The organism is Aggregatibacter kilianii (genome assembly GCF_003129965.1).
GTDB classification, from domain to species: Bacteria; Pseudomonadota; Gammaproteobacteria; order Enterobacterales; family Pasteurellaceae; genus Aggregatibacter; species Aggregatibacter kilianii_A.
This window is the reverse complement of sequence record NZ_NRCJ01000002.1, coordinates 173,015-230,685: the sequence shown is the minus strand read 5'-3', so window position 1 is coordinate 230,685 and position 57,671 is coordinate 173,015. Positions and strand designations below refer to the sequence as shown.

Here is a 57,671-nt window from a genome sequence, read left to right as displayed (position 1 = left end):
AGCTTGTGCCGGCGAACAGGGCGAGCAATAAACGCAGCGTATGGCCGTGGGATACAATTAAAATATTACCTTGATCATGCACCTGAATAATGTCCCGTATGGCTTTCATCGCGCGTTCGGCGAGTTGTTCAAAGGTTTCGCCGCCATTGCTTTGCGCTTTGTAACTTGCCGCATCATTACGCATTTGTTTAAATTCTTCCAATTCACGCAACTCATCCACCGGCAAGCCTTCCCAAGTGCCGAAATATTGCTCGTTTAAACCTTGGTGTTGAAACAGGGGAATAGGGCGGTCGCCCAAAATATGCTGTGCCGTGTCGATGGTGCGTTGTAGGCAGCTGGAATAAGCGGCGATAAAGGGGATGTTTTGTAATGCTATGCCTGCCTGTTTGGCGCCTTTGACGCCGTTTTCCGTTAAAGCGGAATTGCCGAAGCCTTGTAATAAGCCTTGTTCATTCCAAACGGTGCGTCCGTGACGAATTAAATAGAAAGTTAGATTTTTGTTCATTATTTATCCTGTTAAAGGTTGTCGAAATAAAAAACACCGCAAAAAAGCACCGCACTTTTTACAACAGCGGGCTGAAGAGGAAAAACAGTTTTTCGATAATACGTTGATAAACGGAGCGATTTGCCCATTTGTCATAATCCAATAATTCGGAATTTTTGATGTAGCCTTCATGCAATAGGGAAATTTCATTGGCGAATGCCGCATCTTCCACCACCATGGTCACTTCAAAATTCAACAAAAAGCTACGCATATCCATGTTTACGGTGCCGACTAAGGCAAGTTTGTTATCGATTAGCATACTTTTGGTGTGTAATAAGCCTTTCTTGAAATTATAAATTTTCACCCCGGCGGCGAGTAAGTCATCGAAGAATGTTCGACTTGCCCAGCGCACCATCATCGAGTCGTTTTCTTTCGGTAGAATGATGGACACCTCCACGCCGCGCAGGGCGGCAATACGCAGAGATTCGGCGATGTTATGACTCGGCACGAAATAAGGCGAGGTAATCACAATGCTTTTACGTGCGGAGAAAATAGCAATGGCGAGGGATTGTGCCATTAAATCGTCGGGAAAACTCGGACCGGTGGCAAGAATTTGCACCGCGTGGGAGTTATTTTGTTCCAGCGGTAGCAGAGGGCAGTCGGGAACATGTAACGGAACGGTTTGCCCTGTTTCGATTTCCCAATCCCAGGCGTGCAAGCCGTTAAGCACCGCCGATACCGGGCCGTTAATGCGCACCATGATGTCAATCCATTCCCCCACATTGCTGTCTTTTTTGAAGAATTTCGGATCCACCATATTCATGCTGCCGGTGTAGGCAATCTGATTATCGATCACAATAATTTTGCGGTGTTGGCGCAGGTCGATACGGCTAAAGAACATACGGAATAAATTCACGTGCAAGGTTTCGACGATTTCAATGCCTTGTGCCTGAATGGCTCGGCAATCAGTGCTTTTTAAAAACGGGCGACTGCCTACGGAATCCAGCAGAATACGTACCGCTACCCCCCGTTTGCGGGCGGCGATAAGCGCTTCCGTGACTTCCGCCACTAAACCTTTGTTCGACCAAATATAAAACACCATATTGATGGATTTTTCTGCGCTTTTGATGTCGTTGATAATGCTACGCATGATGTTTTCCGGCGTGTCCAGAATATGCAACTCATTGCCTAAAATGCAAGGAATGCCGAGACGTTGTTTGGCTAAATCAAAAATCGGGCGATAGAGCAGGTTAGTTTGCGTATTCACCAAATTATCGCATTGCGACAGCTTGTCGAACCATGCCATAAATTTCGGTTTTAGCTGATTGAATAGGGCAGCACGGCGTTTCCCGAGATTGATTTCACCAAAAATTAAATAGGCTACGATGCCGACGAGAGGAAATACATAAATCACGATCAACCAAGACAGCATAGCAGGCACGGATTGTTTTTTAATCACCAAACGAATGGTAATGGCAATGGTGAGAATCCAGATAAACACCGGGATAATGTAAGCGGTAATTTGTTCGATATTCATAAAAACTAAGGTTATAACGGAGCCGAGGTAAAAAACATCAATAAAATCGGAGGTGTAATGTTGGTGATAAAACCAAAACTAAAGGCCAGCGGCAACACCTCTACACCGCCCGCTTTTTGAATGATCGGCAAGGTCACATCAAGTGCCGTTGCGCCGGCAAAACCTACTGCCGTAGAGCGATAGTTTTGCATAAATAATGGGATAATAAATAAACTAATGAGTTCGCGGGATAAATCGTTAAAAAAGGCAATACTGCCCCAAATCGGTCCCCAAGCGTTGCTTAGTGTGACGCTGGAAAGCGAATACCAGCCGAAGCCGGAAGAAACCGCCAAACCTTGCACTAGAGGCTCAGACAGCACTAACGCGCCGATAATTCCGCCGAGTAGCGAAGTCAGCATAAATATCACGCCCATCGCCAAGCCCCGCTTATTGAAAAACACCGCACGCATGGAAATGCCGTTATTACGCAGTTGCACGCCCACGCAGAAAATCATCACGACGAGCACATAAGTGGTGGTGTCGTGGGACAAAGCAAAATGCCCTTTGGCAAGCCAACCCGCCGCAAAACCTATCGCCACCACAGCACATAATTTCAGGGAATCCAACATAATATACCAACGGGAAGGCATTTTTTCTGCGCTATGTTTTAACGGTTGCGGATGAAGTTTGTCGTAAATAAATAGGCCGATGAAATTAAGACCTTGAATAAACAGAATAAACGTCAGCGCATAAACGCCGATTTGCGGAAGTTGTTGTGCCAAATCATCAAGCTGTCCGAGAGAAAAGCCCATGGTGAACAAAATCATGTAAAGCAAAATCATCGTCAAACGACCCAAAATGCGCAAAATCACCTGATTATTCGTTTTCACCGCATAGCCGAGAAACATCGGCACTAAAATAATGAGCAAACCTTCGTACACAATAAACACCTTAGAATAATTGTTGCGTGGCAGTATAGCACTTTTCCGGGGCGCCGCCTAATTCACACCGAACAACATCGGCTTCTGTGCTATAATCCGGCGCATTCTGCTTCCCATTTATTTTCTCCATGGCATTTCAAATTATATTTCAGCATCCTGATTTCATCGTGATCAACAAACCGCACGGTATAAGCGTACACAAAGATGATGCCGATGTGGGATTAACCCAATGGGTAGCACAACAACTTGGCGTGCCGAAAGTCTGGTTGGTTCATCGGTTGGATAAAGTGACTTCAGGATTATTGATGTTAGCCTTAAATGAACAAGCCGCTGTGACGTTGTCTCAAAAGTTTGCCCAACATCAAATTCAGAAAACTTATATCGCACTGGCAATCCATAAGCCAAAGAAAAAACAGGGCAGGATTAGCGGCGATATGCAGAAAGCACGCCGTGGCGCTTGGAAGCTCACGCAAAGCAAAGAAAATCCCGCCGTGACGGATTTCATTTCACACAGCCTTGCGCCGAATTTGCGTTTATTTATTCTGCACCCGAAAACCGGCAAAACCCATCAGTTGCGCGTCGCCATGAAAAGTTTAGGCAGCCCAATTTTAGGCGATGAATTGTATGGTGGAGATCATGCCGATCGCACCTATCTACACGCCTACCGATTATCCTTTGACTATTTCGGACAGACGGTTCAAATTAGAGGAGAACCGATACAAGACGAACAAAAGTGCGGTGATTTTTTTCAGCGTTTTTGGGAAGACATTGAAACATACGCCAACGCTGAAAAAAACACTTAGAAAAACAACCGCACTTTTCAGCGATAAACCCCAAGGAAGCCGTTTATGCAGACTAAAATCAAGACAACTTCATATCAAAAAGCCATTATTTGCATGATCTTTGCTTACATCAGCATTGCCCTGATGGGCGTATTCGTCAAATATGCTTCCGATGAGTTGCCATCCAGTGAAATCCTGTTTTCCCGTTTTCTTATTGGCTTCATTTTTTTGCTGCCGTTTATGATCCGCGACGGCGATTTTAAGGTTGAACTCAGCCAATGGCCGTTTCTTGTCATACGTAATTTGGCGGGCATTGCCAGTATGTTGCTGACTTTCTACGCCATCAAATATTTGCCTATTTCCATCGCTGTATTATTAATGAACACTTCAGCGTTATTCGTGCCATTATTGCTGTTTGTGTTACGCACCAGAACCCCGTTAAAAGTGCTGGCGTGCAGTTTTCTTGGTTTCGCGGGCGTTTCCATCATTATGCTGACGGATTCCTCCAAGCATTTTGAACTGTTACACATCGGCTATGCGCTAGGCGCGGCATTCCTCGCCGCCATGGCGTTCATCAGTTTGCAGGAGTTAAACAAACACAATTCACCGAAGAACATCGTGTTCTATTTCCATTTATTAGGCTCGTTGTTGCTGCCGTTGTTTTTCGCCGCACAATGGACGCTCCCTACTGCTCACGGTTTTCTTCTATTGTTATTGGTCGGCGGTTTTGGCTTGGTATTCCAATTATTGCTGACCCGCGCCTTCAAATACGCCCCGGCGAACGTCATCACGCCGTTTGCTTTCACCGGCGTGATTTTTTCCAGCATCTGCGACTGGCTGTTCTGGCACAATGTGCCGACCCTCAATTTCTGGATCGGCTCGCTGGTGATCATCGTCTCCGTCAGCTTACTGGCAAAAATGCGCCGCTAAAATCTGAGAAATTAATTCCCCGAAACGCGTGGCTTTTCGTTACAATAACGCGTTTTTCACATTTCATTTAACGCGAGGAAACACATGGACTACCCAATTTGCCCCGCCTGTAAAGGCGAAAATACCTATCACGACTCAATTCAATTCGTCTGCCCCGACTGCGGACACGAATGGACCGGCAACGAAACCGAGGAGCACGACGACGATCAACTCATCGTCAAAGACAGCAACGGCAACCTGCTTGCCGACGGCGACGACGTCCTGCTCATCAAAGACCTCAAACTCAAAGGTTCCTCCGAAGTCTTAAAGAAAGGCACAAAATTCAAAAACATCCGCCTTGCCCGCGGCGACCACAACGTCGATTGCGGCAAAATCATGTTGAAGTCGGAGTTTTTGAAGAAAGCGTAGGAGGTCAATAGAATAAAAAAGTGCGGTGGATTTTCACCGCACTTTTTTATTTCCCTCCGCCGAACTCCTTTCCAATATCCCCCTCTAATCAACAGTATATCTTTTAAACAGGAGAGTTTTATGCAAACAAAAACATGGCTGGCTTCGTTGGTGGGGTTGGTGCTTTCCGGGGGGGCGGTGGGGAATCCGCCGCAGGGGCAAGATCCGTTGGCGGAGGTGCCGTATTTCAATAAAACGGATAATGGCTATGATTTAAAATTTACGCCGAAAAACTACCGCACTTTGGAAGTGCAGGTGAACGGGGAGTCGGTGAAATTCCGTGCCTTTGAGAAGATCGTGTATGTGCAAAACCCGATTGAGCCGGATTATCAGACGCTGAACGTTTATGTGCCGGAAGCCTATTTTAACGGCGGCAACATTAACGGGTTTAATGCGAAAAGCGCGCCGATTTTCCTGCCGAATGCGGTGGGCGGTTATATGCCGGCGAAAGCAGCGACCTATGATACGAAAGGGTTTGGCAACAGCGATAAACCGAACGCGATTTTGACCGCACTTTCTAAAGGCTATGTGGTGGCAAGTGTGGGCGCGCGCGGGCGGACATTGGAGAAGGACGGCAAATATACCGGCAAAGCGCCGGCGGCGATTATCGATTTGAAATCGGCGGTGCGTTATTTGCATTTTAACGATGCGGCAATGCCGGGCGATGCCAATAAAATTATTTCTAACGGCACCAGCGCAGGCGGGGCGTTATCCGCCTTGTTAGGGGCGAGCGGCGACAACGCGGATTATGCGCGTTATTTAAAACAGGCGGGCGCGGCGGAGGCGAGTGACGCCATTTTTGCGGTGTCCGCTTATTGCCCGATTACCAATCTGGAGCACGCGGACAGCGCCTATGAATGGGAATTTAACGGCTTGAACGATTATCGTCGTATGGACATGAGCCGTTTGAATGCGCAAAGTTTTAACGATCGCTCCCAAGCGGCGGCGAAAGCCACCATTGAGGGCACGTTGACACCGGCGGAAATTCGTGTGTCCGATCAGCTAAAAGCCGAGTTCCCGTCTTATTTGAACAGCCTGAAGTTGGAAGATGAAAAAGGCAATGCCTTAACGTTAGATGCGCAAGGCAACGGTTCCTTTAAAGATTATGTGAAAGCGGTCATTGTGCGGGCGGCGGACAAAGCCCGTAAAAACGGCACGTCCTTTGAGGGTAAATCTTGGGTGACACTGAGCAAAGAGGGCGTCAGTGACATTGACTGGGATGGCTATATTCATTCGGAAAAACGCATGAAATCGCCGCCGGCGTTTGATGCGCTGAATTTGAGTTCCGGTGAAAATAATTTATTCGGCACGGAAAGCGTGAATAATCGCCACTTCACCCATTATTCTTGGACGCACAGCACGGAGAAAGGGCAAATGGCGGATAAAAACAGTGTGCGTTTAATGAACGCCATGAATTATGTGGAACAGGGGAAAACGCAACATTGGCGCATTCGCGTCGGCACCTCCGATCGCGATACGTCTCATGCCATCGGTGCGATGCTGGCGATAAAATTGCGGATGGCGGGCAAACAGGTGGACTATGAAACCCCGTGGGGCGTACCACATTCGGGCGATTATGATTTGGACGAATTGTTCCAATGGACAGATAGCATTACCAAATAGCGGGTTAAGGAAAGAAAAGTGCGGTCGATTTTCGCGGTGTTTTACACAAAAAACACGTTAGAAAACGACCGCACTTTTTATTGCATAACGAATAAATCAGCGTTTTTTAAATGCCAATAACAGTGCGCTTTGCGGATCCAGTACCGGAATGGTGAGCCCCGCATTTGCCAGCCATTCGCCGCGGATTGTGACCTCTTTTTCTGCAAGACAATCAAGCAACCATTGCGGGAAAACTTTCATTAAATGCCCCGCTTTGCCTTCACGAATGTAATCCGGGATCGACAACACCTTCACCTGATAAACGGCTTGTGGGTCAAAATACGGCACGCGCAGTTTACCCATTTGTTTGTAATCAGGCATATCCAGTTGGCTGATGAGCACCACGCCTTCCGATTTATCTTTCGCCACCACACCGTGAATCAGCGTGCGTTCGTCATGGTGATCCAGTCGGAACACATCACCGCTGTGCAACAATGGACGAAGTTGTTTGTGCAACGCAATGTATTTTGCGAAACCTGCACGTTCTTCTGCGCTTTCTTTCACCGGATCAAGCTCCACGCCCATGTGTCCGAACAAGGCGGTTAAGCCACGGTAATCAATGGAAAAACGACGATAAGTGGTTTGGCAAGGTGAACCGCCAATGTGCGCGCCCATTACTTCCGGTGGATAGAAATAGCTCATACCACGGTGAATTTGTTGGCGGGTGTAAGCATCAATATTATCGGATGACCAGAAACGTTGTGAGCGTTTGAGGATTTCGTAATCCACACGCGCACCGCCTGATGAGCAGCTTTCGATTTCTACGTGCGGATAACGTTTTTGCAATTCATCAAATAAGCGATACATGGCTTTGGTTTGTTCAACCACCGCCGCGCGACCGTTACTGCCCGGCTGTACCAGACGGCGGTTATGATCCCATTTGATGTAATCAATATCATGATTGCCCAGCAACCAATTCATACGCTCAAGCAAATAATTAAAGACTTCCGGATTGGTTAAATCCAACACGTATTGATGGCGTTCTTCCGGTTGATCGTAGCCTTTGAGTTCCAAAAGCCAGTCGGGATGCGCCTGATACAGTTTGGTCGGCTTGTTGATCATTTCCAGCTCCACCCAAATACCAAATTGCATACCGAGTTTTTTCACCGCATCAATCACTTCGTTCAAGCCATTCGGGTATTTTTCTTCATCTAAATACCAATCGCCTAAACCACCGAAATCATCGTTACGCCCGATAAACCAGCCATCATCAATGATGAAACGCTCTACGCCCATTTCCGCCGCTTTTTCTGCCATGGCGATAATGTGCGCCGGTTGATGATCGAACATCACGCCTTCCCAAATATTCAAATGCACCGGGCGTTCTTTATTGGCGAAATGCAGAATGTGTTCACGCACGTGGTTGTGGAATTGTAAGGACATACCGTTCAAGCCACTTTCAGAATGTACCGCATACACCCAAGGCGTGCTGTGGCTTTCGCCTTGTTTAAGTTGAATTTCCCCCGGGAAATAGAGATTTTCCAACTGCGCGAAACGACGACCATCAATTAAGACATCCGCACGAACACGATGGTTGCCCGACCACGCAAGGTGGAAACCCCATACTTTACCTTGTTGCTGGCTAAAGTGTGGCGTACCCAGCACCAAATAAGGTGCATATTCGTGGGAAGTACGACCGTGGCGGTTTTCTTGCGTGAATGCGCCATGTTTGAGCGATACGCGATTTTCGTGCAACTCGCGGCACCAACGTCCGTAAAAGCTCAAGACTTCATCGGCATATTCCGGCACAGGTAGCGTGACAGCCAAGCGATTAACGGTAAATTTGTTTTCGCCAAGATTGGTCAAGGTATTGCGGAATTTAAACACGCCGTTTTCGTCCGTTTCGATTTCCGTTTTAAAGGCAAGTTGCGCGATAGGATCTTCACTTTCAATGACCAAAGTGCGGTCGTTTTTGATGACGTTTTTAGTTACGAACACCGGCGCCCAGTCGTATCCGTCGCGATGACCTTCTACGCCCGCCGAACCGAAAAATCCGCGTCCGTTTTCCGCCGCAAGGGTTATTGGCGTATCCACATCCAAGCTGCCGTTTGCCACACCGCGTTCAAGCGTGAGGACGTCGACTTCGGAAATGTCGTCGAGATTTAAGCGTTTTCCCCAGTAAAGGATTTCGGCAGGTTCGGTGCGTAATATTAAATCCGTGTCTTTGCTTTGTAAGCGAATTAATTGTGAAGTCATAAATGTGCCCTCTTAGATTTTTGAATCAACTTTGCGATATTTGTCTAACAAGGTGATGTTTACTTTTGCGAGCAAGTCACCGTGGAGTTTGTAATAACGGAAGTACACGAATAATTTGATGGCGTAGAAGAAAATCGGTAAGCCGATCATAATCATCTTCATCCAGAATAAGGTGTTTTCACTTTGTGCTTCGTTCGGCACATAGTCGATGGCAGTCAATAACACACCAATTAACAAGGCTGATACCGCAGAACCTGCTTTCACCACCATGGTTTGCACAGAATACGCGATACTTTCAGAACGAATGCCAAGTTTGTATTCGCCGTAGTCTACGGTATCCGCCACCATGATCACTTGCAATGTCCAGAACAATGCACTACCGATTTGCATAAAGATACCCGCAAGGATAATCAAGAAAATGCTGTGGTGATCCGCTAAACCGGTATAAGCCAAAATGGCACAGCTGATAATGGATGCCACAGAAATGGTGATCCACAAGGTACGGCGTGAGAAGAATTTAGCTAAACGTGCGAACAATACAATCACTGCCAAGTTCGCAATACCGGCATAAGACATGTAGTAAGGGAACATATCTTTGTCGCCCACTACATAAGTGAAGTAATAAATTGCGAAACCGGAAATAATGTTACCGGCAATGTTGTAGCATAATGCCATAATCAATAAGCTTGAAAGCTGATCGTTACGCGGTATCATGGACACTAAAGTTTTGAGCGGCACTTTCTTTTGCGGCTCGCCGCTTTCCAGACTGTCGGAAGAATATTTTTCCTTCACGTTAATCAGCGTGATGATCGTTGAAGCCATGAAAAAGGCGATGATGACTAAGGTGAACATACGGAATCCGAAGCCTTTGTCGTCGCCACCTACATAATCCACAAACGGCATGCAGACACCGGCGGTCACAAAGCCGGCAAGACTGGCGAAAAAGCGCGGATACGGCACAAGCTCTTCCCGTTCCCGTTGATCCAGCGTTAAGGTCGGCGTGAGCGACCAAAAAGGAATATCCATGATGGTGTAGGTCATTCCCCAAAGAATGTATGTGACGGCGATATAAACGATTAATGTCGTACCCGAGAAATAATCCGCACAGAATAAGGAAAAGAGTGAAATGGAGTTAAGAACGGTGCCGATGAGAATCCAGGGCTTGAATTTGCCCCAGCGGGAGCGGGTGTTGTTGACTATCCAGCCCATTATTGGGTCGTTTATCGCATCCCACACCCGCGCAATCATAAAGATTGTCCCCACAACCGCACCGGAAACACCTAATACATCCGTGTAGTAATACATTAAGTACATATACACGATACCAATGGCGAAGTCTTTTCCATAAGCACCCAAGCCAAAGCTTATCTTGGTTTTCATTGATAAACTCATAGTTATACCCCTGTTTTTGTTATTGGATAAGGCATAGTGACAAAATAGCAAACGATTGCATATATCGTTTTATCCTGTAAAATTCCTGAAAGTTCAGATTACGCGATCTAACGTTAAGAATATGAGTTTTTGGGAATTAATTTTGAGAAAATGGGATTTTTCTGAATTTATTGTGTTTAATCCAAAATAAAGACCGATAAACATGAAACCGACAACCTACTTTGATTCTGAAAATAGCCTTGGTAGCAAAACCACCAGCCCGCTTTCCTTACCGCTGGAACAACAGGCAATGCGTGTCACGCTATGGCAACCGCCGTGTAATATGCCTGCGTTGCATTGGCACGGGCACATTGAACTGAACATTCCCTTTGATGATGACGTGGAATATGTTTATAACGGCATGCCGATTACCATCAAAGCCAATCACATTGCCATTTTCTGGGCCTCCGTGCCGCACAGCTTAACCAATCGCCATCAATGCAATGCCATGGCGGTGATTGATATTCCGGTGCATCAATTTCTTTCCTGGCAACTGCCGCAAAATCTCGTCAACCACATTACCCACGGTATTGTTATTCAATCCAAAAGCGACAACCTTGCAAGCACCTTTGAAATTCAGCGGTGGCAGCAGGAATTGGCAAAAAACGATATTCATCGTAATAGGTTGGTGTACGATGAAATTCATTTGCTCATTAAACGCATTGAATTAGATGGATGGGATTTATTGCTGAAATATCAACATGATAAAAGTAAATCATTGAAATCTTCACGACATACGCAGCATTATGTCACGCTCATGTTGAATTATATCGCCGAGCATTTCAATGAAGCCATTACGGTGGCGCAAGTGGCGGGCGCAGTGGGGTTAAACGGCAATTACGCCATGGGGATTTTCCAAAGCATAATGAAGCTCACCATCAAGCAATACATCACCACCATGCGCATTAACCACGCCAAAGCATTACTAAGTGACACGGATAAAACCATGCTGGATATTTCCCTCACCGCCGGGTTTAATTCCCTGAGTCGCTTTTACGACAATTTTCAAAAACACACGGGACTATCACCGATGAGTTATCGTAAACAGGTGAGGGGATATATGGCGACAATGAAAAACATTTAAAATCTGAAAAATTTTTTGACCGCACTTTTCCCTCAAAAACAAAAACGGCGCTTATTGAAAGCGCCGTTTTTTTATGCCAGGCACACAAAGTGCGGTTGTTTTTGTCGTTATTTTTTAGCGGGAGTAGTAACCTGCCATGGAACTGTAAACGGCATTCTCTGCCTGAATAACGTTATATTTGGCTTGCAAAATGGAAAGCTGGGAGGCTTTTTCCGTGTTTGCCGCGGTTAACCATTCGCGTAATTCTGACACGCCTGCGTTATAACGGTTACGGTAATATTGGGTAATACGTTGGTTATAAGTGTGGGTTTGTTGCACGTTGGCAAAGTGGCTTTGCGCTTGGGTGAACGAGTAGTAGTTGGTATCCACGTCGTTTAGTGCGGTAGTGATGCTCTTTTCATAATTCAAACGAGCCGTTTCATAATCCGCTTCGGAAATTTTCACATTCCATCTTACGGTGTTCCAGTTTAAGAACGGCAGGCTAATGCCTAATGTGCCTGCGCCGATAGGGGTGTTGAGTGCATTATCCACTTTATTCCCGGTGGAGCTTAAACTGCCTCCCAAGGTGATTTCAGGGAACCAGCTTTTTTCGGTGGCTTTGGCGTTTTTAAAGGCGCTGCTTAAACGGGCTTGGTAGCCTTTGACGTCAGGACGGTTGGCGATTACGGAAACCGGCACATTTAAATTCACGCCCACGGTTTTCACGTTCAGAATATGCGGGAAGGTGATATTTAAGGCTTCATCCGGTTTTAAGTTAAGTAAATTGCGCAATGCCTGTTCTGCGGTTTTACGGTTGGTTTGATAAGTAATCAAATTATTACGCGCCGTTAACACCGCCTGTTGAGCTTGATCTACGCTGGCGCTGTCCGCTACGCCTTGGGCTAAGCGGTTACGCATGATGTTGCTGATGTCGGTGTAATATTTAATGCTTTCTTCGGTGGTGCTGATCGCGTCATTTAAATAGGCAATTTGGTAGTAGGTGGTGACCACGGAATTAATTAAGGAAAGACGGGTGGATTCCATGTCTTCAATGGTGGCTTTATGCGTCCATTCCGCCGCATCTGCGGTATCCGCTAAACGACGCCATAAATCCAAGGTATAAGCCACGTTCAGTGAGCCTGTGTGGGTGATGGTGGAGTTGCCACCGGTTTTGATGTTCTTTTGCGCCGCTGATTGGGTGGCGCCGCTAAAGGCAGGAATTAAGCTCGCACCGGCGAGGTTTGCGCTGTAAAGGGCGCGATTAACGGAAACGGCGGCTTTTGCCAAATCTTTGTTATTTAATAAGGCTTGTTCGACCACACGATTTAACTGAGCATCGTTATACAGCGCCCACCAGTTGTCTTTAATGTTGTATTGTTTGGTGATTTCTTCATATTGCTTGTAATTATCAAGGCTTGCCTGATAAGAATCACCAATATTGGCACAGCCGGCAAGGGTGGTTGCCATCACGACGGCTAGGGTTAATTTTTTCATTGTGAACATGGGGTTTTTCCTTTCTTTTTATAAAAGTGCGGTCAAAAATTGCAGAGAATTCTAACCGCTCTTTTGTGTTTTACAAAATCTATTCTCGCGCCAACGCCGTAATCGGGTTTAATTTTGCCGCTTTCTTCGCCGGCATATAGCCGAACAGCACGCCGATGAGGGTAGAGAAGAGTACGGCGGTAATGATGGAAGCCGTAGAGAAATCCATACTGAAATCCGTCATAAAGCTATTAAATAGCATACCGATGAGAGCGGACAGCAAAATGCCGGTGACGCCGCCGATTAAACAAATTAACACCGCTTCAATTAAAAATTGCTGCAAGATATTAATCTGACGGGCGCCGATTGCCATGCGGACGCCGATTTCTTTGGTGCGTTCCGTCACCGACACCAACATGATGTTCATTACCCCAATACCGCCTACGATGAGGGAAATAAAGGCGATAGAGGAGATGAGTAATTTCATCGTGCCGGTGGTGCTTTCAATGGTTTGTTTGATGGTATCGCTGTTCATCACGAAAAAGTCTTTTTTGCCATGCAGGGATTTCAGCAATTCCGTTAAACTTTTTTCCGCCACGGTGGAATTCACCTCATCGCGGATTTTCACCGTAATGGAGCTGATTCGGCTGCCGCCGGTGATTTTGTTCAGCACGGTGTTATAAGGGGCATACAGATTCAAAGAATTGCTGGAAAATCCGCCCATTTGGCGATCGGATACCACGCCCACCACCCGCAACGGTCGTTTGTTGAAAATCACAATTTTGCCAAGGGGATTTTCATCCACAAAAATGGCTTTTTTGGCGCTTTCGTCCAGCACGACCACTTGATCGCTTTGCGTAATGTCATCTTCCGTTAATAAACGACCTTGTTTTAATTTCAAACCTTCCACATCGAAATATTGCTCGCCGACTCCGTATAAATTGGCGGAGGTAAAGGATTTATTGCCTACGACCAAAACACCACTGGAGGAGGTGTTCGGCGTTACGCTTTGAATATAGCTTTGTTTCGCCAGCGTGTTGGCGTCGCTGATTTTCAGGTTCTGAATATGTCGCGAACGGCGATCGCCGAAACCGTTACCGTTGAAAATCGTCATGGTATTGGTGCCGATGCCGCGAATATTTTCCAAAATCTTTTGTTGCGAACCGTTCCCCAACGCCACCACGGAAACCACCGACGTAATCCCGATGATAATCCCTAACATGGTCAGTAGAGAACGCATTTTATGCGCCACAATGGCACTGACAGACATACGAAAGGCTTCCATCAGTTGATCTTTACTGAAACCGAAACGCCCTTTAAAAACGTTTGAATTTCTGACCGCACTTTTCACCTGATGTTTTCGTGCGTCGCTGATGATTTCGCCGTCTTTGATTTCAATAATCCGATTGGCACTCTCGGCGATATGTTTATCGTGGGTCACCATAATAATGGTGTGTCCTTCCTCGTGTAGCTGACGGAGGATTTCCATCACATTTTCGCCACTGTGAGAATCCAAGGCGCCCGTCGGTTCGTCCGCGAGAATGATTTCACCGCCGTTCATTAACGCACGGGCGATACTCACCCGTTGTTGTTGCCCGCCGGACAGTTGATTGGGTTTATTCTGCCATTTATCACCTAAGCCCAGTTTTTCCAGTAATTGCTTGGCGCGTTCTAGGCGTTGATTATGCGGCATGCCTGCATAAATTGCCGGTAACGCGACATTTTCTGCGGCAGTGAGGCTGCTCAACAAATTGTAACGTTGAAAAATAAAACCGAATTTTTGACTGCGTAAATCGGAAAGTTGATCGGCGGTTAATTCGACGGTTTCTTTTCCGTCGATTTTGTATGACCCGTCGGTTGCCGTATCTAAGCATCCGATAATGTTCATCAGGGTGGATTTTCCCGAACCGGATTGCCCCATGATGGCGACAAAATCCCCTTTTTCGATGGAAAGGGAAATGTTTTTTAAAATATGAACACGGTTGTCGCCTTCGCCGAAATAGCGGTTGAGCTGTTTGATTTCAATAATATTCATTGTCAAAACCCACCGCACTTTAGAACATCATCGGCGCATCAGGGCCTAATGTCTCACCGGCGGCAACTTGCGAAACCACCACTTTTTCGCCTTCCGTTAAACCGGATTTCACTTCCGTTTGAAAATCGTTTTGCACGCCGATTTCAATTTCCCGCTCCTGTGTGGTATTGCCGTTTAGCACGTTGACGACATATTTTCCTTGGCGTTTTTGCACCGCCATATTCGGAATGAATAAGACATTTTGCACGTTAGCGATTTTAATGTTGTTTTCCGTGGTCATGCCGATACGCAAAATATGTTCCGGATTTTCGACGATAATATTGGCGTAATAATAGACGGCGCTGCTGCTTGAACTGGAGGATGAACCGGAGCTTGAGCTTGAACTGCTGGAACTGGAATTATCACTGATTGTCGTGGTTGCCGGATCCACCGATTCAATTTTGGCGTGATAAACGGTTTTGTTGTCGGATAGGATCGTAAAGGTGACATCTTGCCCCGCTTTCACTTTGGTAATATCGCCTTCGGAAATTTCCGGTTTAATACGCATTTTGCTTAAATCCGCCACTTTAATAATGGTCGGCGTGGTTTGATTGGAGTTCACCGTTTGCCCTTCGGAGACCGGCGTGGAAATCACCGTGCCGTCAATAGGAGACGTGATCTTGGTATAGCCAACATTGGTTTCGGCGGTGTTCACTTCAATTTCTGCCTGTTTAATATTTTCCTGCACTACGTTCATTTCCGCTTTGGCGTTATCTAAGGTAGATTTTGCGGTATTTAGCGTATCCAGCGATGTGGCTTTTTGCGCATATAATTTAGATAAGCGATTGTAGTTGGAAAGTGCCACGTCATAAGCTGTTTTGCGTGCAACCAATTGTGCTTGGTAGCTCGCTAAAGCTGCTTTGCGGGTATCTAAGGTATTGATTTGGGTGGTGGAATCGATGTCGGCGATTAAATCGCCTTTTTTCACTTGTTGCCCCAGCTTAACGTAAAGTTTGGTCACTTTCCCCGATACTTGCGCCCCCACATCAACGGTGTTCACGCTTTCAATGGAGCCGGTTGCGACGACGTTTTTTTCAATGTTTCCACGTTTGACTTCTTCTGTCAGGTAAGTTGTTTGTGCGCCTGAATCACGCATAAAGAAATAGCCGCCGACAATCACAGCGGCAGCAATGGCAGTAATAATAAGAGGCTTTTTAGTCATCATTTTTCTCTCATAAGTTAACAAATGCGTCGCCACAATAGACAACAAAACTTAAGAAATCATTAAAATTTGGCAATGAATGAACGTTCATTTAGTGGCGCATTGTAATCATAAATTCACTTTTTTGCACGAAAAATCTTAGCAATTAGACAGGATTTATCGGAAATTGTTTATTGCGTTGAGCATCGGTTAAGGCGTGGGTTCCTTGAGGTAGATAATTCGCTTTTTATTACAAAATGTGTAGAATAGTGCGGTTATTTTTTTATGCGTTTTAATGAGAACACTATGACTACAGAAACACAATTAGACACGACGGAAAATGCCCGTCCGCACAATTTTATTACCCAAATTATCGATGACGATCTTGCCGCCGGGAAACACACCTCCGTTCACACCCGTTTTCCGCCGGAACCAAACGGCTATTTGCATATCGGTCATGCCAAATCCATTTGCTTGAATTTTGGTGTAGCGAAAGATTATCAAGGCTTATGTAACCTGCGTTTTGACGACACCAACCCGGTGAAAGAAGACGTGGAATATGTGGATTCCATCAAAGCCGATGTGGAATGGTTGGGGTTCCACTGGGCGGGTGAAATTCATTATGCCTCCGATTATTTTGACGCCCTTTATGGTTACGCCATCGAGCTTATCCAAAAAGGCTTGGCATACGTGGATGAACTTTCCCCTGAGGAAATGCGCGAATATCGCGGCACATTGACCGAACCGGGTAAAAATAGCCCGTATCGCGACCGCAGCGTGGAAGAAAACTTGGCGTTATTTGAAAAAATGAAAAACGGCGAATTTGCCGAGGGCAAAGCCAGCCTGCGTGCCAAAATCGACATGGCGTCACCGTTCATGGTAATGCGTGACCCGGTGCTTTACCGCATTAAATTTGCCAGCCATCACCAAACGGGCGACAAATGGTGCATTTATCCGATGTACGATTTCACCCACTGTATTTCCGACGCCCTTGAACGCATTACGCATTCCTTGTGCACCTTGGAATTCCAAGATAACCGCCGTTTGTATGATTGGGTGTTGGAAAACATCAGTATTGAACGCCCGTTACCGCATCAATATGAATTTTCCCGTTTAAATTTAGAAGGCACCTTAACCTCTAAACGTAAGTTATTGAAATTAGTGAATGAAGGCATTGTGGACGGCTGGAACGATCCGCGTATGCCGACCATTTCAGGCTTGCGTCGTCGCGGTTACACACCCGCATCCATTCGTGAATTCTGTCGTCGTATCGGCGTGACCAAACAAGATAACGTGGTGGAATACAGCGCCTTGGAATCCTGCATTCGTGATGATCTCAACCAAAACGCACCGCGCGCCATGGCGGTGATTGACCCGGTAAAAGTGGTGATTGAAAACGTTAACGGAGAAGAAATGTTAACCGCGCCGAATCACCCGAACCGTCCGGAACTTGGGGAGCGCCAATTGCCGTTCAACAAAGAAATTTACATTGATCGTGCGGATTTCCGCGAGGAAGCGAATAAACAATATAAACGCTTGGTGTTAGGCAAAGAAGTGCGTTTGCGTAACGCTTATGTGATTAAAGCGGAACGCGTAGAAAAAGATGCCAACGGTGAAATCACCACCATTTTCTGCACTTACGATCCGGACACCTTGGGTAAAAATCCGGCGGACGGACGCAAAGTAAAAGGCGTGATTCACTGGGTTTCCGCCGCGCATAATCACCCGGCGGAATTCCGTTTATACGATCGTTTATTCACAGTGCCGAATCCGGGCGCGGAAGAAGAAATTGAAAGCGTATTAAACCCGACGTCATTAGTGGTAAAACACGGTTTCGTAGAACAAAGCCTTGCTAACGCAGAAGCGGAAAAAGGCTACCAATTCGAACGCGAAGGCTACTTCTGCGCCGACAGCAAAGACAGCCGTCCGGAACATTTGGTGTTTAACCTCACCGTGAGTTTAAAAGAAGGCTTCTAAGCCGACGTCTCATAAAGTGCGGTCGTTTTTCGTGATGAATTTCGACTGCATTTTTTATTTCATTTTTAGCTATGCAACTAGAATCTAATTTCTGGCAACATAAAACCTTGCTCGACATGAACGACGCCGAATGGGAGGCGTTATGCGACGGCTGCGGTAAGTGTTGTTATCGCAAATATATTGACGGCTACGGTAAATATGAACGCCTGTATTACACGCGCATCGCCTGCAATTTGTTAGATTTGGAGACGGGAAAGTGCGGTAATTATTTGCAGCGTTTTGAATTGGAAGAAGATTGCACTAAGCTGACCAAAGAAAATCTGTCCGATTTTGATTGGTTGCCTGCCACCTGTGCTTATCGTTTATTACACGAGGGTAAGCCGTTGCCATCGTGGCATCCGTTAATCAGCGGCGATCCCAATAGTGTGAAAAAAGCCGATATTTTGATTAAATATGGCATTCATGAACGGGATGTCATTGATTGGTTCGATTTTATTCTCGACCTTGATGAAGATCACTAATTTGCACTAAAAGCGTTGTTTTTGTGCTAATCTACATTACAATACTTAAAAATCGTTAATTTTATTGTCGTATGTTGTTGTAGGTTTTATATGCAAATTTCAGACTCTATCAAGCAATCCGCCGAAAAATTAGGGATCGCTTTAGCCCATTATGATATTGACGGGCATTTAATTTACGTCGGTACGCAAACGTTATCGTATTTCACCGAGTTGCTACAACCCCCCGCTAAATCACGGGGTGCCAAAGGGGAGTTTGATGATGTGATTACGGTGTTTGAAAATGACACCATCCATTATGATTTAACCCGCTTATCTCTCTCAGCTTGTTCATTGCATTACCAACTTCTTGATGAGCAAGGCAACAAATGTGTCGAACAATCCCTTTCTGATTCTCAAATTCTTACGTTATCTCCGCTGTCCTTCGGGTACTACCAATTAAAACTTACCGCTGATGAACAACAGTATGTTGTGCGCATTTTGGTTTCGCCGCGCACCTCCTATCAGCCACCGATTTTGCAACAGAAAAAAGTCTGGGGGATTAACGTCCAGTTATATGGTTTACGTTCCCAAGATAACTGGGGAATCGGTGATTTCGGCGATTTGGCGTATTTAATTGAGCAAGGCGCAAAACAGGGCGCAGATTTTATCGGTATTAATCCATTGCATTTGTTGTATCCCGCTGTGCCGGATTGGGCGAGCCCATACAGTTCGTCTTCCCGCCGTTGGCTGAATTTCATTTATTTAAATGTGACGGCTTTGCCGGAATTTAAATTATCCCGTGCTGTGCAAACTTGGTTTAACTCTGCGGAAGTGCAGGAAAAAATCGCCTCGCTACGTGAGCTTGAAACGGTGGCTTATGGTGAAATAACGCAGCTAAAACTGACCGCACTTGAGCAACTCTTTGCTTTCTTTAATCGCAGTAAATCGGCGCAAATTATTGCCCGCCGCAAGGCATTTGATGCCTTTAAAAAAGCACAGGGCGAAGCGTTGTTATGGCAAGGTTTATTCAATGTACTGGATATTATCGAGCATCAAGAGCAACAAGCGGAGGAAAATACCATCGGCTGGCTTGGTTGGCGAAAAGAATGGCAGATGTTGTCGGATCGCAAACGCAAAGCTTTATTGAAAGAGCATGCAGCCCAAGTGGAGTTTTTCGCTTGGTTACAATGGGTGACATCGCAACAATTGGATGAATTGCAGGGTTTATGCCGTCAAGTGGGTATGCAACTGGGGATTTATGGCGATTTAGCGGTAAACAGCTCCCGTGGTAGCGCTGATGTGTGGAGCGATCCGCAGTTGTATTGCGTTAATGCGTCTGTCGGTGCGCCACCTGATCCCCTTGGTCCGGTAGGGCAGAATTGGAACTTGCCGCCATATAATCCAAGTGTGTTGAAAGCGCGCGGATTCCAGCCGGTGATTGATATGTTACGCGCCAATATGCAGCATTTTGGTATTCTGCGCATTGATCATGTGATGGGCTTGTTCCGTTTATGGCTGATTCCGGAAGGCAAAACCGCCGCCGATGGTGTGTATGTGCATTATCCTTTTGATGAACTGATGGCGATTTTAGCCATTGAAAGCCAACGCAACGAATGCTTGCTGATCGGCGAGGATTTGGGCACAGTGCCTGATGAAGTGCGGTGGAAATTAAACGAGTTTCACATTTTCTCTTATTTTGTGTTGTATTTTGCGCAAAAACACGGTGCTTATCCACTCAGCAAAGATTATCCACAAAATGCCTTTGCCACCATCGGTACGCACGATGTGCCGTCACTGCAAAGTTTCTGGCATTGTCGTGATTTGGAGTTATTCGGTCAGTTGGGTATTTTGCAGGGCGATGTGCTGAAAGCAAAATACGAACAGCGCGTTATTGATAAACAAGCGTTATTAAACAGCCTTCATCGTGATCATTATTTGCCTGACGATTATTGGGGTGACGCCTTAAGTATGGCGATGCACGATAATTTAAATCGACAAATTCACCGTTATTTGGCGGAAAGCCAAAGCAAAGTGGTGGGTGTTCAATTAGAAAATTTATTAAGTCAGGAAATTTCTTTTAATTTGCCGGGAACCTCTACGGAATATCCGAATTGGCGTAAGAAATTAAGTAAATCATTAGAACGTATTTTCAATGATGAACACATTGCGTCGTTTTTCTCTTTAATTAATCAAGCACGCAACGCTTAGCGAGGATTTATTATGACTCAATTAGTAGCGCAATCCGTTATCAATCAGTTTTTTGACGGCACTCATGGTGACCCCTTTTCCGTATTAGGTATGCACGAAACCGAAAATGGCATTGAAATTCGTGTGTTATTGCCCGATGCAAGCCGTGTTTTGGTCATTGAAAAAGAAAATCAGGAAACCCTTTGCGAATTAAAGCGCTTGGATGACAGAGGTTTCTTTGCCGGCGTTGTGCCGAAAACACGCAATTTCTTCGCTTATCAACTACAGGTGTATTGGGGCAAAGAATCGCAAATTGTGGAAGACCCGTATCGTTATCATCCGATGATAAATGATTTGGATGAGTGGCTGTTGGCGGAAGGTTCGTTCTTGCGTCCGTATGAAGTGCTGGGTGCGCATTTTATCGAATGTGACGGCGTCTCGGGCGTCAACTTCCGTCTCTGGGCGCCGAACGCCAGACGGGTTTCTGTGGTAGGTGATTTTAACTATTGGGACGGTCGTCGCCATCCGATGCGGCTACATCCGGCAAGCGGCGTATGGGAATTGTTTCTGCCGAAAGTCTCTCTCGGACAACTTTATAAATTTGAATTAATCGATTGCCACGGTAACCTTCGTTTAAAAGCCGACCCTTACGCTTTCAGTTCGCAATTACGTCCTGATACCGCGTCACAAATCAGCCCGTTGCCGAGTGTCGTACCGATGACGGAAGCGCGCCGCAAAGCCAATCAATGGGATCAACCGATTTCCATTTATGAAGTGCATTTAGGGTCTTGGCGTCGCAATCTGGAAAATAATTTTTGGTTGGATTACGACCAAATCGCCGATGAACTCATTCCTTATGTGCAGGAAATGGGCTTTACTCACATTGAATTTTTACCGATTTCCGAATTTCCGTTTGACGGTTCTTGGGGGTATCAACCGCTGGGACTTTATTCGCCGACCAGCCGTTTCGGTACGCCGGAAGGCTTTAAACGTTTAGTTGAACGGGCGCATGATGCCGGCATTAACGTCATTTTAGACTGGGTACCGGGGCATTTCCCGAGCGATACTCACGGTTTGGTGGCGTTCGACGGCACGGCATTATATGAGCATGCCGACCCGCGCGAAGGGTATCATCAAGACTGGAATACACTGATTTATAACTACGGGCGAAACGAAGTTAAAAATTTCTTATCCAGTAATGCCTTGTATTGGCTTGAGCGCTTTGGTATCGACGGCATTCGGGTAGATGCGGTGGCATCCATGATTTATCGTGATTACAGCCGCGCCGAAGGACAATGGATTCCGAATCAATACGGCGGGCGGGAAAATCTGGAAGCTATTGAATTTTTGAAACACACCAACTGGAAAATTCATAGCGAAGTGCCGGGTTCCATTGCCATTGCGGAAGAATCCACGGCATTTACCGGCGTGACCCATCCGAGCGAACAAGGCGGCTTGGGTTTTAATTTCAAATGGAACATGGGGTGGATGAACGACACCTTGTCCTACATGGAAAAAGACCCGGTTTATCGCCAATATCACCACAACCAAATGACTTTCGGTATGATGTACCAATACAGCGAAAACTTTGTGTTGCCGCTTTCCCATGACGAAGTGGTGCATGGCAAATGTTCCCTTATCGGCAAAATGCCGGGCGACGCGTGGCAAAAATTTGCCAATTTACGCGCCTATTACGGCTATATGTGGGGCTATCCGGGCAAAAAACTGTTGTTCATGGGGAACGAGTTCGCTCAAGGGCGCGAATGGAATTACCGTGAAAGTCTCGATTGGTTCCTGCTGGATGAAGGTATCGGCGGGCAATGGCACATCGGTGTGCAACAGCTGGTGAAAGATTTAAATAACATTTACCGCGAAAACGCACCGCTCTTTGAGTTGGATTCCGATCCGCAAGGGTTTGATTGGTTAGTGGCGGACGATGCGCAAAATTCCGTATTTGCCTTTGAACGTCGCAGCCGTGACGGCGAGCGCATTTTGGTGATCAGTAACTTCACTCCGGTACCGCGTCACAATTACCGAATCGGTGTGAATGCCGCCGGCGAATATCGTGAAATTTTAAATACCGACTCCGCCTATTATGCCGGTTCTAACGTGGGTAACTTGGGCGCGGTACACAGCGAGGAGATTGACAGCCACTATCGGGCGAATTCCATTTCCGTGTCCATTCCGCCATTGGCAACCATTTATTTGAAATATCAGGGTAAAGCATGATTGCGGTAAAAAATAACGGAAAACCTTATCCGTTCAGTTATAGCCGGTATGAAGAAAACGGCGAACAGATTACCAATTTCGCCCTGTTTTCCTCTGTGGCGCGTCAGGTAGAACTCTGTCTGTTTACGGACGGACAGGAGTCCCGTTTTTACATGACAAATACGGATAATGTCTGGCATTTGGCGTTAAGCGGCGTGGTGAACGGCACGCAATACGGTTTCAGAATCACCGGAAAAAATGACCGCACTTTGCAGCCGAATCCGCAGAAATTGATGTTGGACCCTTACGCCAAAGCGGTGGTGGGCAAGCCGGATTTAAGCACGCTGGAAGCGCAGGCGTGGTTTTTATTGAATGACGAACGGGATAACGCCCAATATGCGCCGAAAGCAGTGGTGATTGATCGGGCATTTGACTGGCAGGACGACAAAGCACCGAATATACCTTGGACCGAAAGTGTTGTTTATGAAGTGAATGTAAAAGGGTTTACCCAACTTCAAACGGAATTGCCTTCGTCCATACGCGGCACTTATGCCGGTTTTGCGCATCCTCATAGTATTGCGTATTTGAAAAAACTGGGTATTACGGCGGTGGAATTGCTACCGGTAAATTACTCGGTAGATGAATCGCACTTACAGCAAAAAGGGTTACAAAATTATTGGGGTTACAATCCGTTGGCGATGTTTGCCGTAGAACCGAAATATTGTTCGCAAGCCAATATTGAGAACCCGTTGAACGAATTTAAAAGCTTGGTTAAAGCCTTGCACAAAGCGGGCATTGAAGTGATTTTAGATGTGGTGTTCAACCACACGGCGGAATCGGAAAAACAATTCCCGACTTTTAGCCAACGGGGCATTGACGACGAAACCTATTATTGGCAAGACCAACAAGGTCACTACCTCAACTGGACCGGTTGCGGCAATATGCTGAATTTGTCCAATGACGTCACCCGCCGCTGGGTAGTGGATTGCCTGCGTTATTGGGTGGAAGAATGCCATGTGGACGGTTTCCGCTTTGATTTAGCCACCGCATTAGGGCGTGAAACACCGGATTTCAATAGCCACGCAGCGTTATTTAACGACATTGCGCAAACACCGAGTTTGCAACAGGTGAAATTCATCAGTGAACCTTGGGACATCGGGCATTATGGCTATCAATTAGGCAATTTTCCCCATTATTTTGCCGAATGGAACGACCGCTTCCGTGATGACATGAACCGTTTCTGGTTATGGAAAAGCGGTGAAGTCGGGGCGTTTGCCGAACGGTTGGCGGGTTCGGGCGACATTTTCAAACGGGAACAACGTCTGCCGCACACCTCATTGAATTTTATTACCGCCCATGACGGTTTTACCTTGCGCGATTTAACCAGTTACAACCAAAAACATAACGAAGCCAATGGTGAAGAAAATCGTGACGGTCGTAACGAAAATTACAGTTACAACCACGGCATTGAAGGCAGCGAATTGGATTTGTCCGATCCGCAGCAAAGTGCGGTGGAAAAACAACGTGTTTTAACGGCAGGCAGTTTGCTTGTGAGCTTATTGCTTTCCAACGGCACGCCGATGTTGTTGGCGGGGGATGAGTTCGGTAATAGCCAATTCGGTAATAACAACGTGTATTGTCAGGATAATGAAATCGCCTGGTTAAAGTGGAGTGCGTTTAATCAGGACTTATTTAACCTAGTCAGCCAAACGATTGCGTTACGCAAACAAATTGCAAGTTTACTCAGTGACCGTTGGTGGTCACAAGACAATGTGTCTTGGCTTAATGCTCGCGGAGAGCCGATGAGCCTTGATGATTGGCACAATCGAGAAAATAAAACGCTACAAGTGGTATTAGATAAGCAATGGATTTTCTTAATTAATGCCAAAGCGGAAAAACAACATTTTACATTGCCTATGCAAGCGGTAAGTCAATGGAAATATGTATGCGGGACAACACAGTTAACGTTACATGAACATGAGGCGGTAGTTGATGGGTTAGCGTTTTGTGTGTTGCAAAAATATTAATCATGATAACAAAGAATGGAGTTCGCTATGAAAAGTAGTCTTTCCCAATTACCCAGCAAATACGATCTTGTTAAAGATACGCTTGTTCTCATTTTAGCCGGCGGTCGCGGTTCACGCTTGCATGAATTGACAGATAAACGTGCAAAACCGGCGCTTTATTTCGGGGGGAATCGTCGTATCATTGACTTCGCGCTTTCCAACTGTATCAACTCCGGTTTAAACCGTATCGGCGTTGTTACCCAATATGCCGCCCATTCTTTGTTGCGCCATTTGCAAAAAGGCTGGTCGTTCTTACCGCAAGAGCGCGGCGAGTTTATTGATATGTTGCCTGCGCGTCAACAAATTGACGACTCCACTTGGTATCGTGGTACGGCGGATGCGGTGTATCAAAATATGGCGATTATTCGTAATCACTATAAACCGAAATATATCCTGATCTTAGCCGGCGACCATATCTACAAACAAGACTACAGCCAAATGCTGTTAGACCACGTCACCAGCGGGGCGAAATGTACCGTCGGTTGTATTGAAGTGCCACGTTCCGAAGCCAGTGAGTTCGGAGTAATGGCGGTGAACGAAAATCTGAAAGTGAAAGCCTTCGTGGAAAAACCGAAAGATCCACCGGCAATGGCAGGCAGACCGGATACTTCCTTGGCATCCATGGGGATCTATGTGTTTGATGCGGAATACCTCTATCAAATGCTTAATAGAGAAGTGAACACCCCTTGCACCTCCCATGACTTCGGTAAAGACGTATTGCCGAAATGCTTGGAAGAAGGCACGCTATACGCCCATCCGTTCAGCCGCTCCTGCATGGGACGTAATACGGAAGGTGATATTTATTGGCGTGATGTGGGTACACTGGATAGCTTCTGGCAATCCAACATCGACTTGGTGTCCGAAAATCCGCAATTGGATATTTATGACCAAACCTGGCCGATTCGTGGTAATCCGGTGCAGGCGTACCCGTCCAAATTCTTCTACAAGAATTCTAACATTAAGCCGGTGGATAATTCCCTTATCGGCGGCGGTTGCGTGATTACCGATGCGTCAATCAGTTATTCCGTATTGTTTGACCGCATTAAAATCAGCGAAGGCTCCCAAATCGATCACTCCGTGGTGTTGCCGGAAGTAGAAATTGGTAAAAACTGCGTGTTAAAACATTGCATTATCGATCGCCACTGTATTATTCCTGATGGTATGCACATCGGTGTGGACAAAGAATTGGATCGCCAACGTTTCCGTGTTAGTTCCAGTGGTAAAGTGGTACTTGTTACACCTTCAATGTTGAAAAAACTGGAAGGTCATGAAGTCGCCGATGAGGAGCATCTGGACTAAAGTGCGGTCGTTTTTCGCGACGTTTTTAGCTAGACGTTTTTATTTAAATGATGGCGCACGCTTCATCGCGTGTGCCTAAATTAAGAAATGTTTTTGATGGCGAAAGCCTATTGATAGCGCGCGTCTTCCGACGCGTGCTTGAATAAAACACAAGTTATTAAAATATTGATTGAGTAAAGGCGTGCGTCGGGAGGCGAGCGCCATCATGAATAGTTCATTCAGTAGCAGGTTAAAAACACCTTTATTTTTAACCGCACTTTTTAGGGTAGGGCGTATCAATACGCCAAATAAATCAAGGGTCATTAGGAAATTAAATGAAAGTATTACACGTTTGCTCGGAGTTATATCCTTTACTGAAAACCGGCGGGTTAGCCGATGTGATGGGTGCATTGCCGTTTGCACAGAAAGAAATTGGCATTGACGCGCGTATTTTGTTGCCGGCATATCCCGCCATTGCCGCAGGCATTCCGCATACTTCCGTTGTGGCGGAATTTGATAATTTTGCCGGACACATTACTTTGCGTTACGGCGAATACAACGGCGTCAGTGTGTATTTAATTGACGCGCCGCATTTGTATGCGCGTGAGGGCAATCCGTATCATGACGCTTATTACAACGATTACGGCGATAACTATAAACGTTTCGCGTTGTTGGCTTGGGTCGGCGCCGAATTGGCAACCGGTTTGGATAGCTGGTGGCGCGCGGAAGTGGTGCACGCCCATGACTGGCATGCCGGTTTAACCGCTGCTTATTTATTCAATAAAGGACGACCTGCCAAATCGGTCTTTACCATTCATAATCTGGCGTACCAAGGGCCGTTTGATTATCGCCATTTATTTGAAATCGGTTTGCCGGCAGAGATGTTCCATGTGGACGGTTTGGAGCTATTCGGGCAAATTTCTTATTTGAAAGCCGGTTTATATTATTCCGATGTGGTTACGGCGGTTAGCCCGACTTATGCGAAAGAAATCACCACGCCGGAATTTGCTTACGGCTTACAAGGCTTATTGTCCACCCTTGATCAAGAAGGTCGCTTGGTGGGCATTTTAAACGGGGTCGATGAAAAAATTTGGCACCCGAATAACGATCACTACATTCAACACGCGTATAAATTGAAATACATGGGCGGTAAAGGCAAAAATAAAGCGGATCTACAGGCTTATTTCAACTTACCGCAGCAGTCCGATGCGCTGTTGTTTGTGATGGTCACCCGCTTAACGGAACAAAAAGGCGTGGATTTACTGTTGGAAAGCGCCGATGAAATCGTTAAACAAGGCGGGCAACTTGCGATTCTTGGTTCAGGTGCGCCGCACTTGGAAGCAGGCATTCGCAAATTAGCGGAAGATTATCCGCAAAATGTTGCCGTGAAAATCGGCTACGATGAAGCATTATCCCATTTAATGGTTGCCGGGGGTGATGTGATTTTAGTACCAAGCCGCTTTGAACCTTGCGGGTTAACGCAATTATACGGCTTGAAATACGGCACATTGCCGTTAGTTCGGGCAACCGGCGGGTTAGCGGATACGGTCGTTAATGCTTCCGTCGAAAATATTCAAACGAGAACAGCAACAGGTTTTGTCTTTACACACGCAACAGCTGATGACTTACGTCATGCGTTGCAAGCGGCATTTGCTTTATGGAAAAAACAACGCTTATGGGCAAGTGTTCGAGTTATTGCAATGGAACAAGATTTCAGTTGGCAAATCTCTGCAACCCACTACCAACATTTATATCAACGAATTTTATCCAAGTAATTAAACACTTAACCTTCCGTTCAAGTAAAAATACGGCTTGAACGGAAGATTATTGTTGTTTTTTTATCTCGAATGATTAAAATTCCACCCGTTTTTTTTATTATCAACTGAGGACTACTTTCTATGATAATGGATAATTTTGATTCTCCATTCTTGTACGATCATCCTGAAGTCAATGTGGAATCATTGAAGAAGACGATCGTTTATAAATTGATTTTCTTAATCGGTCGTTCGCCGAAAGAGGCGAGTCAACGCGACTGGTTAAATGCAACATTGTATGCCGTGCGTGATTTCGTTACGGAAGGTTGGATCACCACAGCACGTCAAGCCAGAACGGAAGGCACACGTCGAGTATATTATTTATCCATGGAATTTCTTATCGGTCGAACCCTGTCTAACGCAATGATTGCGGAAGGGCTCTATGAAATTGCCCGTGACGCACTTTCCGAACTGAATGTTGATTTGGAAGAAATCATTCAGAAAGAAGTCGATCCCGGCTTAGGGAATGGTGGTTTAGGCCGTTTAGCTGCATGCTTCATGGATTCCATCGCTACGTTAGGTTTGCCGGGCATGGGTTACGGTATTCGTTATGAATACGGGATGTTCCGTCAAAAAATTGAAGACGGTCAACAAATTGAGCGTCCGGATGCGTGGTTAGAAAAAGGCGCACCATGGGAATTTATTCGTCCTTCTAAACGTTTCACCGTTTCTTTCGGTGGTAGTATTCACTTTGAAGGTAAAAAATGTATTTGGGATAAAGGCGAATCCGTTACGGCTTTAGCTTATGACCAAATTATCCCGGGCTATCAAAATGATTCTGCCGCTACCTTGCGTTTATGGGCAGCACATGCCGGCGAATTGTTCAACTTAGAAGATTTCAATCGCGGTCAGCATATTGCCGCCGTAGAAAGTCGCGCATCAATCAAAAATATTTCCCGCGTGTTATATCCGGACGATTCCACTTGGAACGGTCGTGAATTGCGCTTACGTCAGGAATATTTCTTGGTTTCCGCTTCATTGCAGGACATTATTCGTCGCCACAAACGTACGCATGAGACTATTGAAAATCTGGCGGATAAAGTGGCAATCCACTTAAATGACACTCACCCTGCATTGGCGATCCCTGAATTAATGCGCATCTTAATTGATGAAGAAGGCTTTGCATGGCAAAAAGCCTGGGATATGACCCGTCGTATTTTCTCTTATACCTGCCACACTTTAATGTCTGAAGCATTGGAAACCTGGCCGGTAGAAATGATGGCGAAAATCCTGCCGCGTCATTTACAAATGATTTTTGAAATTAACGATCATTTCCTGGAATATGTGAAAACCTACATCACCACCGACATGGACTTTATCCGTCGCGTGTCTTTGGTGGAAGAAGGTGATCAACGCAAAGTACGCATGGGTTGGTTATCTGTGGTGGGTTCCCACAAAGTCAACGGCGTGGCGGCAATCCACTCTGATTTAATGGTAACTTCCACCTTCGCTGACTTTGCCCGCATTTATCCGGAACGCTTCACCAACGTGACTAACGGTATTACCCCGCGTCGTTGGTTGGCAGTAGCCAATCCGAAACTGGCGGCACTGTTTGATAAATATATCGGCAGCGATTGGCGTTGTGATTTAAGTCAAATCGCCTTATTGAAAGAGCATGCCAATGAGCCGGATTTCAAACGCGCCATTACGGACATTAAATTTGATAACAAAGTGCGTCTTGCCAATTATGTGAAGAAAGAGTTGGACATTGAGCTTGACCCGCACGCTTTGTTTGACGTTCAGGTTAAACGTATTCATGAATACAAACGCCAAATTCTAAACGTGTTGCATATCATCGCGCGTTATAACGAGATGTTGGCACACCCTGAAAAAGACTGGCAACCGCGCGTCTTTATCCTAGCAGGTAAAGCGGCTTCCGCTTACTACGCGGCAAAACAAACCATTCATTTGATTAATGACGTTGCCAACGTTATCAACAACGATAAACGTTTAGGCGGTCGCTTGAAAGTGGTGTTCATCCCGAATTACAGCGTAAGTTTGGCGCAGTTAATTATTCCGGCGGCGGATATTTCCGAACAAATTTCTCTTGCCGGTACGGAAGCCTCCGGTACCAGTAACATGAAATTCGCCCTTAACGGTGCATTGACTTTAGGTACGCTCGACGGCGCGAATGTGGAAATTCTGGAAAATGTCGGTGATGATCACATCTTCATTTTCGGTAACACTGTTGAACAGGTCGATCAGTTACGCCGTGACGGCTACCGCCCGTTTGAGTATTACCAAAATGACGCGGAATTAAGAACCGTGGTAGATCAAATTATTAGCGGTAAGTTCTCACCTAATGATCCGAACCGCTATCTGCAATTGTTACAAGGCCTGCAATACCACGACTATTATCAGGCGTTCGCCGATTTCCGTAGTTACGTGGATATGCAAAAAGTGGTGGACGAGAAATATAAAAACCGCGACGCTTGGGTTGAAAGTACCATTCAAAACATCGTCAACATGGGCTATTTCTCCTCCGACCGCACCATTAAAGAATATGCGGAAAATATTTGGAATATCGAGCCGTTAAAATTAGCGAAATAATCCTTCATTAAAAATAAAACCCCGTTCAATTGAGCGGGGTTTTATTTAGGTAAATTCATTTAAAATAAATCTACATACTCTTCATAAATTCGATTTTTTATAAAAATGTTTTTAACTCTATTTATCAAATTCAAAATAGAGATAAAATTTCAACACTTGTAAGCGTACGGGGGAGAAAAGTGTCAGCAGAAGCTCGACTTTATTTAATATCCTCGAATTTACATTAAGGAAAGTATAACAATGGCGAAAATTAAAATTTTTAAACTTATAGGAGTCGGTTTTATCGGTGTTACATTATTTTCATGTAGTCAACCCTCTCAAATTTATTCAACAAAAGAAGAAACAGCGATGGACTCTGCTAAAAATGCATCTGCATATTGGGCGGCGCAGCCATTCTGTAGCGGGCGTTATCAGGTTAACTTACCTGCCGACCGTAAAAGCGGCACGGGTTGGGTTAAATATAATGGTTGGCGGGTAACCGTACGACCGGACTATTGGGATAAAGAAGTGGAATCGGCATTAAGGGTGCAGAAGCAAGGTTATGATGGAAGCGATCGCTTTATAGAAAACCGCACAGTTATTCCCAATAAGGCGATAGCTACGGTGACACAGGCTCCTGCCCTATGGAATGCACCATCGTTACCGAAGGTAAAAGGTATGCTCTATTATGTCGATTACAGCTTCAAGTTGGGCAAGAACGATGCCTATACTGTTAGGGCTTTTGTACGCATTATGCCTGTTAACGGTAAAGCTCCCCCAAATCTTAAGAAAGTGGAAAAAAGTAAGGTTGATGAAGCTATCGGGTATTTGCAGAAGGATTTTTTCAATAAAATGAGGGATCGTAATGAGCGTGAAATTCCTCAGCAACAGGGTGTCTGTCTGACAGAGGGATTTATTGCCGATAAGGGAACCGAGCCATTTTTTGGCAGTGCGAGAATTAAAATCAAAGGCTATAAAGACGTTTATGCCGAGCTGACAACAGGCGGAACCTTGGAGGGTGATGACAAAACCTTATTAAAACGAGATATTTTCCCTCAAGACAGCGTGATGGATAGACTCATGTCATGGGCAAAATACAGTACTATCCGCCAAGGACGCCGAAACATCAACGGCATGGCAGGTAGTGAAAAACTTATTAAGTGGGAGGGAAAAAGATATTTATTTATTTGGGAAAAAGATGATGGAAGCGTTAAATTCAAGATGACTTTCGGTACCAGTGATAACAATGCCGCTGGCTCCCCATTAAGTGAAAAGGAGGCTTTAATGGCTTGGGATGCAATATTGCCAACATTAAAAAAACGAATTTAATTAGCAAGGTAGGATGTGTGGATTTGAAAAATCTACGCACGCGGTAATGAATTTCGTGCGTGAACCTGCGGTTCACACACCAAAGATAGCGCGCGTTTCCTAACGCGTGCTTATCTGACTAAAAATAAACAAACGAAAGTTATTAATGAAAATAGTGAACAATAATCGGGGTTTTGTTTAGCAGTGATACTCAAAAGTGCGGTCAGGATTTGACGTGTTTTTTATGTTGAAAAACACCTTGAAAATTGACCGCACTTTAATGATAAAATCTGCCATAGATTAACCTATTTTTAAAAACCAATTTATTTTAATAACCCAAGGAATTTGCTATGAAACCTCGCTTAACCGGGCTTTTGCTCGCGGCTTCTTTTTTCACACCAATTCTCGCCTATGCTGAAGTGGGGGAGGTCTATAAAATACGCGAATTTTCTTATCGAAACGCTGAGGAAAAGGCGAAGCTGGAAGAGGCTGCATTAAAACTATTGCGCAGCGCCTATGATGGTTTTCCGGATGTGGATAATTGCTATGCGGGAAACGTCACTTCCGAACAGAAACGGCGGGTATTGAAAGAATTAAACGCCATTCGTCGTACGCATGGTTTGGAAGAAGTGGCGTATGATTCGAGCAAAGATCGCGCCACCGCCGCATCGGCATTGATTTCTGCGGCAAATAATCGGCTGGATCATTATCCGAATAAGCGCATGAAATGCTATTCTCAGGCGGGTTATGATGGCAGCAGTCAAAGCAATTTGGCTATCAATAATAGTAGTAGCCCTGTTTTTATTCGAGAGGATGCCGCCGAGCGGGTGGTGGATCAATTGATTATTGATGACAACGTGTATTCTTTAGGGCATCGCTTGTGGTTTTTGGATCCGTTTCTCGGCAGCATTTCTTATGGACGGGCGACCAAAATTGATCGCAATAAGTATGTCGCTGATGCGGCATCCATTTATGTAGGCAATGCACGTCGCAATATTCTCAATACCAAAGCGAATTATGTGGCGTATCCTTATCAAAATTACAAAGCCAATTGGTTCCTCCATGATTGGTTTCACTCTTTTTCGGTGATTGTCGATAAAAATGAAAAATATATTAACCGCACTTCAGTGGACTATTCTCATGCCGAAATTCGGGTAAGCAGTGCCGATGGGCGGACGATGAAGGTCAGCGATATTTCTTATTCCATACCCAATGCCCGCATGGGATATGCCGGATTAGGCAATGCCATTCAGTGGCGGGTGAGCGGTACGCGGAACAATGAGCGTTATTATGTGCGAATTAAAAATGTGCTGGTGAACGGCATTGCGAAGGATTATGAATATTGGTTCAACGTTCAAGGCAAGTAGATGAAGAAAACCCATGCAGTTATTGCATGGGTTTCTTTTTATGCTTAAAAAAACAAGGTGTAAAAACCACCGCACTTTTATTTGGCGGCTTTTGCTTTACGAGCTTTATACCATTTCCAGACTAAGAATATCGCCAGAACTGCAATAAGAACATAAATTACCGATTGACCTTTTTTGATTTGTTCGTGTAACCAATCTAAATTACTGGCGCCAAAATCGCCTAAATAGACCCAAACCGGTACGGAAATAATGGCGGCAAAGAAATCCAATAAAAGGAAACGAATGAAGCTGACGCGGCGGGTAATGCCGGCAACCATGTAAATCGGCGCGCGTAATCCCGGTAGGAAACGGGCAACAAACAACACGCGGTTGCCATATTGATCAAATTTGTTACGCACCAAACGTAGGCGTTCTAACGTTAAGAAACGGCGAATCGGACGGAAACGTAAAATTTTTACGCCGTAAATGCGTCCCAGCCAGTACATGGTACTGTCGCCCAATAATACACCGAATAAGCTGACTACCAACATGATATGCACGTTGGCATAGCCTAAACCTGAAATCACACCGCCGGACACCAAGGTGATATCTTCCGGAATCGGTACGCCAAAACCACAAATAATCAAGACGAATAAAACAGCGAAATAGCCGTAATCGGTAAAAAAGCTAATTAAAAATTCCATTACACACTCTTAAAAAATCAATAAAAAAGAACGCGCTATTTTAGCCTGTTTTTAATTGTAATATCTAGGGAAAATGTGGGATTTTAATTTGCTTTACATTTGCGAATTCATTATAATGCACCACCTCAAAGCACCACCTCAAAGTTCAGGCTTTGAGCAAATTTTGTGAAATCGCTGGGTCGCCTGCGATTTTTTACTTTAAATCTTTACATAAGAGAACATAAAAATGGCATTTAAATTTAACGCTGAAGTTCGTTCTGCGCAAGGTAAGGGTGCGAGCCGCCGCCTGCGTCACAACGGTCAAATTCCTGCTATCGTTTACGGTGGTAGCGAAGCACCGGTTTCTATCATCTTAAACCATGATGATGTAAACAATGCACAAACCCATGATACTTTCTATTCCGATGTAATCACATTAGTGATCGACGGAAAAGAAGTAGCGGTGAAAGTTCAAGCTATGCAACGTCACCCGTTCAAACCAAAATTGGTTCACGTTGACTTCAAACGTGTTTAATGATTGATAAAACTCCGGTTATTGCCGGAGTTTTTCTTTAGGTGAAAATAAAGTTCGGAACAAACAATTTTATTTTCTGTCTAAGCTCTTGTATTTTGTCCGTTACGTCGGGCCAATACTTATCCATAAACTCATAAAGGATTTTAATATGAACAAATTTACTAAAATCAGTGCAACTGCTTTATTTGCCCTTTTCTTAACAGCCTGTGATAAACCGGCAGACAAACCTGCAGACGCAAAACCTGAAGCGGCAGCGCAAACTCAAGCAGCACCTGCAACAGCAGAAGCAGCAAAAACCGATGAAGCGGCTGATTACAAAAAATTGGTTGATTGGAATAAATCCCAAGAACAAACTCAGCTTCAAGCACAACAAAAATTCCAACAGGATTTAGTTGCTGCGGTACAAGCGAAAGATGACAAGAAAGTTCAAGAAGCCATCGACACTTTCAATAAATCCGTACAAGAGACCATCGCAAGCTTAGATGCGTTAAATATCAGCGCAGACTCTGTAAAAGCGGTGAAAGAACAAACCAAAAACGTGCTTGGTTTAGCCAGCAACTTATTGGTTGAGCAAGCTAACGTGAGCTTAGCGAATCCGACTCCGGATCAACAAAAAGCTTACATGGAAAAAGCTGAAAAATTAAGAGATGCGATGTTAGAGTTACAAAAACAAAGCGTCGCTTTAGAGCAAAAATTTAACCCTGCTCCGGCAACAGCACCTGCGGCGCCTGCAGCACCGGCTCAAGAATCTAAATAATTTTAGTCAAAAGAAAATCGCCTTATTGTTATGCAGTAAGGCGATTTTTTATGGCTAAAAGTGCGGTCCGTTTTCCGGCTATTTTTTCGGTGCCAGACCTTGCAAGATTTGCTGAGCGTTTTCTTTGCTCAAATGATAGCCATAGTATTTTTGATAAAATGCCTGTGTTTTTTCTACCATATTGATGTCTTTAAATTTCTCAGGATGAAATAATTGCGCCGCCCACAGAATTTGCAAGGCTTCCTCCGCGCTGTAACGATCCCAAGGGAACGTGCCCGCCGGGTTGGCATAAATACGATTATTTTTTACCGCACTTATGGATTGCCAGCTTGGATCCGCTTTGATTTTCTCAATCGCCCCTAGGGATTTATTGCCGCTGCTGCCGATGATAATCACGTCCGGGTTGGCTTGTACGATGGATTCCATGGTGACGTTCACCATATTCGCTTCATCGGGTAATACGTTTTTGCCGCCCGCCATGCGAATCCAGTCGCCGATCATGGATTTACCGCCGTCAATTTTTAGTAAATCGGCACCGCTGGTAATGTGCAATACCGTCGGTTTTTGCGAATCTTTCACGTCTTTAATGCGGGACTGCACAAATTGAATGTTGTTTTCCAGTTCTTTGATGTAGCTTTCCGCCACTTGCGGGGCGTTATCACCCAACACCTCCGCCGTGATACGCACGGTTTTCTTTAATCCCTCAAAATCTTGAAAACTCACGCGTACGCCTTTTAAGCCCGCCTGATTCACTTCATTTAACATGGATTTTTTGGACAGCAACACCGCATCGGGTTTTTGCGACAATAATTCTTCCACTTGGATGGTTTCGCCGTTGGTTAACACCGGCACCTCTTTAATTCGCGGATAAACGGCGTTATACCAAGGATTTGCGCTGATTGAAGTGGTGGTCGCCACCAGTTTATCCGCACCGCCTAGCAGCAATATGATTTGATTGTTGGCATGCCAAAGGTCGGCGACACGTTCTACTCGATCAGGAATCTCTACTTTATTGCCGTCCACATCGGTGATCATTTTCGCTTGTGCGGAAAATGCCAGCAAGGTGGCGGCAAAAAGTGCGGTGCGTTTTAACGATGTTTTTTTCATGGTCATAAATAACGTCCTCTTAAATATGCGTAATGGCACAGAGTTTGCGTCGTAATTCAGGTACGTCAATTAAGCGCAAATCCGTTTGGTAAAGTTCTCGCAGATTGGTTTCCGTGAGAATGTCTTCGGTTAAGCCGCAGTTCAATTTTCCCTGAGTGTTCAAAATCGCCACTTTACTGTTCGGGATCACCTCATTGAGCAACATCGGGTGATCGGGATTATGGGTGGTCATAATGATGGAAAATTGCTGACGGGATAAATCTTTAATCAGGCTTAAGGTTTTGAATACATTGCCGTAATCCAGTGCGGATGTGGGCTCATCAAACAAAATCAGCTGCGGTTGTTGCACCAAAATTTTGGCTAAATTCACCAGTTGCTTTTCGCCGCCGCTCATTTGCATATAAATCTTGTCGGCAAAATGGCTGATACTTAATTGTGCCAATGCTTGCTCCGCCAAATGATAATCTTCTTCACAGGGTTTACCGAATAAGCCTAAATGCGCGGCACGCCCCAACACCACATAATCCAGCACTTTGTATTGATAGGTTTGCGGCGAATGTTGCGACACATAAGCTACCTGACGGGCGATTTGTTTGCTTGTCAGCTGTTTGATTTCCACATTATTCAGGAAAATCTCACCGCATTTTGGCGTAAGCAAGCCCGCAATACAATTTAACAAAGTAGATTTGCCCGTGCCGTTGGCGCCGAGGATGGTGATCAACTCTCCGGCGTTCAGTTCCAAATCAATGCCGTTTAACAGCGGAACATGGCGCTGATGTCGAAAATAGAGTCGGTTGATTTTTAACATAGCCTTTCCTTATTCCGTGACACGTTGTTTCACTAATACCCAAGCGAAGAACGGCGCACCGATAAACCCCGTAAGAATGCCGAGAGGAATTTCCTGCGTATATAAATTACGCGCCAAGGTGTCGATAATCAGCAGGAAAATCGCGCCGATAAGCGCGGAAAGAGGCAGCGTGCGTAAATTGTTGTCGCCCATAAACATCCGCGCCAAGTGCGGGATAATTAAACCGATCCAACCGATAGTGCCGCTTAAACACACGGCGGAGGCGGTAAGCAACGTGGCAAAAATCACCATAATATTGCGTTCCAAACGAATGTTGGCACCGATTAGTTTTGCTTCCCGATCACCCAATGACAACACGTTAATGCGCCAGCGCATCATCAATAACGCACCGGCGGTCAGCAACATTATCGGGGCGAGCAGGCTGAGATTGCGATAATCCGCTTTAGTCAGACTCCCCATTTGCCAATAAACGATGTCGGCAAGTTGGGTTTCCGGATCGGCGAGGTATTTCACCAAGCCCAGACACGCCATCATAAAGCCGGAAATGATGATGCCCGACAGCACCAAAATAATCGTTGAGTCGCGTCGTACCAGTTTCGGCAGACTCATGGTCATCAACACGGCAATCAAACCGCCCGCGAAAGCTAAGCTCTGAATGGCGACTAAACCTAAACCGAGCAAAATGGCGATCGCCGCACCGATACAAGCCCCGCCGGACACCCCAAGCAAATCGGGCGACACCAACGGATTGCGAAAAATCCCCTGAAAAGTCGCCCCCGCCACTGCAAGGGCAGCGCCCACTAAAATCGCGGCAAGAATACGCGGTAAGCGCAGGTTGAAAATAATGTTGTTTTGAACGTCGTTGGTATTTTGTTGCAAGAGCGCATGCAATACATCGGTAGGCTCGATATAAAAACGTCCCAATGAAAGGGAAAGAACGGAAAGGGCGAGGAGCAAACAGGTTAATCCAAAAAATAAAAGATGACTTTTTTTCATAAATAAAGCTCTGACGTCAAACAGGAGTTTCATTATAAAGAATTTTATATAGTGTTGATATAGATATTTCGGTGTAGATCGGCATAGTGACATAGAAAAGTGCGGTCATAAAATCCGAAGGATTTTTGAATAAACCACTAAAATTGATTTGTGGGGAATATTTGCAATGTTTTTTAACCTTGCTAAAAGAAACCTGTTAAAATAGCGACAATTTTTATTTCACCGAATTTCCTATGCTAAAAAACATTTTCCCTTTGTTGTTTCTCTTACCGACCGTTGTCATGGCGCAATCTTATGTGGTGTATGATTTTACCCACAATAAAGTATTGGAAAGCGGCGCGCCGAATACCGTGCGACCGATTGCTTCCGTGACTAAGCTTATGACGGCAAATGTCTTTCTTGAGCACAACAAAAATCCGCATTGTACGGCGTCTATTACCGATGACGATTATGACTACATTAAAGGCACACACACCAAGCTACCGAAATACACGCCGATTTCCTGTCGTGAATTGCTGAAAATGATGTTGGTGCATTCCGATAATTATGCCGCCCATGCGCTTTCCCGTTCCGCCGGCATGACACGCTTGCAGTTTATCGGCAAAATGAACGAAAAAGCCCGTCAACTGGGCATGACATCCACCCGCTTTAGCGATAGCTCGGGCTTATCTAACCATAACGTGTCCAGTGTGATGGATCTGGTTAAGCTCACCAAATATTCTATGAAGAAACCGGAAATCAAAGCTTTTTCCAACATTTCTTCTACTTATGTGAAAGCGGGAAAACGCAATGTGTTTGTGAAAAATACCAACAAATTGGTGCGTGATGAAATGTTCAGCGCAGCCATCAACAAAACGGGGTATATTCGCGAATCGGGCTACAATTTAGTGTTTGTCAATAAAGTGCCTTGCAATAATCGTGCCACGATCGGCGTGATTAGCCTGAATAACAGCTCGTCGGCATACCGCTCCCGTTTTACCAAAAATAAATTGGAAAAATACGGTTGCACTGCACTAAACAGCAAGGTATTGAGAGACTTTGTGGACGATATGCAATATGAAGAAGGTTATGACGAAGCGGGGATGGACGAATTAATCCGAAAAGTGGCGGGGTAGGAGGGGCGCTTCGCTCTCTACACTAAAAATAAAACCCTGATAAATTCTTCAAATTTTAACCGCACTTGCGATTTTCAAGCTGTTAGAACGATCAAAATCCTGTATAATCTTGACAATTTTTTGTTTAAATAATGCATTGTGAGATCCCTTAATGCTTGAAACAGCACAAACAATTCCCGAACTGGTTTCATGGGTGAAAGAACGCGAATTTTCGTTGAATTTGCCCACCGATCGTCTGGCGTTTTTATTGGCGATTGCCATTTATAATAACGAACGTTTTGACGGTGAAATGATCGAGTCGGATCTGGTGGATATTTTCCGCCACGTTTCCGGTGCCTTTGAACAATCCCAGGAAACCATTGCCACCCGCGCCAACAATGCCATTAACGAATTGGTGAAACAGCGCTTTCTCAACCGCTTCAGCAGTGAATTTACCGAAGGCTTGGCGATTTATCGTTTAACGCCGCTCGGCGTGGGCGTCTCCGATTATTATATTCGCCAGCGCGAATTTTCTGCCTTGCGTCTTTCCGTTCAGCTTTCCATCGTAGCCGATGAAATTCAACGGGCGTCTGATGCCGCTGAAGAGGACGGTGATGAGCATTATTGGCGGCGTAACGTGTTTGCGCCGTTAAAATATTCTGTCGCGGAAATTTTCGACAGCATCGATTTATCACAGCGCATCATGGATGAAAACCAACAAAGCATTAAAGACGAAATCGCAGCTTTATTAACCAAAGACTGGCAGGCGGCGATTTCCAGCTGTGAACAATTATTAGACGAAACCTCCGGTAACTTACGGGAATTACAAGACACCCTCAATGCCGCCGGCGATAAGTTACAGGCGCAATTACTACGCATTCAGGATTGCGTTATCGGGCGCGGCGAATTGTATTTTATTGACGAACTCATCACCAATTTGCAGGCTAAGTTAGACCGCATTATCAGCTGGGGGCAACAAGCTATCGACTTGTGGATCGGTTACGACCGCCATGTACACAAGTTCATTCGTACCGCCATCGACATGGATAAAAACCGTGTCTTCTCACAACGTTTACGCAATTCCATTCATCATTATTTCGAGCATCCATGGTTCTTATGGACAGCGCAAGCAGACCGTTTAGTCGATTTGCGTGACGAAGAATTGGCGCTACGCGAAGAAGACGCGCTGGGCGAACTGCCGGAAGCGTTGCAATACGAATCCTTGGCGGATATTCGTGAACAAATTGTAGAGCACATGCAAACCCTGCTTATTGATTATCGTGAACATCAACGTCCGATTAATTTAAGCTTGGTGTTAAAACAACAACTGGAAAGCTATCCGCTGTCACAACATTTCGATGTGGCACGGATTATTGTGGATCAAGCGGTGCGTTTGGGTATGGCAAGTTCCGATTTGAGCGGTATTTACCCGATTTGGGAAAGCATCAATAATCGTGGCGCGGAAGTACAGGCGAACGTGATTGATGAATATAAAAGCTAAAGTGCGGTCGTTTTTAGAAACGTTTTTTATAAAACACAAAACGCTTAAATTTTTAACCGCACTTATATTGTTCGCCATATTGTTACTTCATTCTTATGTTGGCATTGTCACAATTGATGGTCACTTTGGCGATGATTATGATTTTTTTATCAAGAAAGAGTTTAATTCCAAAGTGATGTTTCATGCCCCTCTAGTGATGCGAGATTATGGTTCTGAAGTATCGAATGAAGAATTTGAACAAATTGTCGAATTTTGCGAAATCGTGACATCCCCACAGGATTGGAATTGTGATGAGACACCATTTTTATTGGAAAAACAAAAACGGGAATTAAAGTAATAACAGGAATATTATGAAAGAATTACTTAAAATCAGAGGCTTTTTACCTTATCTTGCCATTGCATTTTTAAATGCCACCGTAGATTTGGCGCATAAAATTACCATTCAAAATGTGCTGCTAAAGACCTTTGACGGCGACACCTTGGTGGTATTAACCGCACTCATCAATGCAATGATTTTATTGCCGTTTGTATTCTTATTTTCCCCAGCCGGTTTTATTAACGACAAATATTCCCAAACCAAAGTCATCCGCTATGCCGCCGTTGCCGGTGTGTTGATTTCCTTTGCGATTTTTCTCAGTTACCTTTCCGGTGCATTTGAGCTGGCTTTCCTGCTGACTTTGATTCTGGCGGCGCAAAGTGCGGTCTATTCTCCGGCTAAATACGGGATTATTAAATCTATCGTCGGTACGGAAAATCTGGGGGCGGCAAACGGTATTATCCAAGCCTTAACGATTGTGGCGATTTTATTCAGTTCCTTCGCGTTCTCTTATCTTTTTGAAGCCATTTATGTGGCGAGCGATAACCCGGCGGATATTCTTTCCAGCATTTATGTGATCGGCTTCTTAATGGTGATTTTCAGTGCAATGGAAGCGATTTTTGCCTTTAGATTGCCTTATTTCCCACCGGCAGAAAGCGAAGAAAAAACAGCATTCAGCAGCAAAAAATATTTTTCTTTAAGTTACTTACGAGAAAATATGAAATTGGTACGCGCCGATAAAAATATCTGGTTGAGTATTGTCGGCTTAAGTGTGTTCTGGGGCGTATCTCAAGTGATTGTGGCAGCCTTCCCGGCGCATTACAAAATGCTGTTTAACGATGATAATGCACTGGTCATTCAAATGATTTTAGCGGTGAGCGGCATCGGGTTAATTGTGGGATCCTATATTGCGGGCGCCATGTCCAAACATCATATTGAACTTGGCATCGTTCCCCTAGGCGCTCTGGGTTTATTTTTATCCTTATTTTTCCTAGCTTCCTCCGGCAGCGTGGCGTTAATTAGTTTCTGCTCCTTCTGTTTCGGTTTATTCGGCGGGCTATTTATCGTGCCATTGAACGCAACCATTCAGTTTTTCGCGCCGGAAGCCAAAATAGGGAAAATTATCGCCGGTAATAACTTCGTGCAAAATATCGCCATGATTGGCTTTTTGTTACTGAGTATTGTCTTTGTTTACGCTGATATTTCCACCACGGGGTTATTTATTTTTGTCTCCATAGTGTGTTTTGTGGGTTCTTTATACGCCATTTTGCAACTGCCACACTTATTCACCCGTTTATTCTTATTAGTTTTTCTGAAAACCGGTTACCGTTTCCATGTGGAAGGCTTGAAAAACCTTCCGCAAAGCGGTGGCGTATTATTACTGGGCAACCATATCAGCTGGATTGACTGGTTGGTCTTACAAGCCGCCAGCCCGCGCGCTATCAAATTCGTGATGTATCGCGGCATTTATAACAAATGGTATCTCACTTGGATTTTCAAATTCTTTAAAGTGATTCCTATCGGTGCGGGTTCCAGCAAAGAAAGCATCGAAATCATCCGTCAATATTTGGAAAACGGCGAAGTAGTGGCGTTGTTCCCGGAAGGACATATCAGCTATAACGGTCAAATTAACGAATTTCAACGCGGCTATGAATTAAGCATTAAAGACTGGCAAGATGTGTGTGTGGTGCCGTTTTATTTGCGTGGCTTGTGGGGGTCCAGCTTTTCCCGTGCGGACGAACATTATAAGGCGCTCACCAAACAACGCGGCAAGCGCGACATTATCGTGGCGTTCGGCAAGCCGATTCGCGAGTTTATCGATCATGTTGCCATGAAACAAAAAGTCGTGGAATTGTCTTTCTCCTCTTGGGAAAGTTTCATTTCCCGCCAACAACCGTTGACCCATTACTGGTTGGATATGGCAAAAGCGAATTTATTCCGTGAATGCGTCGCCGACAGCATGGGTACGGAGTTGACTAATGGGAAATTTATCAGTGCGGTACTGATTTTCAGCAAATTATTCAAACAAACCCTGAATAACGAAAAAAATATCGGTGTGTTGTTGCCAAGCTCCGCCATGGGCGCCATTGTGAATATGGCGTTGTTTGTGAACGGTAAAGTGCCGGTGAATTTGAATTACACCTTAAGTGAACAAAGCATGGCGTTAGCGCTGAAAAAAGCCAATATTCAACAGGTTATTACTTCCGAGAAATTCCTCGTAAAATTAAGCGGCAAAGGCTTTGATTATCAGACATTGCTGGCTGATAAAGCGGTGATGATGGAAGAATTAGGCAAGTCCGTCAGCAAAACACAAAAAACGCTGGCATTTTTGACCGCACTTTTTGTCCCGACAAGCTGGATCAAATTAATGAATTTTGCCGATGTAAGCTTAGAAGATACGGCAACCATTTTGTTCAGTAGTGGCAGTGAAGGGGAGCCGAAAGGCATTGAATTAACGCATAAAAATTTACTGACTAATATTCGTCAAATCAGTGACTTATTGAACTTTAGAAAAGATGATGTGATTTTAAATTCATTGCCGATTTTCCATTCCTTCGGTTTGACTGTGACAACGTTACTTCCGTTATGCGAGGGCGTGAAAATGGTTAGCGTGCCTGATCCGACGGACGGCGCAACGGTGGGTAAAATGGCGGCACGACACAACGCCAGCATTTTATTCGGCACTTCAACGTTCTTCCGTCTTTACATTAAGAATAAAAAACTGCATCCGTTGATGTTCCAGAATATCCGCATGGTAGTTGCAGGCGCGGAAAAACTGAAAGCCGACGTGAAAGAAGCTTTCCGTTTGAAATTCGGTTTGGAGATTTATGAAGGTTACGGCACGACGGAAACCGCACCGGTTGCCGCAGTGAATATGCCGAATATTTTAGAAAAAGAAACCTTAAAAGAACTGACGTTTAATAAACAAGGTTCCGTCGGGCTGCCATTGCCGGGTACTATTATTAAAATCGTTGATCCGGAAACCTTGCAGGAGTTGGTAACCGGCGAAGACGGATTGATTTTAATCGGCGGCGGGCAGGTGATGAAAGGCTACTTAAATGATGCGGAAAAAACTGCCGATGTGATTGCCGAAATCGACGGCGTACGTTATTACAAAACGGGCGACAAAGGTCATATTGACGAAAACGGTTTTATTACCATTGTTGACCGCTATTCCCGCTTTGCCAAAGTCGGGGGCGAGATGATTAGTCTGGGTAGCGTGGAAGAACAAATCGCACAAGTGTTAAATGACGACGTCCAGTTCACTGCCGCCAATGTGCCCGATGAGAAAAAAGGCGAGGCCGTGGTGCTTTTGGTGAAAACCGAATTAGACATCCATGATGTCATCAACACCTTAAAAAATTCAGCCATACCGCCGTTAATGCAACCGTCTTTCGTCTTTAAAGTGGATGAAATCCCGACGTTGGCAAGTGGCAAAGTCGATTTCAAAGGGGCGAAAAAACTTGCCGTCGCCTTGCTACAAACTAACGAATAGCTGCAAACTAACGAATAAACACAAAACAGAGAAACAACATGACAGAAAATAACCTCGAAGTAATCTCCCCAAAACTGGCAGCTGCCATCGCCAATCCGTTATTTCCGGCTGTGGATAGCCAACTGCGATCCGGTAAGCATATCGGCGCGGAGCATTTGGATAACCACGCCTTTTTGTTAGATTTTCAAACGGAACTGGATTTGTTCTATCGTCGTTATAACGTGGAGTTAATTCGTGCGCCGGAAGGTTTTTTCTATTTGCGTCCGAAAGCGACCACGTTAATCGCCCGCTCCGTGTTAACGGAGTTAGAGATGTTGGTGGGCAAAGTGTTGTGTTATTTGTATTTAAGCCCGGAACGTTTAGCGCAACAGGGGATTTTCAGCACGCAGGAAGTGTATGACGAACTGCTTAATTTGGCGGATGAAGGCAAATTGCTGAAAGCAGTGAATCAACGTTCCAGCGGTTCCGATTTGGATAAGCAAAAATTAGCGGAAAAAGTGCGGGCGGCAATCGGTCGTTTGCGCCGTTTGGGCATGATTTATACCGTAGGCGAGCCGAACAGCGGCAAATTCACCATTTCCGAATCCGTTTTCCGCTTCGGTGCGGAAGTGCGTGCCGGCGATGATCCGATTGAAGCGCAATTACGCTTAATTCGCGATGGTGAAGCGGCAACACCGCAGTCTTTACAGGCGGAAAAACAAGCCTTACAAAATGATGCGGAAAACAGCGAAAACGAGGCGGATGTTGAAGAAGAATTAGTAGAAGAGGAACAAGAATAATGACTGAAGAATTATCCCTGGAAAATGAAGTAATGGATACGTCGGCGTCTGAAGCCGCGCCGGTTATCTTTAGCCAAAACAGCGGGGTAGAACGCGGTAAATTCCGTTCTTTAACTCTCATCAACTGGAACGGCTTTTTTGCCCGCACCTTTGATTTAGACGAATTGGTTACCACGCTTTCCGGTGGTAACGGTGCCGGGAAATCCACCACCATGGCAGGCTTTGTGACGGCGTTGATTCCGGACTTAACTTTATTGCATTTCCGCAATACTACGGAAGCCGGTGCTACAAGCGGTTCGCGCGATAAAGGTTTGCACGGGAAATTACGTCCCGGCGTTTGTTACGCGGCGTTAGATACCATCAATTCCCGTCATCAACGAATTATCGTCGGCGTGCGTCTGCAACAGGTTGCCGGACGTGACAAGAAAGTGGATTTAAAAACCTTTTCTATTCAAGGTGTAGAATTGTCCGTCAATCTGACCGCACTTTTCACCGAAACCATTAACGAACGCCAAGCCCGCGTACTTACCTTAAATGAACTCAAAGACAAAGTAGAGTTGGGCGGCGCGCAATTTAAACAATATCATTCCATCACCGATTACCACGGCATGATGTTCGACTTGGGCATTATTCCGAAACGTTTACGTTCTTCTTCCGACCGTAGCAAATTCTACAAACTCATCGAAGCGTCTTTATATGGCGGTATTTCCAGTGCCATTACCCGTTCTTTGCGGGATTATTTATTGCCGGAAAATCTTGGGGTGAAAAAAGCCTTCCAAGACATGGAAAGTGCTTTGCGTGAAAACCGTATGACGTTGGAAGCCATTAAGGTTACTCAGGCGGATCGCGATTTATTCAAACATTTAATCACCGAATCCACCAATTATGTGGCGGCGGATTATATGCGCAATGCTAACGAACGTCGTGGCAACATCGAAAGTGCATTAGGTTTTCGTCAAGAGTGGTATAAAGCCAAATCTGAACAGGATTTATCACAACATCGTTTGGTGGATTTAAGTCGTGAAGCCGCCGAATTGGCGGAAAACGAAAAAACGTTGGAAGTGGATCATCAAAGCGCATTAGATCACCTGAATTTGGTGTTAAATGCCTTACGCCATCAGGAAAAAATTTCCCGCTATCAAGAAGATGTCAATGAACTGACCGAACGTTTGGAAGAGCAAAAAATGGTGGTGGAAACGGCCAACGAGCAGTTGGAAGAAAGCCAAGCGCAATTTGAGCAAACGGAACAGGAAGTGGATAATCTGCGTTCGCAATTGGCGGATTATCAACAGGCATTGGATGCGCAACAAACCCGCGCATTACAATATCAACAAGCCATTCAAGCCTTAGAAAAAGCCAAAACGTTGTGTGGTTTGGCAGATTTAGCCGTGAAAAACGTAGATGTATATCACGAAGAATTTGAAGCGCAAGCGGAAGTGCTGACGGATAAAGTGCTTGAATTAGAACAAAAAATGTCTATTTCCGAAGCGGCAAAAACGCAATTTGATAAAGCCTATCAGTTGGTTTGTAAAATTGCCGGTGATGTGCCTCGTTCTGCCGCCTGGGAAAGCGCAAAAGAATTGTTACGCGAATATCCGACACAAAAACTCCAAGCGCAACAAACCCCACAATTACACGCTAAATTACATGAATTGGAACAGCGTCTGAATCAACAACAAAGTGCGGTCAGATTATTAAACGATTTTAATCACCGTGCTAATTTGAACTTGGAAACCGCCGATGAATTAGAAGCGTTTTACGGCGAACAAGAAGCTTTAATTGAGGATTTATCCTCCGAGCTCTCCGATTTAGTGGAAAACCGTTCGACCCTGCGTCAAAAGCGTGAAAATCTGACCGCACTTTACGAGGAAAATGCCCGTAAAGCGCCGGCGTGGTTGACCGCACAAGCGGCATTGGAACGTTTGCAGGAGCAAAGCGGTAAGCAGTTCTCCGACAGTCAGGATGTGATGAATTTCATGCAATCGCAACTGACCAAAGAACGCGAATTGACCATGGAGCGCGACCAGTTAGAACTGCAACGCCAGCAATTAGATGAACAAATCAGCCGTTTAAGTCAGCCTGACGGTTCGGAAGATGCCCGTTTGAATGTGCTTGCGGAACGTTTCGGAGGCGTACTGTTGTCCGAATTGTACGATGATGTGCCGATTGAAGATGCGCCTTATTTCTCCGCCTTATACGGTCCGGCCCGCCACGCCATTGTGGTACGCGATTTGAACGCGGTGAAAGAGCAGCTTGCCAATTTGGAAGATTGCCCGGAAGACTTGTATTTAATCGAAGGCGATCCGGCGGCATTTGACGACAGCGTACTTTCCGCTCAGGAATTGGAGCTGGGCGTTGTGGTTCAGGTGTCCGATCGTGAATTACGTTATTCCAAATTCCCTGAAATTCCGCTGTTCGGCCGAGCCGCACGTGAAAAACATTTGGAAGAATTGCAGGCAAAACGCGAAGAAGTGGCGGAGCAATACGCGCAACGTGCTTTTGACGTGCAAAAATGCCAGCGTTTACACGAGCATTTCAGCCAGTTTGTCGGTTTGCATTTAGCGCTGGCGTTCCAAGCTAATCCGGAACAAGTGATGGCGCAAACCAATCAACAGCGTAATGAAATTGAGCGTGAACTTAATCAATTAGCGACCGGTGAACAGCAAATCCGCATTCGGTTAGATGATGCCAAAGAAAGAATGCAATTGTTGAACAAATTGATTCCGCAGTTACCGTTATTGGCCGACGACAGTTTAACCGATCGCATTGAAGAATGCCGTGAGCAGTTGGATTTAGCCGAGCAGGATGAATTGTTTATCCGTCAACACGGCGTCACGTTGTCACAATTAGAACCGATTGCCAATACGTTGCAAAGCGATCCGGAAAATTACGAACATTTAAAAGCCGATTATGAACAAGCCATTCAGTTGCAAAAACAAGTGCAGCAAAAAGTGTTTGCTTTGGCGGATGTGGTGCAGCGTAAAGCGCATTTTAATTATGCAGAAAGCGTGCAAACGGAAACCTCCGAACTCAACGAACAGTTGCGCGCCCGTTTAGAACAAATGCAACAACAACGGGAAGTTCAGCGCGAACAATTACGCCAAGTTCAAGCGCAATATGCCCAATACAACCAAGTGCTGATTCAGTTGCAAAGTTCTTTCAACAGTAAAAATCAAATGTTGCAGGAATTAATACAGGAAATCGGCGAGTTGGGCGTACGTGCCGACGAGGGCGCAGAAGAGCGTGCGAAAATTCGTCGTGACGAGTTATATCAACAACTTTCCACTAATCGCCAACGTCGTTCCTACATTGAAAAACAACTTACGTTGATTGAAAGTGAAGCGGAAAATCTGACCCGTCACATTCGTAAAGCGGAACGTGACTATAAAACCCAACGCGAACTGGTCACGGCGGCGAAGATGAGCTGGTGCGTGGTGCTTCGGTTATCCCGTAATTCCGACGTAGAAAAACGCTTAAATCGTCGTGAATTAGCATATTTATCCGCCGACGAATTGCGTTCTATGTCGGATAAAGCCCTTGGTGCATTACGCACGGCGGTTGCCGACAACGAATATCTGCGTGACGCCTTGCGTTTATCGGAAGACAGCCGTAAACCGGAAAATAAAGTGCGGTTCTTTATCGCCGTATATCAACATCTGCGCGAGCGTATTCGTCAAGATATTCTAAAAACCGATGACCCGATTGACGCTATCGAGCAAATGGAAATCGAGCTTTCCCGTTTAACGGAAGAACTGACAGGGCGTGAACAAAAATTGGCGATCAGTTCCGAAAGCGTGGCGAATATCATGCGTAAAACCATTCAACGCGAACAAAATCGTATTCGTATGCTGAATCAAGGGCTACAAAATATCGCCTTCGGTCAGGTGAAATCGGTGCGCTTGGTGGTGAATATTCGCGATACGCACGCCATGTTGTTGGATGCGTTGTCCGGCAATCAATCGGATTACCAAGATTTGTTCACCGATAACCGCATGACATTCTCCGAAGCCATTGCGAAATTGTATCAACGCCTCAACCCGCATATTGATGTAGGGCAGCGCACCGCACAAACCATCGGCGAAGAATTACTGGATTATCGTAATTACCTTGACTTGGAAGTGGAAGTATACCGTGGTGCAGACGGCTGGTTACGTGCGGAAAGCGGCGCACTATCCACCGGGGAGGCCATCGGTACGGGGATGTCCATCCTCTTAATGGTGGTACAAAGCTGGGAAGAAGAAAGCCGGCGTATTCGCGGCAAAGACATCGTGCCGTGCCGTTTATTATTCTTAGATGAAGCGGCGCGTCTCGACGCCAAATCTATCTCCACCTTATTCGAGCTATGCGAACGCCTGGATATGCAATTGCTGATTGCCGCCCCGGAAAATATCAGTCCGGAAAAAGGTACGACCTACAAACTTGTGCGAAAAATTTCCGGTAACCACGAACACGTTCATGTGGTCGGATTACGCGGATTCGGCGCAACAGAGTAGTTTGAACAAAAGGAAAGTGCGGTTAAAAAATAAAGTGTTTTTTGACCGCACTTTTATTATAAAAAATAATAACCTAAGGAGAGTTTATGCCTAGACGCTTAACACAAACACCAGTAAATACGCATAGTACAATGAAAAATGTTGCTTTTGAAAGTCAAGTTGTTGCATGGTTAATGCATGACGGATGGCAGGTTTTTACTCCTGTTTTGGATAATTGGCACAAGACAGATATTTTAATTTCCGATGGAGAACAATATTTCAGAATCCAAATTAAAACGCTTAGTGCAGAAAAAGGTAAAAAGACAGAAATTGAGAATTGTTGGGGGGATTCAAAAATAGACTATGTTATTTATTTTGCAAGGGAAGGTGAGTGGGGCTATATCCTTCCGGCTTTTTCAGAAAACAAAAGAATGTTAAATCATGCGGAACATAGGTTTTTTGAACTAAAAAGGAAAGAATTCTTAACAGCATTTCATATTGTCTAAATTTGCAAGGAGCAAAAATGCACAACCTCATTATCGCCGTTCTATGTAGCGTTGCGGTGTCCGTACTATTAAAAGTCGCCCGTAAACGCAATATCGTTATTCAACAAGCCATTGCCTTTAACTATATTGTGGCGTTGTCACTTAGTTGGTTTTTGTTAGAACCGGATTTTAAAGGACTTCAATTTACCGATTTTATTGCGCAAAGTGAAAATACGCCGATTTTCTTGGCGTTGGGTATTTTATTGCCAAGCGTATTTATTATCATGTCTAAAGCCGTGGAATTTGCCGGTATCGTGCGTTCCGACGCGGCACAGCGTTTATCCTTATTTTTACCGATTCTTGCCGCCTTTTTAATTTTCCATGAAACCTTAAGCCAATCAAAATTAATCGGTATTGTGTTAGCGTTTATTGGGTTATTTTGCTTATTAAGCAAACCGAACCAACAAAGTGCGGTTGATTTTAAAGGTGTTTTAGGCTTAATCGGCGTATGGTTCGGCTACGGCATTATTGATATTTTATTCAAGCAAGTGGCAAAAAGCGGAGGAGTATTCCCAACGACGCTGTTCATCGCATTCTCTTTAGCTGCGTGCATTATGTTTATTTATTTGCTGTTTAAGCGAATCCAATGGAATGTGGCAAGCTTTGTGGGCGGCATTATTTTAGGTGTGCTGAATTTCTTCAATATTTTGTTCTACATTAAAGCGCATCAAAGTTTTGGCTCGAATCCGACCTTAGTTTTTGCCGGTATGAACATCGGCGTCATTTGCTTAGGAACCATTACCGGTGCGTTAATTTTTAAAGAAAAAATAAGCAAAATTAACTGGTTAGGGATTGTATTCAGCTTGACGGCAATTTTCTGTTTGTATTATTTGGATAAAATTCTGGCTTAATTTGAGAAAAATTATGGCAAAAAACGATTTCAGTTTTTTCATTTATGACTATGAAAGCTTTGGTGTAAATCCGGCAACCGACCGCCCGGCGCAATTCGGCGGTATTCGCACAGATGCCGATTTCAATATTATTGGCGAACCGATAGTGCTGTATTGCAAGCAAACCAACGATTATTTGCCGGCGCCGGAAGCCGTTTTAGTTACAGGCATTACGCCGCAGGAATGCAATGAAAAAGGCTTATCGGAACCGGAATTTGCTGCGCAGATTTTGCAGGCTTTTAGTCAACCGAATACTTGCGTCATGGGTTTCAATAATATCCGTTATGACGATGAAATGACGCGCTATACCTTTTATCGTAACTTTATTGATCCTTATGAATATAGTTGGAAAAACGGTAATTCACGCTGGGATTTGTTGGATTTGGTACGTGCTTGTTATGCCTTGCGTCCAGATGGCATTGAATGGCCTTTAGATGATGAGGGAATGCCGAGCTTTCGTTTGGAAAAATTGACGGAAGCCAATGGAATAGCACACGATAATGCCCATGATGCGATGTCTGATGTCTATGCCACCATTGAAATGGCGAAGTTGATTAAACAAAAACAACCCAAATTATTTCAATATTTCTTTGAAAATCGAGGTAAAAAGGAGATAGAAAGGCAGGTTGATACTGCTGAAATGACACCGTTAGTTCATGTGTCGGGAATGTTGGGGAATTATCGTGGAAATACGACGTTAGTTGCACCTTTAGCCTGGCATCCGACCAATAAGAACGCCGTTATTGTGTGCGATCTAACCGCCAATATTGATGATTTATTGACAAAATCGGCAGAGGAGTTACGTGAAAATCTTTATACCAGAAAAGAAGAATTGTTAAATGCAGGTATATTACCTGTGCCGTTGAAACTCATTCATATCAATAAATGCCCGATCGTCGCGTCGGCAAAAACCTTATTACCACAAAATGCCGAACGTTTAGGCATTGATAGAGAATTGTGCCGACAAAACCAACAGCGTTTGCTGGCTTCCAAAGATATTCGCCAAAAAGTAATGGATATTTTTCATCAGGAACGCGAGTTTGAAGCCTCTGATAACGTTGAAACCGAACTTTACAATGGTTTCTTTAGCGACGCCGATAAAAACAATATGGCGATTTTACGAAGCTTAGAACCGGAGAAATTGGCTGAACATAACCTTAGTTTCCAAGATCCGAGAATTCCTCAATTGTTGTTTCATTATCGTGCGAGACATTTCTATCGAACATTAAACCGTGCCGAACAAATCAAATGGCAAAAGTATTGCCGTAAAAAATTAGATTCGGAAATCTTGCGATTTGAGCAAAGCCTTCAAGTGTTAGCAGATCAATATAGCAATAATGAAGAAAAACTGACCTTATTGAGAAAAGTCTATGAATATGGAGAAAAGATAATCGGCTAAAAAGTGCGGGCATATTTTTAAGTGTTTCCCAATTAAAAAGAGACAACGTCACTAAATTCAATCTATAAAAAGCATGCTGGAGAAATTCAGCGTGCTTTTTTTATGAGTGCTTATCTTAAAAATTCAGCATGATGAATCAGATAATCATCTCAGATTTCGCGTAGCGCAATCAGTTTTATGTGATTTATCTATGGAATTAAGTAAATTTCATAATAAAAACATAGCATTAAAATAAGGCTAATATAATTTATAGTGAAGATTAATAACGTGCTTTTCTCACTTATTGCTTGTTGAATAAATATTTACATTTCAAAATTAAAGTCTATAACTTCATTTATTAATTTGTTACATACCTTACAAATATCAGTTTTCATCCAGTTTGACTAGTAAGAGTGACTTGTGCATAAGTCTGTGTTTTTGTTAATTCGTAGCGTTCGTTTACTTTGTCACTAACTTCGCATAATGTATATTATGTTAAATAATATAAATGAAATGTCACTTACAAAAAAGGAAAACTATTCTTCTTTTAGCATAACTGAGAAACAAAACTTCAAAGACTGGATTGAATATATGAAAGTCGTTTGAATAAGATGGGTTTATTTTCTTTTCAATTAATCATTCCCATACTAAGTATTGAGCTTTAATAAATGTAGCTTGATAAATAGCATTTATTTAGATAGATACAGGAATAATACAGAAAGACTACTCTATAAAGCTGACGCCGACTTCAAATTAACAATTTAGTTACAATTGAGAATTTATTTCACTAGCAGTAACTAAATGAGAATTGTTGTTATTACAAAACTCATTTAAAATTAAACACTTATTTAAATTTTTAATGAATTTTTGTTTGACTATTCTCAATAACAAGAATAAAATGCACGCAACAAATTAAGTTGTATTGTGATCTATCTATTAACAATTAAGGAAAGGAGTTGGTTATGCTGAGCAAAGCGATTACAGCAAAATTAAATGAACAAATTAATCTTGAATTCTATTCATCAAACGTTTATTTACAAATGAGCGCATGGTGCTATAAACACGGTTATGAAGGTGCTGCGGCATTTTTACTTCGCCATGCAGATGAGGAATTAGAGCATATGCAAAAATTATTCACTTATGTAAGTGAAACCAGCGGTATGCCGTTATTGGGTAAAATTGAAGCACCTAAACATGATTATGCTTCATTAAAAGAGGTTTTTGAAACGACGCTTGAGCATGAAAAATTAGTTACGTCCAAAATCAACGAATTGGTTGAATGCACTTTTGCAGAAAAAGACTACTCTAGCTTTAACTTCCTGCAATGGTACGTTGCTGAACAGCATGAAGAAGAAAAATTATTCAATAGTATTGTAGATAAATTTAAACTTCTTGGCGAAAGCGGTACTGCGCTTTACTACATTGATCGTGATTTAAAAACTTTATAATGGATTAGGAGATATAAAATGTTATCAAATGACGTAGTTAAACTATTAAACGACCAAATGAATTTAGAGTTTTACTCTTCTAATTTATACTTGCAAATGAGCGCTTGGTGCGAGCAACAAGGTTTTGAGGGCGCAGCGAAATTCTTATCGGCTCATGCGGCAGAAGAAATGCAGCATATGCGTAAGTTATTCACTTATTTGAATGAAACCGGAGCATTGGCAATCATCACTCAAATTGATGAGCCACCGCATCAATTTTCGTCATTGAAACAAGTGCTTGAATTGACTTATGAACATGAAAAGTTAATCACGTCTAAGATTAATGCATTGGTTGGTAGAACATTTGAGGAAAAAGACTACTCTGCCTTCAACTTCTTGCAATGGTATGTTGCGGAACAACACGAAGAAGAAAAATTATTCAGCGGAATTTTGGATAAATTGAATCTTCTTGGTGAAGATGGCAAAGGTTTATTCTTGGTTGATAAAGATTTAGGTGCTTTAGCAGAAAGTAACTAAATGATGATTTAAAAGGCTAAGTTAAATAACTTAGCCTTTCTTTTTGTTTATTAGTTATCTATTGCTCTCTTGCTATTCTCTGAAAGTGCGGTGTTTTTTTCGTGCGTTTTTAATGGCGTTTCATTAGCCTCATGATGAAATGTGCGATAAAAAAATGCAACAAGTAGAATTACCAGCATCAACACAATTTGAGCTAAGCGTTTTTTAGTTAGTTTTTCAGCAGCCATATATCCTCACCTATGTTTATGCTTCTTAAATTAATGAATTAGTGGTATTATTGAGCTAGATCAATTTTACACGATTTTTTTTCAATTTTTCTGGAATTTGGGGAATAAATGAAAATTTTAGCGACAGAGACAAAATTAGGACGTCGAGTTCAATCCGGGGGATGTGCCATTCATTGTCAAAATTGTAGTATTAGCCAACTATGTATTCCTTTTACATTGAATGAACATGAGTTAGATCAATTAGATAACATTATTGAACGTAAAAAACCTATCCAGAAATCCCAAGTGCTTTTTAAGGCCGGTGATGAACTTACCTCACTCTACGCTATTCGCTCCGGCACAATCAAATCTTATACCATCAGTGAAACCGGTGAGGAACAAATTACGTCTTTTCATTTGCCCGGCGATTTGGTCGGTTTTGATGCCATCATGAATATGCAACACCCGAGTTTTGCCCAGGCATTAGAGACCGCAATGGTGTGCGAGATTCCTTTTGATATTTTAGATGACTTGTCCGGCAAAATGCCTAAATTGCGCCAGCAAATTATGCGCCTGATGAGCAATGAAATTAAAAGTGATCAGGAAATGATTTTATTACTTTCCAAGATGAATGCGGAAGAACGTCTCGCCGCCTTTATTTATAACTTGTCACAACGCTACTCTGCGCGTGGTTTTTCTGCTAGAGAATTCCGCTTAACCATGACGCGTGGTGATATTGGTAATTATCTTGGATTAACCGTTGAAACGATCAGTCGCCTGCTTGGACGCTTTCAAAAACTGGGTGTTTTGTCGGTGCAAGGAAAATACATTACGATTAATAACATGGCGGAATTAATCGAACTCTCCGGCACCAATAAAACCAAAATCAAAATGGTTATCTAATCTTCTCTCTTTTATTCGATGTGGCATAAAATGTCGCATCGAATCACCTTTTTAAGATGCCCGCCTTGTTATTTTTTCAATAATGTTCTACTCTATTTAAAGCCAACAAATGGAGGTTGTATATGAAATTCAATAATATACTGGTGGTTTTAAATCCCGAAAATGATAAACAATATGCCCTTGCCAGAGCAGTTCGTTTAGCTCAAGAGCAAAAAAGCCAATCCCCTGTCAAAATTACGCTTTTCCTCGCAATTTACGATTTGTCTTATGAAATGTCCGCATTGCTTTCTTCGGAAGAAAGGTCAGAGATGCACAGAAATGTCATTGAACAGCGTAAACTAGCCATTCAACCCTATATTGAAAAGTATGCCTCCGATGGCATTGAATTTGCAACGACAGTCGTTTGGAACAGCAATGAAGCAGAAGCCATTGCGACTGAAGTGGAAACTCAAGGCTATGATTTAGTCGTGAAATATACCAAAGCCGAAGAAAGCCTGAAATCACTTATTGTGACACCGGTTGACTGGCAATTACTGCGTAAATGTCCGGTGCCGATTTTAGTGGTGAAGGACGGCGATTGGAAACATCAACGGCGAATTCTAGTTGCCGTCAACGTGTCCGATGACGAAAACGAAGCGCACAGCTCATTTAACGACGAATTAGTGTCGTTAAGTATGGATTTAGCGGATTCCCTTGATCGCGGCAATATCCACCTTGTTACCGCTTATCCGCCGACACCGATTAATATGGCAATCGATTTGCCGGAATTTAGCTCAGGTGAATACAGTAGTGGTTTACGCGGACAATATTTGATTAATATGAAGGCGTTACGTCAAAAATATGGCATTAATGAAGATCACACCCATGTGCTTGAAGGTTTCCCGGAAGATGTCATTCCGCAAGTGGCGGAACAAATTGAAGCCGAATTGGTGATTTTAGGTACTATCGGCAGAACCGGGCTTTCAGCGGCATTCTTAGGTAATACTGCGGAGCATGTGATTAGTAAATTAAACTGCAATTTATTGGCGATTAAGCCGTCTAAAAAAGACGATTAATGAAAATTTTGGCGTAGTACGTATTTTTATATTGACTACGCCCTTTTTTTGCTTTACTTTTTTTTCTCTGCAAAATTACTTTCTATTCATTTAACTTATTCAACCAACAAAGGAAAAACAATGAAAAAATCATTATTGATCACATTATTAGGACTGGCAGGTTTAGCGCAAGCTCATGAAGTTTGGGTATCTGCACCATCACATATTGGCGCTCAAGACGTGTTAAAAGCCGATCTGGCATACGGAGATTTCCCTTATGCGGAGAAAATTGCCGATGACCGTCTGCACATCTTCCCTCCCCTTGAATTAAACGATAAAAACGGCAATTCGACCGCATTAAAACAGCAAGGGGAAAATTATCAATACACCGCAGAAAAACCGTTAGAGGAAGGTTCTTATTGGATTACAGCGACATATCGCCCGACATTCTGGTCAAAAAATGCAAAAGGCTGGAAGCAGGAAAATATGCAACAAATGAAAGATGCCGTTTATTGCGAACAAACCCAAATGTTTAGCAAAAGTTTGGTTACGGTGGGAAATAAAGTTGATCCAACGCTCTATAAAGAAAAATTAGGTCAGGAATTGGAAATTGTGCCATTAAAACCGCTATCTGAATTAAAAGAAGGCGAGCTTTTCCCGCTGCAAATTTTCTACCGTGGTAAACCGCTTGCCGGTGAAACCGTTATTGCAACGGCAGATACCGTTGTGGCGAAAGACCCTGAATCAACGGACGATCACCGTGAAGTGCAAGGTTTTTCCAACAAAACCGATAAAAACGGCAAGGTGAATTTCCTGCCATTGGTTGAAGGATTATGGAAGGTAAA

44 protein-coding genes (2 of these 44 running past the window's edge) are annotated in these 57,671 nt (G+C 44.2%); 31 read left to right on the top strand and 13 right to left on the bottom strand.

From position 1 onward, the window contains the following. The 3 genes in view from DK430_RS02415 to DK430_RS02405 are tightly spaced (at most 58 nt apart) and all read right to left on the bottom strand, a layout consistent with a single transcriptional unit that may run on beyond the window. A protein-coding gene (locus DK430_RS02415; RefSeq protein ID WP_109077528.1) for a histidine phosphatase family protein crosses the window boundary here: on the bottom strand, positions 1–505 show its 5' portion. It extends 137 nt beyond the left edge of the window; only the first 505 of its 642 coding nucleotides appear in the window; the start codon lies at positions 503–505; its stop codon lies beyond the left edge, outside the window. A gap of 58 nt (positions 506–563) precedes the next feature. Then, positions 564–2,021, bottom strand: a complete 1,458-nt coding sequence (cls, locus tag DK430_RS02410) for a cardiolipin synthase (RefSeq protein ID WP_109077527.1) — start codon at positions 2,019–2,021, stop codon at positions 564–566. Between the two features lie 11 nt (positions 2,022–2,032). Next, the gene (locus DK430_RS02405) at positions 2,033–2,941 is read right to left on the bottom strand and encodes a LysO family transporter (protein ID WP_109077526.1); all 909 of its coding nucleotides are present in this window, start codon (positions 2,939–2,941) and stop codon (positions 2,033–2,035) included. Positions 2,942–3,069: 128 nt separating this feature from the next. On the opposite strand from DK430_RS02405, the gene DK430_RS02400 reads away from it, so the two are divergent. The 4 genes from DK430_RS02400 (at position 3,070) to DK430_RS02385 (ending at position 6,723) form a co-directional block, all read left to right on the top strand. After that, the gene (locus DK430_RS02400; protein ID WP_109077525.1) at positions 3,070–3,744 is read left to right on the top strand and encodes a TIGR01621 family pseudouridine synthase; all 675 of its coding nucleotides are present in this window, start codon (positions 3,070–3,072) and stop codon (positions 3,742–3,744) included. 45 nt (positions 3,745–3,789) lie between these two features. Beyond that, positions 3,790–4,653, top strand: coding sequence for a DMT family transporter (locus DK430_RS02395; RefSeq protein ID WP_109077524.1), 864 nt, complete (start codon positions 3,790–3,792; stop codon positions 4,651–4,653). 84 nt (positions 4,654–4,737) lie between these two features. Then, entirely contained in the window at positions 4,738–5,061 is a 324-nt protein-coding gene (locus DK430_RS02390) for a zinc ribbon domain-containing protein YjdM (RefSeq protein ID WP_109077523.1), read from the top strand. Positions 5,062–5,181: 120 nt separating this feature from the next. After that, positions 5,182–6,723, top strand: coding sequence for a subtype B tannase (locus tag DK430_RS02385; protein ID WP_109077522.1), 1,542 nt, complete (start codon positions 5,182–5,184; stop codon positions 6,721–6,723). A gap of 96 nt (positions 6,724–6,819) precedes the next feature. On the opposite strand, the gene DK430_RS02380 is transcribed toward DK430_RS02385, so the two are convergent. Further along, positions 6,820–8,958: an alpha-galactosidase gene (locus DK430_RS02380; RefSeq protein ID WP_109077521.1), complete on the bottom strand. Its 2,139-nt coding sequence runs from the start codon at positions 8,956–8,958 to the stop codon at positions 6,820–6,822. Positions 8,959–8,970: 12 nt separating this feature from the next. Further along, positions 8,971–10,338, bottom strand: coding sequence for a melibiose:sodium transporter MelB (gene melB, locus DK430_RS02375; protein ID WP_239496775.1), 1,368 nt, complete (start codon positions 10,336–10,338; stop codon positions 8,971–8,973). Positions 10,339–10,552: 214 nt separating this feature from the next. Here melB and melR point away from each other — a divergent pair, with 214 nt between their 5' ends. Beyond that, a complete protein-coding gene (gene melR, locus DK430_RS02370) occupies positions 10,553–11,473 on the top strand; it encodes a transcriptional regulator MelR (RefSeq protein ID WP_109077519.1) in 921 nt (306 codons plus the stop codon). A gap of 114 nt (positions 11,474–11,587) precedes the next feature. Here melR and tdeA read toward each other — a convergent pair whose 3' ends face one another. From tdeA to DK430_RS02355, 3 genes are all read right to left on the bottom strand, one after another. After that, a complete protein-coding gene (gene tdeA / locus DK430_RS02365; protein WP_109077518.1) occupies positions 11,588–12,955 on the bottom strand; it encodes a toxin/drug exporter TdeA in 1,368 nt (455 codons plus the stop codon). 79 nt (positions 12,956–13,034) lie between these two features. Further along, positions 13,035–14,969 carry a MacB family efflux pump subunit gene (locus DK430_RS02360; protein WP_109077517.1) on the bottom strand — a complete coding sequence of 645 codons (1,935 nt, stop codon included), beginning with the start codon at positions 14,967–14,969 and terminating at the stop codon, positions 13,035–13,037. 19 nt (positions 14,970–14,988) lie between these two features. Then, the gene (locus DK430_RS02355; RefSeq protein ID WP_109077557.1) at positions 14,989–16,170 is read right to left on the bottom strand and encodes an efflux RND transporter periplasmic adaptor subunit; all 1,182 of its coding nucleotides are present in this window, start codon (positions 16,168–16,170) and stop codon (positions 14,989–14,991) included. Between the two features lie 285 nt (positions 16,171–16,455). Here DK430_RS02355 and glnS point away from each other — a divergent pair, with 285 nt between their 5' ends. The 10 genes from glnS (at position 16,456) to DK430_RS02305 (ending at position 33,383) form a co-directional block, all read left to right on the top strand. After that, on the top strand, positions 16,456–18,126 hold the full coding sequence (gene glnS, locus DK430_RS02350) for a glutamine--tRNA ligase (protein ID WP_109077516.1): 1,671 nt from the start codon (positions 16,456–16,458) through the stop codon (positions 18,124–18,126). 71 nt (positions 18,127–18,197) lie between these two features. Further along, positions 18,198–18,647 carry a YcgN family cysteine cluster protein gene (locus DK430_RS02345; RefSeq protein WP_109077515.1) on the top strand — a complete coding sequence of 150 codons (450 nt, stop codon included), beginning with the start codon at positions 18,198–18,200 and terminating at the stop codon, positions 18,645–18,647. Positions 18,648–18,737: 90 nt separating this feature from the next. Continuing rightward, positions 18,738–20,834: a 4-alpha-glucanotransferase gene (gene malQ, locus DK430_RS02340; RefSeq protein WP_109077514.1), complete on the top strand. Its 2,097-nt coding sequence runs from the start codon at positions 18,738–18,740 to the stop codon at positions 20,832–20,834. A 12-nt stretch (positions 20,835–20,846) separates the two neighbouring features. Beyond that, entirely contained in the window at positions 20,847–23,042 is a 2,196-nt protein-coding gene (gene glgB / locus DK430_RS02335; RefSeq protein WP_109077513.1) for a 1,4-alpha-glucan branching protein GlgB, read from the top strand. After that, complete coding sequence (gene glgX, locus DK430_RS02330; RefSeq protein ID WP_109077512.1) at positions 23,039–25,048, top strand: glycogen debranching protein GlgX; 2,010 nt, start codon at positions 23,039–23,041, stop codon at positions 25,046–25,048. Before glgB ends, glgX begins: the two co-directional genes overlap by 4 nt. A gap of 27 nt (positions 25,049–25,075) precedes the next feature. Then, complete coding sequence (glgC, locus tag DK430_RS02325; RefSeq protein ID WP_109077511.1) at positions 25,076–26,386, top strand: glucose-1-phosphate adenylyltransferase; 1,311 nt, start codon at positions 25,076–25,078, stop codon at positions 26,384–26,386. Between the two features lie 314 nt (positions 26,387–26,700). After that, on the top strand, positions 26,701–28,140 hold the full coding sequence (gene glgA, locus DK430_RS02320; RefSeq protein ID WP_109077510.1) for a glycogen synthase GlgA: 1,440 nt from the start codon (positions 26,701–26,703) through the stop codon (positions 28,138–28,140). Between the two features lie 123 nt (positions 28,141–28,263). Continuing rightward, positions 28,264–30,729, top strand: a complete 2,466-nt coding sequence (locus DK430_RS02315; RefSeq protein WP_109077509.1) for a glycogen/starch/alpha-glucan phosphorylase — start codon at positions 28,264–28,266, stop codon at positions 30,727–30,729. Positions 30,730–30,969: 240 nt separating this feature from the next. Further along, positions 30,970–32,037 carry a T6SS immunity protein Tli4 family protein gene (locus tag DK430_RS02310; protein WP_109077508.1) on the top strand — a complete coding sequence of 356 codons (1,068 nt, stop codon included), beginning with the start codon at positions 30,970–30,972 and terminating at the stop codon, positions 32,035–32,037. 329 nt (positions 32,038–32,366) lie between these two features. Continuing rightward, positions 32,367–33,383: a CAP domain-containing protein gene (locus DK430_RS02305; protein ID WP_109077507.1), complete on the top strand. Its 1,017-nt coding sequence runs from the start codon at positions 32,367–32,369 to the stop codon at positions 33,381–33,383. Between the two features lie 77 nt (positions 33,384–33,460). Here DK430_RS02305 and DK430_RS02300 read toward each other — a convergent pair whose 3' ends face one another. Next, a complete protein-coding gene (locus DK430_RS02300; protein WP_109077506.1) occupies positions 33,461–34,066 on the bottom strand; it encodes a DedA family protein in 606 nt (201 codons plus the stop codon). A gap of 226 nt (positions 34,067–34,292) precedes the next feature. Here DK430_RS02300 and rplY point away from each other — a divergent pair, with 226 nt between their 5' ends. Next, a complete protein-coding gene (gene rplY, locus DK430_RS02295; RefSeq protein WP_109077505.1) occupies positions 34,293–34,580 on the top strand; it encodes a 50S ribosomal protein L25 in 288 nt (95 codons plus the stop codon). Between the two features lie 148 nt (positions 34,581–34,728). Beyond that, positions 34,729–35,337, top strand: coding sequence for a PM1805 family lipoprotein (locus DK430_RS02290; protein ID WP_109077504.1), 609 nt, complete (start codon positions 34,729–34,731; stop codon positions 35,335–35,337). A gap of 78 nt (positions 35,338–35,415) precedes the next feature. Here DK430_RS02290 and DK430_RS02285 read toward each other — a convergent pair whose 3' ends face one another. From DK430_RS02285 to DK430_RS02275, 3 genes are read right to left on the bottom strand one after another with little or no spacing between them, the layout of a single operon-like run. Further along, on the bottom strand, positions 35,416–36,450 hold the full coding sequence (locus DK430_RS02285; protein ID WP_109077503.1) for an ABC transporter substrate-binding protein: 1,035 nt from the start codon (positions 36,448–36,450) through the stop codon (positions 35,416–35,418). Positions 36,451–36,463: 13 nt separating this feature from the next. Next, positions 36,464–37,252: an ABC transporter ATP-binding protein gene (locus DK430_RS02280; protein ID WP_109077502.1), complete on the bottom strand. Its 789-nt coding sequence runs from the start codon at positions 37,250–37,252 to the stop codon at positions 36,464–36,466. 9 nt (positions 37,253–37,261) lie between these two features. Further along, on the bottom strand, positions 37,262–38,248 hold the full coding sequence (locus tag DK430_RS02275) for a FecCD family ABC transporter permease (RefSeq protein ID WP_109077501.1): 987 nt from the start codon (positions 38,246–38,248) through the stop codon (positions 37,262–37,264). 233 nt (positions 38,249–38,481) lie between these two features. Here DK430_RS02275 and DK430_RS02270 point away from each other — a divergent pair, with 233 nt between their 5' ends. From DK430_RS02270 to ftnA (DK430_RS02220), 11 genes are all read left to right on the top strand, one after another. Further along, complete coding sequence (locus tag DK430_RS02270; RefSeq protein ID WP_109077500.1) at positions 38,482–39,363, top strand: D-alanyl-D-alanine carboxypeptidase family protein; 882 nt, start codon at positions 38,482–38,484, stop codon at positions 39,361–39,363. A 151-nt stretch (positions 39,364–39,514) separates the two neighbouring features. Then, positions 39,515–40,843: a chromosome partition protein MukF gene (gene mukF / locus DK430_RS02265; protein WP_109077499.1), complete on the top strand. Its 1,329-nt coding sequence runs from the start codon at positions 39,515–39,517 to the stop codon at positions 40,841–40,843. Further along, positions 40,827–41,180: a hypothetical protein gene (locus DK430_RS02260; RefSeq protein WP_239496778.1), complete on the top strand. Its 354-nt coding sequence runs from the start codon at positions 40,827–40,829 to the stop codon at positions 41,178–41,180. The genes mukF and DK430_RS02260 overlap by 17 nt, the downstream gene beginning before the upstream one ends. Before the next feature lie 13 nt (positions 41,181–41,193). Beyond that, positions 41,194–44,655 carry an acyl-[ACP]--phospholipid O-acyltransferase gene (locus DK430_RS02255; RefSeq protein WP_109077498.1) on the top strand — a complete coding sequence of 1,154 codons (3,462 nt, stop codon included), beginning with the start codon at positions 41,194–41,196 and terminating at the stop codon, positions 44,653–44,655. A 38-nt stretch (positions 44,656–44,693) separates the two neighbouring features. Continuing rightward, positions 44,694–45,434, top strand: coding sequence for a chromosome partition protein MukE (mukE, locus tag DK430_RS02250; RefSeq protein WP_109077497.1), 741 nt, complete (start codon positions 44,694–44,696; stop codon positions 45,432–45,434). Continuing rightward, positions 45,434–49,927 (top strand): chromosome partition protein MukB, encoded by a 4,494-nt coding sequence (gene mukB / locus DK430_RS02245; RefSeq protein WP_109077496.1) that lies wholly within the window; start codon positions 45,434–45,436, stop codon positions 49,925–49,927. Before mukE ends, mukB begins: the two co-directional genes overlap by 1 nt. Before the next feature lie 86 nt (positions 49,928–50,013). Next, positions 50,014–50,412: a hypothetical protein gene (locus DK430_RS02240; protein ID WP_109077495.1), complete on the top strand. Its 399-nt coding sequence runs from the start codon at positions 50,014–50,016 to the stop codon at positions 50,410–50,412. A 17-nt stretch (positions 50,413–50,429) separates the two neighbouring features. Further along, entirely contained in the window at positions 50,430–51,302 is an 873-nt protein-coding gene (locus DK430_RS02235; RefSeq protein ID WP_109077494.1) for an EamA family transporter, read from the top strand. A 13-nt stretch (positions 51,303–51,315) separates the two neighbouring features. Further along, complete coding sequence (sbcB, locus tag DK430_RS02230; protein WP_109077493.1) at positions 51,316–52,740, top strand: exodeoxyribonuclease I; 1,425 nt, start codon at positions 51,316–51,318, stop codon at positions 52,738–52,740. A gap of 941 nt (positions 52,741–53,681) precedes the next feature. Next, positions 53,682–54,167, top strand: a complete 486-nt coding sequence (gene ftnA / locus DK430_RS02225) for a non-heme ferritin (protein ID WP_109077492.1) — start codon at positions 53,682–53,684, stop codon at positions 54,165–54,167. An 18-nt stretch (positions 54,168–54,185) separates the two neighbouring features. Further along, positions 54,186–54,683 (top strand): non-heme ferritin, encoded by a 498-nt coding sequence (gene ftnA / locus DK430_RS02220; RefSeq protein WP_109077491.1) that lies wholly within the window; start codon positions 54,186–54,188, stop codon positions 54,681–54,683. Positions 54,684–54,733: 50 nt separating this feature from the next. On the opposite strand, the gene DK430_RS13250 is transcribed toward ftnA (DK430_RS02220), so the two are convergent. Next, positions 54,734–54,910, bottom strand: a complete 177-nt coding sequence (locus tag DK430_RS13250; protein ID WP_204352502.1) for a hypothetical protein — start codon at positions 54,908–54,910, stop codon at positions 54,734–54,736. 108 nt (positions 54,911–55,018) lie between these two features. Here DK430_RS13250 and fnr point away from each other — a divergent pair, with 108 nt between their 5' ends. The 3 genes from fnr to DK430_RS02205 form a co-directional block, all read left to right on the top strand. Continuing rightward, positions 55,019–55,792 carry a fumarate/nitrate reduction transcriptional regulator Fnr gene (gene fnr / locus DK430_RS02215; RefSeq protein ID WP_109077490.1) on the top strand — a complete coding sequence of 258 codons (774 nt, stop codon included), beginning with the start codon at positions 55,019–55,021 and terminating at the stop codon, positions 55,790–55,792. Positions 55,793–55,914: 122 nt separating this feature from the next. Beyond that, positions 55,915–56,847 carry a universal stress protein UspE gene (gene uspE / locus DK430_RS02210; protein WP_109077489.1) on the top strand — a complete coding sequence of 311 codons (933 nt, stop codon included), beginning with the start codon at positions 55,915–55,917 and terminating at the stop codon, positions 56,845–56,847. Positions 56,848–56,967: 120 nt separating this feature from the next. After that, positions 56,968–57,671: the 5' portion of a DUF4198 domain-containing protein gene (locus tag DK430_RS02205; RefSeq protein WP_109077488.1), read on the top strand. The gene runs 130 nt beyond the window's last position; the window shows 704 of its 834 coding nt (coding positions 1–704); its start codon is at positions 56,968–56,970; its stop codon lies beyond the right edge, outside the window.

Coding starts and splice junctions, on each gene's coding strand:
- rplY (WP_109077505.1), top strand. CDS start 34,293: ATGGCATTTAAATTTAACGCTGAAGTTCGTTCTGCGCAAGGTAAGGGT.
- DK430_RS02305 (WP_109077507.1), top strand. CDS start 32,367: ATGAAACCTCGCTTAACCGGGCTTTTGCTCGCGGCTTCTTTTTTCACA.
- DK430_RS02360 (WP_109077517.1), bottom strand. CDS start 14,969: ATGAATATTATTGAAATCAAACAGCTCAACCGCTATTTCGGCGAAGGC.
- ftnA (WP_109077491.1), top strand. CDS start 54,186: ATGTTATCAAATGACGTAGTTAAACTATTAAACGACCAAATGAATTTA.
- DK430_RS02315 (WP_109077509.1), top strand. CDS start 28,264: ATGATAATGGATAATTTTGATTCTCCATTCTTGTACGATCATCCTGAA.
- ftnA (WP_109077492.1), top strand. CDS start 53,682: ATGCTGAGCAAAGCGATTACAGCAAAATTAAATGAACAAATTAATCTT.
- DK430_RS02275 (WP_109077501.1), bottom strand. CDS start 38,248: ATGAAAAAAAGTCATCTTTTATTTTTTGGATTAACCTGTTTGCTCCTC.
- DK430_RS02290 (WP_109077504.1), top strand. CDS start 34,729: ATGAACAAATTTACTAAAATCAGTGCAACTGCTTTATTTGCCCTTTTC.
- cls (WP_109077527.1), bottom strand. CDS start 2,021: ATGAATATCGAACAAATTACCGCTTACATTATCCCGGTGTTTATCTGG.
- DK430_RS02255 (WP_109077498.1), top strand. CDS start 41,194: ATGAAAGAATTACTTAAAATCAGAGGCTTTTTACCTTATCTTGCCATT.
- DK430_RS02310 (WP_109077508.1), top strand. CDS start 30,970: ATGGCGAAAATTAAAATTTTTAAACTTATAGGAGTCGGTTTTATCGGT.
- melB (WP_239496775.1), bottom strand. CDS start 10,338: ATGAAAACCAAGATAAGCTTTGGCTTGGGTGCTTATGGAAAAGACTTC.
- DK430_RS02280 (WP_109077502.1), bottom strand. CDS start 37,252: ATGTTAAAAATCAACCGACTCTATTTTCGACATCAGCGCCATGTTCCG.
- uspE (WP_109077489.1), top strand. CDS start 55,915: ATGAAATTCAATAATATACTGGTGGTTTTAAATCCCGAAAATGATAAA.
- fnr (WP_109077490.1), top strand. CDS start 55,019: ATGAAAATTTTAGCGACAGAGACAAAATTAGGACGTCGAGTTCAATCC.
- glgC (WP_109077511.1), top strand. CDS start 25,076: ATGAAAAGTAGTCTTTCCCAATTACCCAGCAAATACGATCTTGTTAAA.
- DK430_RS02270 (WP_109077500.1), top strand. CDS start 38,482: ATGCTAAAAAACATTTTCCCTTTGTTGTTTCTCTTACCGACCGTTGTC.
- DK430_RS02285 (WP_109077503.1), bottom strand. CDS start 36,450: ATGACCATGAAAAAAACATCGTTAAAACGCACCGCACTTTTTGCCGCC.
- mukE (WP_109077497.1), top strand. CDS start 44,694: ATGACAGAAAATAACCTCGAAGTAATCTCCCCAAAACTGGCAGCTGCC.
- DK430_RS02400 (WP_109077525.1), top strand. CDS start 3,070: ATGGCATTTCAAATTATATTTCAGCATCCTGATTTCATCGTGATCAAC.
- DK430_RS02390 (WP_109077523.1), top strand. CDS start 4,738: ATGGACTACCCAATTTGCCCCGCCTGTAAAGGCGAAAATACCTATCAC.
- glgA (WP_109077510.1), top strand. CDS start 26,701: ATGAAAGTATTACACGTTTGCTCGGAGTTATATCCTTTACTGAAAACC.
- tdeA (WP_109077518.1), bottom strand. CDS start 12,955: ATGTTCACAATGAAAAAATTAACCCTAGCCGTCGTGATGGCAACCACC.
- DK430_RS02345 (WP_109077515.1), top strand. CDS start 18,198: ATGCAACTAGAATCTAATTTCTGGCAACATAAAACCTTGCTCGACATG.
- DK430_RS02300 (WP_109077506.1), bottom strand. CDS start 34,066: ATGGAATTTTTAATTAGCTTTTTTACCGATTACGGCTATTTCGCTGTT.
- DK430_RS02395 (WP_109077524.1), top strand. CDS start 3,790: ATGCAGACTAAAATCAAGACAACTTCATATCAAAAAGCCATTATTTGC.
- melR (WP_109077519.1), top strand. CDS start 10,553: ATGAAACCGACAACCTACTTTGATTCTGAAAATAGCCTTGGTAGCAAA.
- DK430_RS02240 (WP_109077495.1), top strand. CDS start 50,014: ATGCCTAGACGCTTAACACAAACACCAGTAAATACGCATAGTACAATG.
- DK430_RS02260 (WP_239496778.1), top strand. CDS start 40,827: ATGAATATAAAAGCTAAAGTGCGGTCGTTTTTAGAAACGTTTTTTATA.
- DK430_RS02385 (WP_109077522.1), top strand. CDS start 5,182: ATGCAAACAAAAACATGGCTGGCTTCGTTGGTGGGGTTGGTGCTTTCC.
- glgX (WP_109077512.1), top strand. CDS start 23,039: ATGATTGCGGTAAAAAATAACGGAAAACCTTATCCGTTCAGTTATAGC.
- DK430_RS02235 (WP_109077494.1), top strand. CDS start 50,430: ATGCACAACCTCATTATCGCCGTTCTATGTAGCGTTGCGGTGTCCGTA.
- mukB (WP_109077496.1), top strand. CDS start 45,434: ATGACTGAAGAATTATCCCTGGAAAATGAAGTAATGGATACGTCGGCG.
- mukF (WP_109077499.1), top strand. CDS start 39,515: ATGCTTGAAACAGCACAAACAATTCCCGAACTGGTTTCATGGGTGAAA.
- glnS (WP_109077516.1), top strand. CDS start 16,456: ATGACTACAGAAACACAATTAGACACGACGGAAAATGCCCGTCCGCAC.
- DK430_RS02380 (WP_109077521.1), bottom strand. CDS start 8,958: ATGACTTCACAATTAATTCGCTTACAAAGCAAAGACACGGATTTAATA.
- glgB (WP_109077513.1), top strand. CDS start 20,847: ATGACTCAATTAGTAGCGCAATCCGTTATCAATCAGTTTTTTGACGGC.
- DK430_RS13250 (WP_204352502.1), bottom strand. CDS start 54,910: ATGGCTGCTGAAAAACTAACTAAAAAACGCTTAGCTCAAATTGTGTTG.
- DK430_RS02355 (WP_109077557.1), bottom strand. CDS start 16,170: ATGACTAAAAAGCCTCTTATTATTACTGCCATTGCTGCCGCTGTGATT.
- malQ (WP_109077514.1), top strand. CDS start 18,738: ATGCAAATTTCAGACTCTATCAAGCAATCCGCCGAAAAATTAGGGATC.
- sbcB (WP_109077493.1), top strand. CDS start 51,316: ATGGCAAAAAACGATTTCAGTTTTTTCATTTATGACTATGAAAGCTTT.